At 43.5% G+C, this 48,350-nt stretch carries 39 protein-coding genes, 1 pseudogene and 1 riboswitch (1 of these 41 cut by a window edge); of the genes and pseudogenes, 17 read left to right on the top strand and 23 right to left on the bottom strand.

Annotated features, from left to right (window positions below; genetic code table 11):
- Together BLV55_RS14625 and BLV55_RS11140 are read left to right on the top strand one after the other, a co-directional pair.
- A partial coding sequence (locus BLV55_RS14625) for a hypothetical protein (protein WP_176968389.1) occupies positions 1–379 on the top strand: 379 nt, incomplete at its 5' end.
- Positions 380–685: 306 nt separating this feature from the next.
- The gene (locus BLV55_RS11140) at positions 686–2,503 is read left to right on the top strand and encodes a complex I subunit 5 family protein (protein WP_093314428.1); all 1,818 of its coding nucleotides are present in this window, start codon (positions 686–688) and stop codon (positions 2,501–2,503) included.
- Positions 2,504–2,511: 8 nt separating this feature from the next.
- Here the strand turns inward: BLV55_RS11140 and BLV55_RS11135 are convergent, their stop codons facing one another.
- The 10 genes and pseudogenes from BLV55_RS11135 to BLV55_RS11090 form a co-directional block, all read right to left on the bottom strand.
- A complete protein-coding gene (locus BLV55_RS11135) occupies positions 2,512–3,918 on the bottom strand; it encodes a LuxR family transcriptional regulator (RefSeq protein ID WP_176968387.1) in 1,407 nt (468 codons plus the stop codon).
- 102 nt (positions 3,919–4,020) lie between these two features.
- Positions 4,021–4,506, bottom strand: coding sequence for a hypothetical protein (locus BLV55_RS11130; RefSeq protein WP_143033203.1), 486 nt, complete (start codon positions 4,504–4,506; stop codon positions 4,021–4,023).
- A 119-nt stretch (positions 4,507–4,625) separates the two neighbouring features.
- On the bottom strand, positions 4,626–5,375 hold the full coding sequence (locus BLV55_RS11125; protein ID WP_093314422.1) for a ZIP family metal transporter: 750 nt from the start codon (positions 5,373–5,375) through the stop codon (positions 4,626–4,628).
- A 130-nt stretch (positions 5,376–5,505) separates the two neighbouring features.
- Entirely contained in the window at positions 5,506–6,915 is a 1,410-nt protein-coding gene (locus BLV55_RS11120; RefSeq protein WP_093314420.1) for an SLC13 family permease, read from the bottom strand.
- 62 nt (positions 6,916–6,977) lie between these two features.
- On the bottom strand, positions 6,978–7,973 hold the full coding sequence (locus BLV55_RS11115) for an asparaginase (RefSeq protein ID WP_093314418.1): 996 nt from the start codon (positions 7,971–7,973) through the stop codon (positions 6,978–6,980).
- Positions 7,970–9,183, bottom strand: a pseudogene (gene larC, locus BLV55_RS11110) (nickel pincer cofactor biosynthesis protein LarC). The gene BLV55_RS11115 and the pseudogene larC overlap by 4 nt, the downstream one beginning before the upstream one ends.
- 107 nt (positions 9,184–9,290) lie before the next feature.
- Positions 9,291–10,049, bottom strand: a complete 759-nt coding sequence (larB, locus tag BLV55_RS11105; protein ID WP_093314416.1) for a nickel pincer cofactor biosynthesis protein LarB — start codon at positions 10,047–10,049, stop codon at positions 9,291–9,293.
- A 241-nt stretch (positions 10,050–10,290) separates the two neighbouring features.
- On the bottom strand, positions 10,291–11,139 hold the full coding sequence (larE, locus tag BLV55_RS11100) for an ATP-dependent sacrificial sulfur transferase LarE (protein ID WP_093314414.1): 849 nt from the start codon (positions 11,137–11,139) through the stop codon (positions 10,291–10,293).
- Between the two features lie 167 nt (positions 11,140–11,306).
- On the bottom strand, positions 11,307–12,584 hold the full coding sequence (locus BLV55_RS11095; protein WP_093314412.1) for an alkaline phosphatase family protein: 1,278 nt from the start codon (positions 12,582–12,584) through the stop codon (positions 11,307–11,309).
- The gene (locus tag BLV55_RS11090; RefSeq protein ID WP_143033201.1) at positions 12,581–13,444 is read right to left on the bottom strand and encodes a hypothetical protein; all 864 of its coding nucleotides are present in this window, start codon (positions 13,442–13,444) and stop codon (positions 12,581–12,583) included. Before BLV55_RS11090 ends, BLV55_RS11095 begins: the two co-directional genes overlap by 4 nt.
- Before the next feature lie 301 nt (positions 13,445–13,745).
- On the opposite strand from BLV55_RS11090, the gene fdhF reads away from it, so the two are divergent.
- Positions 13,746–16,421: a formate dehydrogenase subunit alpha gene (fdhF, locus tag BLV55_RS11085; protein WP_093314408.1), complete on the top strand. Its 2,676-nt coding sequence runs from the start codon at positions 13,746–13,748 to the stop codon at positions 16,419–16,421.
- 159 nt (positions 16,422–16,580) lie between these two features.
- Here the strand turns inward: fdhF and BLV55_RS11080 are convergent, their stop codons facing one another.
- Both BLV55_RS11080 and BLV55_RS11075 read right to left on the bottom strand, forming a co-directional pair.
- Positions 16,581–17,525, bottom strand: a complete 945-nt coding sequence (locus BLV55_RS11080) for a TDT family transporter (RefSeq protein WP_093314406.1) — start codon at positions 17,523–17,525, stop codon at positions 16,581–16,583.
- A gap of 3 nt (positions 17,526–17,528) precedes the next feature.
- Positions 17,529–18,020: a C-GCAxxG-C-C family (seleno)protein gene (locus tag BLV55_RS11075; RefSeq protein WP_093314404.1), complete on the bottom strand. Its 492-nt coding sequence runs from the start codon at positions 18,018–18,020 to the stop codon at positions 17,529–17,531.
- Positions 18,021–18,485: 465 nt separating this feature from the next.
- Between BLV55_RS11075 and BLV55_RS11070 the strand changes: the two genes are divergently transcribed.
- From BLV55_RS11070 to BLV55_RS11055, 4 genes are all read left to right on the top strand, one after another.
- Complete coding sequence (locus tag BLV55_RS11070; RefSeq protein WP_176968386.1) at positions 18,486–19,562, top strand: ABC transporter substrate-binding protein; 1,077 nt, start codon at positions 18,486–18,488, stop codon at positions 19,560–19,562.
- Positions 19,534–21,231 carry an ABC transporter permease gene (locus BLV55_RS11065; protein WP_242870111.1) on the top strand — a complete coding sequence of 566 codons (1,698 nt, stop codon included), beginning with the start codon at positions 19,534–19,536 and terminating at the stop codon, positions 21,229–21,231. The genes BLV55_RS11070 and BLV55_RS11065 overlap by 29 nt, the downstream gene beginning before the upstream one ends.
- A complete protein-coding gene (locus BLV55_RS11060; RefSeq protein WP_093314398.1) occupies positions 21,228–22,292 on the top strand; it encodes an ABC transporter ATP-binding protein in 1,065 nt (354 codons plus the stop codon). Before BLV55_RS11065 ends, BLV55_RS11060 begins: the two co-directional genes overlap by 4 nt.
- 198 nt (positions 22,293–22,490) lie before the next feature.
- Positions 22,491–23,387 (top strand): selenium metabolism-associated LysR family transcriptional regulator, encoded by an 897-nt coding sequence (locus BLV55_RS11055; protein WP_093314396.1) that lies wholly within the window; start codon positions 22,491–22,493, stop codon positions 23,385–23,387.
- Between the two features lie 76 nt (positions 23,388–23,463).
- On the opposite strand, the gene BLV55_RS11050 is transcribed toward BLV55_RS11055, so the two are convergent.
- The 4 genes from BLV55_RS11050 to BLV55_RS11035 all read right to left on the bottom strand — a co-directional run bounded on the left by BLV55_RS11050 (position 23,464) and on the right by BLV55_RS11035 (position 27,009).
- Entirely contained in the window at positions 23,464–24,171 is a 708-nt protein-coding gene (locus BLV55_RS11050) for an ABC transporter ATP-binding protein (protein WP_093314394.1), read from the bottom strand.
- 1 nt (position 24,172) lies between these two features.
- A complete protein-coding gene (locus tag BLV55_RS11045; RefSeq protein ID WP_330386615.1) occupies positions 24,173–24,730 on the bottom strand; it encodes an ABC transporter permease in 558 nt (185 codons plus the stop codon).
- 151 nt (positions 24,731–24,881) lie between these two features.
- Positions 24,882–25,769, bottom strand: a complete 888-nt coding sequence (locus BLV55_RS11040) for an ABC transporter substrate-binding protein (RefSeq protein WP_093314390.1) — start codon at positions 25,767–25,769, stop codon at positions 24,882–24,884.
- Positions 25,770–25,927: 158 nt separating this feature from the next.
- A riboswitch (molybdenum cofactor riboswitch) is annotated at positions 25,928–26,061 on the bottom strand.
- A 102-nt stretch (positions 26,062–26,163) separates the two neighbouring features.
- Complete coding sequence (locus BLV55_RS11035; RefSeq protein WP_176968384.1) at positions 26,164–27,009, bottom strand: helix-turn-helix domain-containing protein; 846 nt, start codon at positions 27,007–27,009, stop codon at positions 26,164–26,166.
- 302 nt (positions 27,010–27,311) lie between these two features.
- Between BLV55_RS11035 and BLV55_RS11030 the strand changes: the two genes are divergently transcribed.
- The 6 genes from BLV55_RS11030 to BLV55_RS11005 all read left to right on the top strand — a co-directional run bounded on the left by BLV55_RS11030 (position 27,312) and on the right by BLV55_RS11005 (position 35,377).
- Entirely contained in the window at positions 27,312–28,445 is a 1,134-nt protein-coding gene (locus BLV55_RS11030; protein ID WP_093314386.1) for an iron-containing alcohol dehydrogenase, read from the top strand.
- Positions 28,446–28,581: 136 nt separating this feature from the next.
- A complete protein-coding gene (locus BLV55_RS11025; RefSeq protein ID WP_093314384.1) occupies positions 28,582–29,781 on the top strand; it encodes a substrate-binding domain-containing protein in 1,200 nt (399 codons plus the stop codon).
- A 77-nt stretch (positions 29,782–29,858) separates the two neighbouring features.
- Complete coding sequence (locus tag BLV55_RS11020) at positions 29,859–32,273, top strand: HD domain-containing phosphohydrolase (protein WP_093314382.1); 2,415 nt, start codon at positions 29,859–29,861, stop codon at positions 32,271–32,273.
- A gap of 65 nt (positions 32,274–32,338) precedes the next feature.
- Positions 32,339–33,943 carry a Na/Pi cotransporter family protein gene (locus BLV55_RS11015; protein WP_093314380.1) on the top strand — a complete coding sequence of 535 codons (1,605 nt, stop codon included), beginning with the start codon at positions 32,339–32,341 and terminating at the stop codon, positions 33,941–33,943.
- Between the two features lie 100 nt (positions 33,944–34,043).
- A complete protein-coding gene (locus BLV55_RS11010; RefSeq protein WP_093314378.1) occupies positions 34,044–34,916 on the top strand; it encodes a response regulator in 873 nt (290 codons plus the stop codon).
- On the top strand, positions 34,907–35,377 hold the full coding sequence (locus BLV55_RS11005) for a chemotaxis protein CheX (RefSeq protein WP_093314376.1): 471 nt from the start codon (positions 34,907–34,909) through the stop codon (positions 35,375–35,377). Before BLV55_RS11010 ends, BLV55_RS11005 begins: the two co-directional genes overlap by 10 nt.
- Positions 35,378–35,440: 63 nt before the next feature.
- On the opposite strand, the gene BLV55_RS11000 is transcribed toward BLV55_RS11005, so the two are convergent.
- On the bottom strand, positions 35,441–36,349 hold the full coding sequence (locus BLV55_RS11000; RefSeq protein ID WP_093314374.1) for a chemotaxis protein: 909 nt from the start codon (positions 36,347–36,349) through the stop codon (positions 35,441–35,443).
- 270 nt (positions 36,350–36,619) lie between these two features.
- On the opposite strand from BLV55_RS11000, the gene BLV55_RS10995 reads away from it, so the two are divergent.
- The 4 genes from BLV55_RS10995 to BLV55_RS10980 are packed head-to-tail and all read left to right on the top strand — an operon-like array spanning position 36,620 to position 43,935.
- On the top strand, positions 36,620–38,746 hold the full coding sequence (locus BLV55_RS10995) for a sensor histidine kinase (protein WP_176968383.1): 2,127 nt from the start codon (positions 36,620–36,622) through the stop codon (positions 38,744–38,746).
- Between the two features lie 26 nt (positions 38,747–38,772).
- Positions 38,773–40,284, top strand: coding sequence for an HD domain-containing phosphohydrolase (locus tag BLV55_RS10990; RefSeq protein ID WP_093314370.1), 1,512 nt, complete (start codon positions 38,773–38,775; stop codon positions 40,282–40,284).
- A 56-nt stretch (positions 40,285–40,340) separates the two neighbouring features.
- Entirely contained in the window at positions 40,341–41,858 is a 1,518-nt protein-coding gene (locus tag BLV55_RS10985) for a methyl-accepting chemotaxis protein (protein ID WP_093314368.1), read from the top strand.
- A gap of 58 nt (positions 41,859–41,916) precedes the next feature.
- The gene (locus tag BLV55_RS10980; protein ID WP_093314366.1) at positions 41,917–43,935 is read left to right on the top strand and encodes a sensor histidine kinase; all 2,019 of its coding nucleotides are present in this window, start codon (positions 41,917–41,919) and stop codon (positions 43,933–43,935) included.
- A 47-nt stretch (positions 43,936–43,982) separates the two neighbouring features.
- Here BLV55_RS10980 and udk read toward each other — a convergent pair whose 3' ends face one another.
- The 6 genes from udk to BLV55_RS10950 all read right to left on the bottom strand — a co-directional run.
- A complete protein-coding gene (udk, locus tag BLV55_RS10975; RefSeq protein WP_093314364.1) occupies positions 43,983–44,600 on the bottom strand; it encodes a uridine kinase in 618 nt (205 codons plus the stop codon).
- 88 nt (positions 44,601–44,688) lie between these two features.
- Positions 44,689–45,783 (bottom strand): AbrB family transcriptional regulator, encoded by a 1,095-nt coding sequence (locus tag BLV55_RS10970; protein ID WP_093314362.1) that lies wholly within the window; start codon positions 45,781–45,783, stop codon positions 44,689–44,691.
- Positions 45,784–45,892: 109 nt separating this feature from the next.
- Entirely contained in the window at positions 45,893–46,831 is a 939-nt protein-coding gene (locus BLV55_RS10965) for a glycine betaine ABC transporter substrate-binding protein (RefSeq protein WP_093314360.1), read from the bottom strand.
- Positions 46,824–47,378 carry a TetR/AcrR family transcriptional regulator gene (locus tag BLV55_RS10960; protein ID WP_278280028.1) on the bottom strand — a complete coding sequence of 185 codons (555 nt, stop codon included), beginning with the start codon at positions 47,376–47,378 and terminating at the stop codon, positions 46,824–46,826. Before BLV55_RS10960 ends, BLV55_RS10965 begins: the two co-directional genes overlap by 8 nt.
- Before the next feature lie 247 nt (positions 47,379–47,625).
- A complete protein-coding gene (locus BLV55_RS10955; RefSeq protein ID WP_093314356.1) occupies positions 47,626–48,120 on the bottom strand; it encodes a thioesterase family protein in 495 nt (164 codons plus the stop codon).
- A gap of 145 nt (positions 48,121–48,265) precedes the next feature.
- Positions 48,266–48,350, bottom strand: partial view of a 3-hydroxyacyl-CoA dehydrogenase NAD-binding domain-containing protein gene (locus BLV55_RS10950; protein ID WP_093314354.1) — the 3' end only. Its footprint extends 881 nt past the window's final position; 85 of the gene's 966 nt are visible here — the last part of the coding sequence; its start codon lies beyond the right edge, outside the window; it ends in the stop codon at positions 48,266–48,268.

Below are 48,350 nucleotides of genomic sequence, written 5' to 3'. Positions count from 1 at the left end.
TAACCATGAATTTGGATACGCAGATCGTCACGGTTGTTATGCTAGAGCCTTCTCCTCTCAGATTAATAATCATAACCTCTATACCCCAACGATTATTGACGGAAAAGAACAAAAGGGATTGGTGAAACATACGGGACTACGCGCTAATCGTGGATATTTAGCAAAGGAAAGGGATAACGTCGAAGTGACCATATGGACGTACCAGTTACCTGAAGATATAACGGTGCTGACGAAAGGGCATGACAATGAAAACTTTTTAAGCGATAAGGATTTTGGCCTCCGAAGGATGCCTTTCCAGATCGCCAGGGAATATGTGTTGACCTTAGGTGATGTTCCTTATTATTTTGATGGTACGATTGAATCGGGTGGGTCGTGGTAAGTATCCGTTCCTTAATATCTTGAATCATACTAATTGGTTATCTGTTCTGATGCTTTATTACAAAATTGGTTGCATCACTTCGACGATTAATTTTTCTTGAATCGTTACTAAAGAATAGCTTATTAGCAACGATGTTCTTTCCATAACTTCTTGCAACCCTTGCCGAAAACCCTTGATGTTTTTCCTTGTTTTTGTGGTATAAAAAAAGTAAGGCTTCTCTATTTAGTCCGTTCATCCCTTTGGAAAATCTCTTTTTATAGAATACCGAAAGCTTCAGGACACTCTAAAGATGAAAGGAGCTCTGCTTTGAACTTACCACGTTTAATGATTCAGTTTGGTATTCCCGGCATTACCTTGCTTTTTCTTTTTTTTGAATTGATCCTTCCTTTCCTTTTAAAGCATCGTCCCCGAGGTCAGGTGCGACGTCGTGCTGCCAAGGCCTATGTTTTCACCTTAACCTTTATGTTTCTTTCCACTTATTCAGAAGTGGTATCCGAGCCTATTCATTATCAAATCCCGGGTGTTTTTGGGGAAGGAATGTTTTTTCAGGTTGATCCGGTCAACTTTCCGCTTTTAATCTTAACCGGAGTCTTATGGTTGTTGATCGGTTCCTTTAGTCGTGAAGACATTCATTATTTATTCTATACCATGGTTTACCTCTCTACCATCGGCACTTTGCTGGCAGGTGATTTACTCACCTTTTTCCTGTTTTTTGAAATCATGACCTTTGCTTCTTATGCTCTCATGGTTTATCACCGGGGAGAAGAATCGTTAGAAGCTGGTGCGGTCTATATTTACATGGGTATTATCGGCGGTTTGCTGGTCCTTGCCGGACTGTTGCTTTTGGTTGCATATACCGGTCAGCTTCAATGGGATGCTGTAGGTGAAGCTGTCCGGGAAATGAGGTGGATCAATTATCTCATTGCCTTCTTTCTATTGACTGGTTTTAGTGTAAAAGCGGCTTTAATGCCTTTTCATTTTTGGATGCCCCGGGTTTATCCGGGGGCACCTTTTGCCGTTATTGCCCTGTCTTCCGGTCTATTGATCAAGGTAGGTATTTATGGAATGATCCATCTTTTTTCTGTCTCAACCCTGCTTCCTTCTTTGTTTTTTCAAAGGGTTGGTTTTGTTCTGCTTTGGTTAGGGCTCCTCTCCATGTCCTTTGGTGCCTTAGCCGCTCTGATGCAGAGCCATGTAAAACGTCTATTGGCTTATAGCAGTATCAGCCAGATTGGTTATATCGTCACTGGTTTGGGGCTGGGTTTTTATCTGGGCAATGAAGGTATATGGGGCTTTGCCGGCAGTTTCTTTCATTTGTTAAACCATTCTTTATACAAGGTTTTATGGATCTTAGTAGCGGCTACGGTCTATTTTTCTACCAAAGAAACGAATATGTACAAAATGGGAAATCTTTACCGAAAAATGCCACTGACTTTCTTTTTTGGACTGATAGCTTTTATGGGTATGACGGGAATGCCCGGTTTTAATGGGTATGCCAGCAAAACCGTCTTGTATCAGGGGCTGACAGAAGCATCTGAAACGGGTCATGCTTCCCTGACTTATGCCGGCTTACTTTTCAAGGCCGCCAGTGCGGGCACCGTAGCTTATGCGGCCAAGTTTCTCTATCATGTATTTCTGAAATCTTTTTCTGTTTCTTTAAAAGAGAAACCTGCTTATCCTCAATGGATGAATTTTTCCATGGGGATACTCAGCTTATTCATTCTCTTGATTGGCCTTTTTCCTCACCAGCTAATGACCTGGGTGCTAATACCGGCTTCTCAGCATTTAGCCTTTGACCCATCCATGACAGACATAAAAATAACCGGTATGAATTTCTGGCAGTGGAAGAACTTAAGCAGCTCTTTACTGGCCTATTCAACCGGTCTATTACTCTTGTTTGCAGGAGTACGATTTCATTTATTTCAAAAGAATCTGCCCCCATGGGCCAGCGCGGAGAAATTTCTTTACCGTCCTATGATCACAGCCTGTGACCGTTTCGCCACCTATTGTGTCCAAAAATATGAAGCGCCCATCATTTTTGGGGATGCATTGATTTATGCCATTCTCTTGTTTTGTGTCATGTTTGTTTTGATTGTCCGTTCTCTTCTGGGGTTCTCTGGTTAAGGCCAGATCTATCCTTTTAGCTCTTGATTAATCAGTTTGATCAGTTCCATCTTATTATTGATTTGCAGCTTTTGATAAATATTCCGGGAATGAAATTTAATGGTGTTTTCACTTACCACCAACTTTTCAGAAATGCCTTTGTAGGTATAACCCTGAACCAGTAAATCGATGATTTCGCCTTCCCGATCCGTTAGCTGATAGGCTTTCTTGAAGGGTTGCAGTGGGTCTACAGATTCCTCTGACTGGATTTCTCCAGCCAGGTTCATCACAAAATCATGGTTTGCAAAAAAACAATTTAATTGATTGTTCAGAACAGGCATTAACACCATGACAATAAAGATGACTCCTAAGGCTACCAGAATAGACTCGTCCAACTGATTCGTATTGGCGGTGATTACGCTTCCTGCGATGCCACCCAGCAAAATACCCAGCACATTCATCGACAGGCCAATGCCCATGATTTTCGCAGCATCCCGGCTGCTATCCAGAAAATCTCCGATTAAACTCCACCAGAAAAGGTCAAAAACACCAAAAGCACCTAGCATAAAGGTATTCACCAGAAGATAGGTTTTTACCGTTGGTTCCAATGCCATTAACAATAAATAACTGATTCCCATCATGGCCAGGGCCACATAAAGGGCCAGGGCTCGGTTAAAGCCTTTTGGCAGGCTACGAAGAATAAATAGGGCCAGCAGGTAAGGAACTACCCAATAATAGGCTGTCAGCAATCTTAAATGAGCAAAGGTAGGGCGAACTACCTGATACATAATGCCAGAATTGATGGTAATAATTACAATAAACACGCATAAGTATATAAAGGGCTTGGCCATGGTTTCTTTGATGCCCGGATTGTCCAGCATCTCTGGTTCTGACCGATCCATTTCCATTTCCGTATCCAGTCGATAGATAAAAGGAATTGCCAGCAATAGCAATAGGGAGGACAAGGCATAGCCCCCATACATGGAAAGGTGGTTGGTAATCACATTGACCACCATCATCAACAGATTGGAAAGAATCAAAACATCTGCCGCTGTCTGTAACCGCTGGTCTCGAGGAGTGGACCATTTGAAAAAATATCCCCAGGAAGCAATCACCAGCCCGGCATAATAAGACATGGCAATCATTGATAGATACCAAAGAGAGGAATACGGTAGTAAAAAAATCAGACTTCCGGCAAAACAGACGGCAATACCAGCCATCATCACCATTTTGGCAGCACTAGATCTTTTAATAAAATAACCACAACTAAAAAGCCCGACAAAATGAAAGCCAATGGCCAGTAATCCTATCCATTCTGCTTCCGTAGCCGTGGCATTCATTAGCTGATAAAGAACTTCGCCCTCAAAAAGAAAACTTAACAACCACCCAGCGAAAAGAGAGATGCTGACAATGGAGTACTTTTGTTGTTGCGACATGGGACGTCCCTCCCAAGGAACCATTGAATGCTTTCCAATGCTTTCTCTCTATCATATGACAAATGGCCTATTTTTTCCATTGTTTTTTATCATTTGTCTCCATTATTTTTTTTCAGAAGCAATCACTTCCGTTTCCTGAAGGCTTTTTTCCGGATTTTTTACGCCCATAATCAGCAGTGCCGGTTTTACCCAGGAGGACCGACAAAAATGCTGAAATTCTGCGACGGTTTTTTCCCGTCTTCTCTGAAGGTTGGCAATACGACTATCCAGCTCTTTCAGCTTTTTTTCCATTTGCTTCATCTCCAAATGCCCATCACCCTTCGCAATCGTTTTCCCCTTAGGATCTTCTAGTTCCACTTCCACTTCTCCTTTTACGTCTCCCTCCACTTTATTTTCACTTTCCTCTCTATATTCCCGACGGATTCGGCAGTGTTTTTCAATGGATCGGCGCTGTTCCATCATCACACTCATTAAATTCATCATCCGATTGTATACCACTAGCAGCCAAGCCGCCACCAAGACAATTAAGATCAATAAAGACCCTACCATTACTTGTTCCACCGCCACCACCCACTTCCTGTTTCCCATATTATTTTTCCAGTGTGTTCAGCGTCATTATATCTGTTTCGACGAAAGGATCACACACACAAAAGGGGTGGTTTTTCAAAAATGTCCCCTACCCATTTTGGGTAGGGGCACTTTTCGCCTTAAAAAATAACAAATCCAAGCAACATCCCTACAATCAGGCCGGCATTGGCTAGGTGGCTGTGCATGCCATTTGCCTGAGGAATCAGTTCATCGTTAACAATATACACCATGGCACCAGCGGCAAAGGCTAAGGAGCCAGCAATAAGCAGGGGAGAGATATTAAACAAGAGTAATCCAATGGACGTTCCTACAACCGTCATCAAACCAGCACTTAGGGTAAACAGCACTACTTTTCCTCCGGCCATCCCGCCTGCCCGTAAAGGTCCGGCTACGGCTAAGCCTTCCGGGATATTGTGCAAACCAATGGCAATGGCAATAAAAAGCCCTAATTCCGGACTAGCTTCCAGGCCGGCACCAATGGCAAGGCCTTCTGGAACATTATGTAACGCAATGCCAAAAAAAATCAAATAGCCGGTCCGAAGAACGGAAGCGTTCTTGTTTTCAGGAAAATTTTCCGGATTTTCAATCTCCAAATTTTCACTTTCTGACATATGAGCATGAGGCAGTACCCGATCTACCCCAAACATCATTCCGCAGCCAAGAAGAAATCCTCCAAGGACAGCCGCCATGCTTCCCAGCTCCAGGGCTTCCGGCATTAATTCAAAAACGGACAGGGCCAGCATAATACCACCGGCAAAACCTAGTAAAGAGGCCATGGTTTTTTTCCCCGGTGGTCCAAAGAACAGTAAAACAATGGCTCCGATGGCGGTAGAAGATCCGGCTAAAAAACTATACAATAAGCTTTCCAAAATGAGCACCTCCTATGGTTGTCTTGATGCGTCAGCACACCTACTAAGGATTTTACCACTTGAGGAAATTTTTAATCATCTAAATTTTTTATCCACTGAACATCAACCATTGATCTGTCCTAGCTAAGTTCTACGAAAACAGATGTGGCAATAAGAAAGCACCGACCAGGCCCATCACCGCCACACTGACCAGCATCATCAAAACGCCGGCCTTGACCATATCCAAAGTGCGAAAATAACCAGCTCCGTAAGATACGGCATTAGGTGCGGCGTTAGCAGGCAGTAAATAGGCAAAGGAGCTGGAAATACCGGCTGTCAATGCAAATAGAACAGGATCCCAGCCAAAGGTAAGGGCGAGTCCAATGGCAATGGGCACAAAGGTGGTGGCTGTACCAGAAAGACTGCAGAAAATGGTGATGCCTAAAGCGGTGATGGCTGACATGGCAAGAACCGCCAGTGCCTGGGGCATGGTTCCAAAACTATTTTCCAACAAAGCAGCAATCCATGGAATAGCTCCGGTGGTTTGCAGTCCGGCACCCATAGAGAGTCCTCCTCCTACCAGAAATAAAACGTCCCATCCGATCCGTTGTTGAGCTTCCTGCCAGTGAAGGTGCCCGATCTTTGGCATGACTATCCAGATAGTCAGAAACACAGCGACAATATAAAGCCAACCTTCCGGAAGAAAGGAAAGAAACGAATCGGAGAGCCATAGGGTAATGGCCGTTCCAAACAAAAACAGCACCCGTTTTTCTTCCCTGCTGACGGCTCCCATTTCGGCGAGTTGGGACTCTACGGCTTCCAGCCCTCCTTCTACCCTGTCTATTTCCGGTGGGTACACTTTTCTCAGCAATATCCAGGAGATAGGTAGCAGAAGGATCACCATGGGCAATGCCCGGGCTGTCCAGTCCAGAAAGGACAGTTCAATGCCGGCTAAATGACTAAGCAATGCGATGGCTATCGGATTTGCCGGTGTCCCCGTAGGGGTACCCATCCCTCCGATATTGGCCGAAAAAGCCACTCCAATAAAAAGAGCTTTTCCATAATTGCTTTTTAAGGGCTGGCCGCCAGCCATTTTTAGAATTCCGGTGCCAATGGGCACCATAATGGCTACGGTGGCGGTGTTAGACATCCACATGGACAAAAAAGCTGTCGCTGCCATCATTCCCAGCATTAGGTGGCTGGTCTTTTCACCCATTTTTGAAATAATCGTTAAACTCAGCCGTTGATCCATCCCAGAATTTACCAAGGAGCCTGCCAGTAAATAACCTACCAGCACCACCGCGTTAACAGGGCTGGCAATATAGGCTAGCGCTTCCCCTATCGGCAGAATCCCAAAAAGGGACTGAAAGAGGATAATCACCAGACCGGTTACCCCGATGGCTACGGCTTCTGTCATCCATAAAAAGGCGGCGGCCAGTGCAATCAGTAGCATGATCAGTCCTTCCTGCGGTAAGCCTTCCGGAGGTGTTATCCATTTTCCGCTCAACACTATCAGAAGTGAAAGGATGCAATAGATAAGTTTTTTTGATTCCGATCCCATGTAGGTTGCCTCCTTTTCACCAGGATGATTCTGGTTCCTGTCCTCTTATCCCATCTTATCCCTTAAAACACAGGTTTCAGAACACCAATGACCTCTTTTCGATGATTATAGATAGCAAAATCCAACCGATGTTCCATTTCAAGGGCTTCTGCGTCACTAATAAAGCTTAGTCGGCGTAAAAGTTCCACGATGACCGGCTCAATTGCTCGGATCACGCCGCTTTCAATCTTCAGAGAAATCCCTATGCCTTCCCCCATCACACTGACGCCGTAAACCCCGTCGGCTCCCAGCTTTGCCAGGAGTCTGCCTTTACTCACTTCCATCAGCACGGTATCCAATCTTCCGGTGCCGGCTACATACCAGGCATGGTCTGTCATCGCCTTCCCTATGGTTGTGATGGCTTTTGCTCTTGACTCTGGATGGATGGCTTCGGGTTGAGAAAGCCGGGCATAGGCTTTTGCCATTTTATCCAAGGATAAATAGTAAATCGGAGCACCGCAGCCATCCACGCCTATCCCAATTTCGGTTGCCTCCATTTCTGTAAAATCCGCCGCTACCTGTAAAGCTTCCTGTTGCACCGGATGGCTGATAACTTCGTATTTTTCCGTGGGATAGTTTTTTAAGGCGGCCATCGCTAGCATCCCTGCATGCTTTCCGGAACAACAATTATGCAGAGCTGTCCAGAATTGCTGTTGTTGAAGTATTTTTTTGGCGGCTGGCTGGTACATGGGTGAAGCGGCTCCGCAACGCAGGTCTTCTTCGCCAAAGCCAATTTTTTCCAACAGTCCTCTGACTTTTTCCACATGCTCCGGTTCTCCACCATGAGAAGCACACATCAGCGCCAGTTCTTCGCCGGTTATCCGGAAGGTTTCCATGCCGCCGGCTTCTACAAAGGGCAATACCTGAAAGGGTTTTGCTGAGGATCGCCAATAAGTGGTCTTCTTTCCGTTCCCCAGTTCAAAAAGGATATCCCCTTTTTCATTCACCACCACCACATCACCACGATAAATATTTTCAACAAATCGATTCCGTGACGCATGAACTAATTCAACGGTCATTTCTTTCCCTCCTCTTTCTGATGACAAGCTTCTTCTGCTTTTCGATATACTTCTGCCAGGGAAACCCCATGTTCCTGGGCGGCTTTTCGACAATCTTCGTATTCTGGTGCATATTTTACAATCTGCTTCCATCTGGCTTCTTTTACTGAAATGGTGCCAAATTCCGTTTCTACAGGAATGCTTTTTCGCTTCATGACTAGCCGCCGGGCTTTTCGGATACGAAGACCAATCGTGGAGGTTTCGGTTAATATCAGTTCCTGTAGCCGGTCATGGTTTTCTTCCTCCCCCATCACTTCCAGCTTGATAGCCGGTCGGTTTTTTTTCATGTAAATCGGTGTGAAGCTTACGTCTAAAGCACCGGCCTGTAACAGCTTTTCCATGGTATAGCCCATCATTTCGCCGGTGGTATCATCGATATTAGCTTCTAGGATCAGCACTGCTTCCGGATCTTTTTTTTTTTCCCCATTACCATCCGAAGAAGGTTAGGAATTTCCAGTTCTCTCGTTCCGGCTCCATAGCCGATGGCCCGGGCTTCCATTTCCGGCATGGGACCAAAGGCATCTGCCAGACCAGCTACAATAGCGGCGCCGGTGGGAGTTACCAATTCTTTCTGAATCCCGGTGCTATAGAAGGGAATCTGGTTTTCTTTTAAGATTTCCATGGTGGCCGGTACTGGTACGGGTATTTTCCCATGTTGACAGTGAACAAAACCCGTTCCGGTGTGTAGAGGTGATGCGATGATGTGATCTACTTTCAGAGCTGAAAGACAAATAGCCGTTCCAACAATATCCAAAATGGAATCCACGGCTCCTACTTCATGAAAATGGACGGCTTCCAAGGGTTTTCCATGAACCTTTGCCTCGGCTTCTGCCACATAGCGAAATATTTTTTTACTTAACGCTTTCACCTCATCAGCCAGTCCACTGTCTTCAATGATTTTCTCCACGGTTTCCAGATTGACATCATGGCTGTGGCTGTGACTGTGGCTGTTGTCATGGCGATGTTCGTGAGGATGGTCTTCCCCTTTGTCATGATCATGAGTGTGGTCACTTTCCTCGTTTAAGATAATATCGACTTTTGTTCCGGTAATACCATTTTTAATGGTTTTTTCAATTTTCAACCGATAACCACTCACCCCTTTTAACTGGGCAAATCCATCCCGGAGAACTTTTTCGCTAACGCCCAAGTCTAAAAAAGCGCCTAGCGTCATATCGCCGCTGATGCCAGCAAAACAGTCTATATATAAAAGATTCATCTTGATCCTCCTTTGTTTCTTCTGTGCTTCTGTGCTTCTGTGCTGTTACGTTGTTTCTTTCTTTATTTCTCGCTCATATGATTAATCATGCTGGCTAGATAAGCGGCGCCAAAGCCATTATCTATGTTAACCACGCTTACGCCGGAAGCACAGGAATTCAACATGGTTAGCAGGGCAGAAACCCCGCCAAAGCTGGCACCGTAGCCAACACTGGTAGGAACAGCGATCACCGGTTTATCCACCAGCCCTCCTACCACACTGGCAAGAGCACCTTCCATACCGGCAACGGCGATCACCACATTGGCTTCCAGCAGGATATCCAGTTGAGAAGTAAGCCGATGGAGTCCGGCGACTCCTACATCATAGAGCCGTTCAACTTGATTTCCCAGGGTTTCGGCCGTGATCGCTGCTTCTTCAGCTACCGGAATATCTGCCGTTCCTCCCGTAACCACCAGGATCTTGTTGCTGGTTTTTGGTCCATTCTTAGGGTTGGCCACAAACAGTCGGGCATCCTGGTAATAGGCCACTTCTGAGGTCACTTGACGAACCGCCTCCGCCATTTCTGCCGTTGCCAGGGTTCCCAGAATGTTTGCTCCTCCTTTTTCAAGCATATGGGCGACAATTCCCTGAACTTGTTCCAGGGTTTTTCCCTGGCAGTAAATCACTTCACTGGCACCATTCCGAAGGCCACGATGATGGTCAATCCGGGCATAGTCCAGGTTGGCAAAAGGGGCTTTTTTCAGCTCTTTTACCACCTGCTCCACAGGTAATTCCTCATACTTATACTGTTCCAGCAATTGGGTCAGTTCTTTTTCTTTCATTGTCCATTTTCCTTTCCCGGCACAGTGGGCCGTCCCCAAAGTGCCTGTCTTTCATTAAATCTTTCCCTGTACTTCAGTGGTGGAGAAGAGACTTTATAACCTGCTTTTTCAGGTATTAAACTTAACTCATACCTATTACCTATTAACTTTTATTTTTTAACTTTTAACTGCTCTTCTAACTGCCCTTCTAACTGCCCTTTCACTTTTCACCTTCCACCTTTTATCTTTTAACTTTTAACTTTTAACTTTTAACTTTTAACTGCTTTTCCACCTTTCCTTCATTCAAGCTTCCCATCCGATAGCCTTCCAGATCCAGGGTGACATACTTAAAACCGGCGGCTTTGAAAGAGCGGATGATTTCTTCCTGATGCCCGGACTGTAAGAATTTGGTCATTTCCGCTGGATTTAGCTCAATGCGTGCCACCTGATCATGATCTCTTACCCGTAATTCCCGGTATCCCAGCCTTAATAGGAGGGCTTCACAGGTTTCAATACGCTTTAGTTTTTCTTTTGTAATTCGGGTTCCATAAGGAATGCGGGAAGCCAGACAGGCCATGGCCGGTAAATTCCAACTGGATAATCCTGCGGCTTTGGAAAGTTGCCGTATTTCTTCTTTGGTAAGACCAACTTCTTCCAATGGGCTTCTAATCCCCAGCTCCTTCAGAGCTTTTCTTCCCGGCCGGTAATCCTGGGCGTCATCTATATTGGTTCCGTCCACCAATACAACGTAGCCTTCTTCTATGGCTCTTTGTTCCATCATGGTAAAAAGGTGTTTTTTACAGTAATAGCATCTTTCCACAGAATTTTCCGCAATTTTCGGCTCTGCTTCTTCCTTCCCCGGCATCAAGATATGATGCACTCCGGTTTCTTTTGCCATTTGAATGGCCCGCTGCTGCTCATGCTCCGGTACCAGGGAAGCGACAACGGTAATGGCTATTACCTGATCTTTCAACGCTTTTTGGGCCGCATGGAGCAAAAAGGAGCTGTCTACCCCACCAGAAAAAGCTACTGCAACAGATTTCATGTTTTTTAATTGATGGATCAATGCCTGGTATTTTTTTTCGGTTTCCTGAGAAAGGTTGTTTGTCATCTTTATTACCACCTTATTAGCACCTTCTGATAGTCTTACGATAGCTTTTGAGTATGCCATGCTTTCCTTTGTTTCAGTTATGTTAGCCGTTTTCCCTATGTGAACGGTTTCATTAATCTTAATGGTTTCCGTTGTATTCGTTGTTTGCGTAAGGTGAGTCAGCTTCCTTATTTTAACCGAGGGACATGAGTGGGAACGTAGCGCAGGGCTTTCCCTCCCATCCGATAGCTATAAAAAAGGCTTCTTTCTGTATAGTTCATCATCAGTGGTATTAGGTCTGACCCACTCATTCGAAGGCTTCCCTGGCTGACGCTTTTTTCATCAAATTTTTTCACCCCATCCGGTCGAAGGGTTTTGCCGCAAAAGAGAATCGGTACGGCATCGCCGGTATGAATCATTTTTCCATCACTGGCCGTAGTGTGATCGCTGGTAAGAATCAGAAGGATTTCTCCTTTTTCTATTTTTTCCTTTGTCCCTTGGATCAGGATTCCTAACTCTTGATCAATGGTTTCTATGATTTTCTTTTTCGCTGTAGCTCCCATGGTATGAGATGCGTCATCCGGTTTTTTATTGTGCAAATGAATATAATCATAGGTCTTATCTTCTAAGGCCCACCGAATCCCTTGCTGAAAGCTTTCGTACCGGACATAATCCATGCCGGTCAGCCTTGCTACTCCTTTTAAGAGCTTGGTGCCTGCCAGCATAACACCTTTCATGCCATAGCGCTGCTGAAAAGGCTCCAGCACTGGTTTTTTCCCAGCCCATTTGGTGAGAATGCCGTTGGCCGGTTCTTTTCCCTCGGCGATTCTTTTTTGGTTCACCGGATGATTTTTCAGCCTTTCCATTGTTTTTATGATGTAACGGTTCAGAAAGTCAGCGGTTTTGATTGCTTTTTCATCCTCTGTTTCAAAGGCCATCACCTGATGCAACCATCCTTGTGGATAAAAGGGGTCACTGTCGGATACTCGGTGGTCCAGGTCTTTCCCCTTGAGTTTCAACAGGCTGTGAGGCCCTTCCTGTTGCTGCCATTCGATGGAAATGCCATCCATCTCCCGAGGCAGGCATTGACTGAGGGCTGACACTTCTTCTCCTGTTAAATCCGTCAGATCTCGTTGAAGTACCCGGTAGCCTTCCTCTGTTTTTTTCAAATAAGCCCAGGTTTTCATTAAATAGAGGGCATCGGCTTCCAGTTCCTCTTCCACCGTCAAGGCACTAATAATGCCTCTTCCTGGGAAATCTTCCATCGGATAGCCCATTAGATGAAAATGAGCGGCTTCTGTTCCCAAAGGAATCCCCGGTTTCCAGGGAATCATGGTGCCGGTTTCCGAAAGAGCGGCTAAAGCGTCCATATTCGGCGTATGAGCAGCCTGTAAAGGAGTTTTTCCCTTTAATTCTTTTTGAGGACGATCTGATAAACCGTCCAGCAGTACCAATATGGTTTTCATCGTTGTGCCTCCCAGTTTGTGTAGATACGTTCTAGTTCTTTTTCCTTTATATCCGGCTGTTGCTCATAATGTTTTCCTAAGGTAATGGCCAGAGGTTCCAGATAGGTTTTAAGAAAATGACGAATTTTCTCCAGATCATAGATGGCCTTTCCTTCATGATTTCGGTAATTGCCGCTAAAAAGGCATACTGGCTGTTCTTCTTCTGCTGCCCAGGGCCATCCAATCAACTCTTCAATCAGTTCATCCTTTTCCATTTTCCGGATCGGCAGTAACAGTTCTACGCCTAAAGCTTCCAGTATGCTTTGATAGCTGTCCAGACAGACTTTCAACTGGTTTACTTTTATTTTTCCTCCATGACTTTCCCGTTCTCCCGCTATGATCTTTTTCCCTAAGGCTTTTGCCAGCGGAATTCTTGCTAAATGAAAATAAGTATGGCATCCAATACAGGGTGTGTAAAACCCGTATTCCTGTTGCAAACTCATAAGGTTACGTCCATTCAAAATACGCCACAGCGGTAAAGAACTATCGTAGATCAGTGGATATATTTTCTTTTTTTCACCATAAAGCTTCTGAACCCGCTCCACCATTCGTTGATGGTTGATCTCCAGTTCTTTCTCGCTGCCATATTCCGTAGGAGCAAAGGTCACCACTGGTAATACATGGTTGATCTCCGGTGATTTTAAGGCTTCCATAATCGCCGCCACACTATCCCGACCGGCAAACTCTCCGATAACCGTTTCTTTTGGTAGTTCTTCCAACTGTTTCTGAAGGCTTTTCAAATCTGTATTTTCTCGAATCATCATAATTTCCTTTCTTTTCTGTATTCCTGCGGAAAGAGTTATACCCATTTTTCTATCCATCAAATAACTTATCCTGGTTCTCTCTTCATTCTTTAACGGCTTTTTCTTCATTCTTTAACGGCTTTCTCTTCATTTTACCTTATATTTTGAATCACTAAAAGCCAAATGATTCTTTTTCTGCCCTTATCAACAAAACCCATCCTTCTATCAAATATTTTTATTGGTTTGTTCTGTAAGGCTATGCTACACTAAAATGTGAATTAATTAACAATTCAGACAGTATTTCAGGAGCTCTCTAACCATTCAAAACCAAAGAAAGGATGTCACACATGCGAATAATCAATGAAAGGGTGATTGAAAGATGATTACATGTACAATTAATGGGCAGGTTGTCCAGATTAAAGAAGGAAGTACCATGCTTCAGGCTGCAAAAAAGGCAGGAGCCTTGGTTCCTACCTTTTGTCATGACGAGCGGATAAGACCGGAAGGAGCATGTCGCATTTGCAGTGTTCAGGTAAACGATAGTCCTAAGCTGGCGGCGGCCTGTTCCACACCAGTTTCTGAAGGAATGAAGATCGAAACTGAAAGCCCCGCCGTGGTAGAAGCTCGCCGGGAAATTTTGGATTTAATCCTGGCAAATCATCCTCTAGACTGCATGACCTGTGGAAAGTCCGGAAAATGCAAATTACAGGATCTTTGCTATCAGTACGATGTGGAGAAAACATCTTATGATGGAGAAGTAAAAAATTATCCCCTTGATAGCCGTAATCCTTTTTACATCAGTGACCAAAATAAATGCATTAACTGTGGTCTTTGTGTGCATGTCTGTAATCAGCTTCAATGCAATCATACCCTCAGTTTTGTTGATCGCGGATTTAACACCCATATTGCACCACCTTTCCAGGTGTCACTAGAAGAATCCAACTGTGTTTCCTGCGGTAACTGTGTGTCTTATTGCCCGGTTGGCGCCTTAGAACCCAAAAGACCTGTAAAGTATCGGTATTGGGAAACCAAAGAAGTTAAAACTACCTGTGCTTACTGCGGTGTAGGATGTCAGATGAATTTGGTGGTAAAAGACAATCGGGTAGTGGAAGTGCAACCAGCCAAAGGAGCTGCCAATGAAGGATTGCTTTGTGTAAAGGGTCGCTTTGCCCATGATTTTATTCACCATCCGGATCGGCTGACTCAGCCTCTTATTCGTAAAAACGGCACTTTAGTACCTGTTCAGTGGGAAGAAGCCTTTTCAGTGATTATTAATAAAGTAGAGGAAGTCAAACAGGGTTATGGTGCTGAAGCCATCGCTGGCTTTTCCTCCGCCCGTATTACTAATGAAGAAAATTATCTAATGAACAAACTGATGCGTGGCGCTATCGGTACCAATCATATTGATCACTGCGCCCGTTTATGCCATGCCTCTACCGTCGCTGGTCTGGCAACCACTTTAGGAAGTGGTGCTATGACCAATCCGATGGCTGATGTTCGTCAGGCAAACCTAATCTTTATTACCGGCTCCAATACAACGGAAGCCCATCCGGTGATGGGTGCTTATATTCGTCAGGCGCAAAAGCAAGGAAGCAAAATCATCGTTGCGGATCCACGTGCCATCGAACTGGCAGAAGATGCTGACCTGTTTCTGCAGATTTATCCCGGATCCAGCGTTGCCCTTTCCAATGCCATGATTCATGTTATCCTTGAAGAAGGGCTAGAGAATACAGCTTTCATTCACCAACAAACAGAAGGTTTCGACTCCTTGAAAGCGTCTGTGAAAAAGTGCACCCCGGAATGGGCCGCTGACATCTGTCAGGTTCCGGCAGAGGATATCAGACAAGCTGCCCGGATGTATGCTTCTTCCGGCGCTTCTAGTATTATCTATTCCATGGGAATCACTCAGCATGTCAACGGTACAGAAAATGTCATGAGCCTTTCTAACCTGGCACTGGTAACAGGCAATATCGGTAAACCCGGAACGGGTGTGAATCCTTTGAGAGGTCAGAACAATGTGCAGGGTGCCTGTGATATGGGCGCACTTCCAATTGTTATGACTGGATATCAGAAAATAGATGCGGCAGAAACCCGCAAAAAATTCCAAGAGGCTTGGGGCGTTCAGCTTCCAGAGAATAAAGGCTTGACTGTAACAGAAGCCATTCCTGCGGCTGCCGAAGATACAGTAAAAATGCTTTATATCACTGGTGAAAATCCGATGGTTTCTGACCCGGACACTCAGCATGTTAAAAAAGGGTTAGAAAAAGCCTTCCTGGTAGTACAGGATATCTTCTTGACAGAAACAGCCGCCTTAGCCGATGTCGTGCTTCCAGCCGCTGCTTTTGCGGAAAAAGAAGGAACCTTTACCAATACAGAGCGACGAGTACAACGAGTTCGTAAGGCTGTCCCCCCGCCAGGAGAAGCAAAACCAGACTGGTGGATTTTATCTCAGTTGCTGAAAGGTTTCGGTTTAGAAGCCAATTACAGCGGTGCGGAAGCTATTTTTGAAGAAATTCGTCAGGTGACACCTTCTTACGCAGGCATTTCTTATGAACGTATAGAAAAGGAAGGGCTTTCCTGGCCATGTCCAACGGCTGAGCATCCGGGAACACCAATTCTGCATCAGGGAAGCATTGCCCGGGGAGCCGGTTTGTTCAAGCCTGTAGAATGGAAAGCATCCCCTGAACTAGGCCTTAAAGATTACGGACAGGTGCTGACCACCGGTCGAATCCTTTACCATTTCCATACCAGAACCATGACCGATAAATCCGAGGGGATTAATCAGATCGCACCCCATAATTATGTGGAAATTCATCCTGCCTTAGCTGCTTCTAAAGGTATTAAGAACGGTGACGAGGTGATGGTCACTTCTCCAAGAGGTCGTATTACGGTAAAAGCCATGGTAACGGAACGAGTGGAAGAAGGCGTTCTGTTTGTGCCTTTTCATTGGGGCAATGGTGCCAATGTCCTGACCAATGGCGAAATCTTAGATCCGTATTGTAAGATTCCCGGTCTAAAAGTATCGGCGGTTAATATTGAAAAAGCAGCTAATTAAAGTAGCTACAACCGTTCCAACATTCCAACATTCCAACATTCCATCATTCCATCATTCCAAAGTCATTTTTCGTCTAAAAAAAGCCTCCGTCCCCTGATCATTGTCAGGAGGCTGAGGCTTCTATTGATATGCTTTTACGGTTTTCCAGACTGACTGGCTCTATGCTTTTTCCGGACTGGCTGTTTGCGGTGCTTTATGACTTAAAAAGCCAACATACCGGAAAAGAACATACAGTACCATGACTGTTGCCCAGGCAATCTGAAATATTCTTATTGGTTCCATCCACCCTGTTTGAAACCCTTGTCCACTAAGAAAGCCCGTCATACCGTTAAAAGCAATGGCGCTGATCACAAAGGGAAACGTAAAAGCGGAATAACTGGGGTAGAAGGGAAATTTCAAGAGTCTTGGCATCTGACTTAAACCATAAAGCGTCATCATAAAAGCCAAAGTGCCAAGGCCGATCACTATTCCCAGATTTTTTTCAGGAAAACTACTAAGATAGCCGGCCAATAAAAGGCTTGCCGGTGCCGCATAAATAATGATTACTGGCTGCGCCGGTTCTGGAATGCCACCTACCTTAAAGACCCGGTAACTTACCAAAGGGATCAGTGGAAGGTATACCGCCAGTCCAAACCAGAATAGTATCTGCCCAACGGATTGCATGCCATATAAAGGCGCTGTCACACTTCCAACCACAATGCCTACATAAAGCACAAAATAGCTGGAAAAAACCTTTTTAATGGAAAAGGGAATCAGGTGGGTTTTTGTAAACAAAAAGACCAATAAGGCATTCATAAAAATCCCCAGCATCCAGGCACCAAAGGCCAACCCAGGTAAAAATGGTCGGACATAGGTGCTAAGAAGCATGATCCCCATGGGAAATGTAGCCATAATACAGGCCACCACCGGATTCGAAAATCCTTCCTTCAAACAGCCTGGAAAAACAAGGATTTTAAGCAACAATCCTATAAAAATAATGCCTGCCATGATGCCCAACAAAGAACGAATCCCCATATGGTAAGTTCCCAGCAGGTTTCCAAGAGCTGCCAGTCCCAGCATTAATCCGGAAATAGGTAGCGGCAATTTTTGAAGCAATGCTTTCATTACCTACACCTCTTTCTTGTCCATCTCATCTGTATTAACAAAACCTTTTTCCCTTACAATAATACGTGCCGCATTTTCAGCTACTTCACCGGTAAAGGAAATACACTGTTCCTTATGCTCTCCTGAGGCCATGTCCATCCCTTTGGTTAATACGCTACAACATAGAATTTTATGGTTCTTCTTAAAATCATCCTGTAATTCATAAGCCAATTCCAAGGTTTTTACACTTTTGGGATCTTTAGGATTGGTGCCTTCTGTTCTGCCAAAAAAATATCCTAAGGTAATAATTCCTCCTGTTACAGCACCACAGGTGCATTTTGATTTTCCGATTCCCACCGGAAATCCTGAGGCCATGGCAATCATCTCATCCGGCATATCCAGTTCAAAGTTCTTTTTGATGGATGCTACAATGGCCTCCGAACAGTAATATTTCCCTGCCCGAAACATATCTTCTGCATCTTTTCTGATTTGTTGAACACTCACTTCTGTTTTCATCTTCTTCCTCCTTCAATATTTTAACGATTAAAAAATGATTGCAACCATTTTACCTAATAAACATCCTATAAAGATTTATTTTATAACATAGGTATTTATCAATGCAATTATATTTTGTCAGAAGCGGCCGAAAAGGTAAAATCGATTTTCTCTATATTATCATTAGTGATTTCTATGGATCCTCTTTTTCTTTTCTGGCTTATTTCTTCTCCTTCTTGATTACTCAACACTTACAAGAAAAAAAACATACTTTCTTTGCATCAGCCTCGCCCACCCCTCCTCTCTCCACCTATTAAAATTCTTTATTGGAATCCTTTTTTTCATTATGAATTTCAATTTATCTTTTTGTGCTAATTCTGATATGATTTTAATGATTCATTTATGCTTCTGATGGGGTGAATCCTCTACCAGAAGTTTAAGATTCCTGTTCATATGTAAATGCGGTTATTAAAAGGGGGATTTATTTTGTATTCACAGAGAAAAATCGTTGCGTTCCTCATAGCGCTGATGTTGATGTTAACCTTAGCTGGATGCCAGCCTTCCGGTGATCCGGAACCGGCTCCTTCCGATGAAGGAGTCGAAACCGCCGAAACAGAAGTAACGGAAGAAGAAAAGGAAGACTACACTGGTGAAGCCCTTCAGATTTATGCGGCTTACGGTGGCTTAGATGAAATTGCTCAGAAGTTTGAAGAAGAAACCGGTATTCCGGTGGAAATGCTCAGCATGTCTTCTGGAGAAGTGCTTTCCCGCATGAGAGCTGAAGAAGGACGGGCTTTAGGAGATGTATGGTTTGGTGGTGGCATCGATAGCTTTATGGTCGCCGCCGAAGAGGGACTGTTGCATCCGTACCACTCGCCAGAAGCAGAGGCGATTGAAGATCGGTTTAAGGATCCTGACGGTTACTGGACTGGTGTTTCTATCGTATTGGTTACTTATGTAGTGAACCAGCCTTTGGCTGAAGACTTGGATGTTCCTATCCCGATGACTTGGGAAGCTTTGACGGATCCTATGTATGCAGGAGAAGTCTCCATGCCGAATCCGGGTATTTCCGGTACGGCTTATACGGCCATCGCATCCATGCTGCAAATGCTGGGTGAAGAAGATGGATGGGCTTATCTGGATGCGTTGGACGCTAATATTCCTTATTATGCAGAGCGTGGCAGCGAGCCTCCGCAACAGGCTTCTCTAGGCGAAGTCTTGGTGGGAATCAGTCCAGACGGCATTAATTCTCAGCGAGAAGGCTATCCGGTAGAAGTAGTTTACCCGGAAGATGGTACTCCCTGGTGGCATTCACCGGTGGCTATCATTGAAGGTACCAATAATATAGAAGCCGCTCAGAAATTTGTGGACTGGACACTGACAGAAGAGGGTCAGGCATTTCTTGCAGAAGTAAGCCCCCGACCCAGCACCCGCCCCAATGTTCCTCTTCCGGAGGATATCCCTTCTTTGGAAGAACTGAATTTGGTGGATTATGACTTTACCTGGGCTGCTGAGGAGAGGGATCGAATTGTTAATGAATGGACAGAACGTTACGGAAATTAAAGGGAGAATTCATCGTGTCCTTTTTGCAGGAGTCGCTGTAGCGATTCCTGCATTTTTGGTGATTTTTGTTCTTTATCCCCTGGCAAGTGTATTGGTTACCAGTTTTTACAGGCAAGGAGCTTTTGATTTTTCCTATTTTTCCCAGCTGATGGGAGGGCGACACCTTCACCTTTTTCGCAATACATTGCTGATTACCCTTTCCTCAACCTTTCTGGCCGTACTGCTGGGAACCATGCTTTCATTAGCGGTTCATCGCTGTCGGTTTCCCTTTCGACGATTCTTCCACTATACGGCTATTCTGAATTTGATTTCTCCACCTTTTGTCAGTGCCATTGTCTTTATCATGCTTTTTGGCAGGCGGGGATTGATCACGAATCAACTCTTAGGGTTACACGTAAGCCTGGTGGGACCGCAGATGATAGTTCTGTTACAAATGATTGGAAATGCCAGCATTGCCTATCTGGTCATTTCCAATGTGCTGACAGGTTTGGACCGAAGCCTGGAACAGTCTGCCATGGATTTAGGTGCATCGCCCAGACGGGTGTTTTTTACCATCACATTACCTTTATTAGTACCGGGCTTGGCAGCCGCCGCTTCTTTAGCCTTTGCCAATATATTAGCCGACTTTGGAACCCCTATCCTTGTCGGAGGTGGCTACCGGGTACTTGCCAGTGAAGCCTATATTCAGATCCTGTCCAATTACAATTTAGGGTATGCCGCTACCATTAGCGTGGTTTTACTCTTTCTCAGCGTCTGGGCCTTTGGGATGGAAAAATGGTTCTTACGTCAAAAGCTCTACTATTCTACTCATGTGGCCAATGTCACCGAAAAAGTCAAAGGTCCTGCCACTGCCAATCATCGCCAAATGCCTTTTTCTCCATTGGTCCTTGGCGTAGCCACTCTATTTTCTCTCATGGTGGTAATTCAGTTTATCGCCGTGATTGCCGGAGCTTTTACCTCTGTCTGGGGCTACGATTATACCCTGAGCCTGCGCCATTTCCAAAGAGCTGGCAGTCAGTTGTTCAGCAGCCTGAACAATAGCCTTTATTTTGCTTTTCGGGTGGCTCTCTGGGGGCCGTTGCTGGGAATCACTACGGCTTATTTTCATCATCATAGTCAAAAGACCTGGAAAAGCCTGCTTAATTTTTTAGCAATGGTACCTTTCGCTGTTCCCGGAACAGTGATGGGAATCAGCTATGTCATGGCTTTTCATCGGCCTCCCCTGGCTTTAACCGGTACGGCAATCATCATTGTCCTGATTTGTATTGTCCGGGAATTGCCTATCAGCTACAACAGTGCCAAAGCGGTTTTGCAGCAGGTAGCTTCCAATCTGGAAGAGGCTTCCCGGGATTTAGGTGCTTCTTCCTGGACTACGTTTACCCGCATCATCCTTCCTATTTTAGCGCCTGCCTATCGAGCCGGAATGTTTCACGGTTTTATTCATGTAATGATCACAATCGGAGCCATTATTTTTCTTATTACGCCTCGCTATGTTACCATCACCTTTGAAATTTTTCGGGCCGTCAATTCCGGCCGTCTTGGTGAAGGAGCCGCTTATGCTTTTTTACTAACTGTTTTTACAGCTCTTGGTCTTTTGATCTTAACGACGCTTTGTGCTTTGCCCGGATTCTTGAAAAAGCTGGTTTCTAGAAAGGATGAAAAAAGATGACACTCTCTTTACAAGGAATCTCTAAAACCTATGAATCCGTTGAAGCTGTCAAGAAAATGGATTTACGCATTGAGGAAGGCGAGTTGTTGGTACTAGTAGGTCCCAGCGGTTGTGGCAAGACCACCATTCTTCGGATGCTGGCTGGAATGATTCCTTCTGATGAAGGAAAAATCCTTTTCAGGCAACAAAATTTATCCCTTCTTCCACCAGAAAAACGGCCAACCGTAACGGTTTTTCAGGACTATGCACTTTTTCCTCATATGAATGTTTATCAAAATATTGCTTACGGATTAAAAGTACGAGGTGTTTCCAAAAAAGTCATTCACCAAAAAACCATTGATTATATGAAACTGATGCAGATCGAAGGCCTGGAAGAAAGAAATATCAATGAACTCAGTGGCGGACAAAAACAACGGGTGGCCTTGGCCCGAGCCATGGTAGTCGATCCGGATATTTTGTTGTTTGATGAACCTTTAAGCAGCTTGGATGCAAAACTTAGAGTGGAAATGCGAGAGGAAATTCGTCACATTCAGCAAAAGACCGGTATCACGGCTGTCTACGTCACCCATGACCAGGAAGAAGCCCTGGCCATTGCAGATCGGGTAGCCGTTATGAACCAAGGAGTGATAGAACAGATCGGAACACCGGAAGAAATCTATTATCAGCCAGCTACGGTTTTTGTAGCCGATTTTATTGGTTTTGGAAATTTTATTCCGGCTCAGATTCAACGAGTCTCCAAGGATGCCATCGATTTTATCTGTCTTGAAAAAACTTTTCGACAACCTGTTTCTCAGATAAAATCTCCCCAGGGTTGGCATTTTTCTCCTGAAGAACCTGTCACACTCTTTGTTCGTCCAGAGTCGCTTCTCCCTAACACCAATGGCCTTTTTTCCGGAAGGACCCTTCAAAAGTCTTTCCTGGGCGCTTCGACACGGTTTATGATCGACAGTGGACTGGAATACCCTCTCAAAATGGATGTGCTGACCAGTATTCATTCCATCAGTCCGGGAATCCTTCTTTCTTTCGATATTGCGGAGGTGATCCTATTTCCAGCCACCTAACTTTGATCATCTCACCTAGAGAAGAAGGATCTTAGCCCTACCGGTTAGCAAAAAACTACCCAAGCAACTATCCGGGCAACTATCCGATAGGAACAAATATGTTATACTAGTATTGTCTCGCCATCCTTTATCATACTTTTTATGATGCTTTTTATCATGCTTTTTACCATGCTTTTTACCATTTTTCGGAGGTGTCCCATGGAATTCAGACAATTAGAGACCTTTGTTGCTATCGCTAAGTTCAAAAGCTATTCAAAAGCAGCCGAGTCTCTGTTTTTAACCCAACCAACCTTAAGTAACCATATTATCAATTTAGAAAAAGATTTGGGAACAACCCTTATCAATCGCAGTAATAAGCAGATTTCTCTGACACCTGCCGGTAAAATTCTTTACGATTATGCGGTTGAAATTCTTCATGTAAAAGAAAATGTCGGATTTAAGTTAGATGAATACCGGGGGCATTTTGTAGGGCATATTGAAATTGCTGCCAGCACCATCCCGGAACAATATATCCTGCCCTCTTTTCTGACCGGATTTAAGAAACAGTATCCGGATGTTACCTTAACCCTTCGTCATCTGGCTTCGGATAAAATTATTGATGGTATTTTAACAGAAGAATATAATCTTGGCGTCGTTGGCAGTAAGACAACCCACGGTCATCTCACCTTTCATTCATTAACAGAGGATGAACTAGCTTTGGTGGTGCCGAATAATGAAGCCTATCAGGCCTATGAAACCGAAATACCCTGGTCTGAACTGATTAAAAAACCTTTTATTTTTCGTGAGCAAGGCTCCGGTACCCGAAAACTTTTTGAAGCGGCTCTGAAAAAAAACAACCTTGGCTTTCGTGATCTAAAAGTCGCCGCTTATATTGAAAATACAGAAGTCATTAAAAAATGTATTATGGACGGTATGGGTGTTTCAATCCTATCAAAAAGAGCCATTCAGCAAGAACTCCTGAATGACTCTTTGAAAGCTCTGGAAATTCCAGATATGATGCTGACCAGACATTTTTATCTGGTGCATCATAAATACCGTACCTTGTCGCCACTAGAAATAAGGTTTAAGGAATATCTGATGGAGCACAGCGAATAGATGCTGTGCTCCATTTTTATTGTCTTTTGCTTTGATTACATTTTTTCAGCTGTCACTTGTTTTTCCAGGGAATCTCTTAAATAAGTCCTTTTTGTATAAAATCCCTTACCAGCGGATGAGCTTCTGCACCGTATAGATGCCTTAAATCACCGCTGTCCAGCACTTTTCCTTCATTCATGAAGGCCACCCGGTTGCAGAGGCGTCGGGTTTGCTGAATATTGTGGGTTACCATCAGAATGGTTGGTTTTTCCTGTTTATAGTATTCCAGAATACGCTCCTCCAGCAACATAATGGAGGAAGGGTCGATATTGGCCGTGGGCTCGTCCAGCATTAAAAGCCTGGGCTTAAAAATAAGCGCTCTTGCCAGAGCCACCTTTTGTCCTTCGCCACCGGAAAGGGTCCAGGCTTTCTGGTCCCGCAGGGATTCTATCTCGAAGGATTCCAGCAATTCATTCACCCTTTCTCTTATTTCTTTTTCAGCATCACCCCTAATCTGCAAGGGGTAGGCAATGTTTTGAAAAACCGTGGTTCTTAAGAGGTACGGCTTTTGGAATACCAGCGTCATGGATTTTTTTACGGCACCCTTCAGCTTTTTATCCTCATAATGAACGCTTCCGGAAGATGCCTCCAACAGGCCGGCGATGATTTTCATCAAGGTGCTTTTACCGGATCCGTTGGGGCCAATAATCCCCCACAGGTAGCCTTCCTCCAGTTCCAGCTCCGGAATGTTGAGGACCGTCCTGTTTTGATATTTTTTTGTAAGAGAAGTCATGGTTAGTTTCATTTTAACGCTCCTGTTGCCAGTGATATAGCAGTGAATTAATTGCGAAAGAAATAACCAAGAGAACAATCCCCGTCGCAATGGCCAGGGAATATTCTCCCATATTCCGAAGCATGGCAATCGTAGTGGTCATGATCCGGGTATGTCCCCGTATGTTTCCGCCGACTACCATCACCGCTCCTACTTCTGACATGGCTCGGCCGTAGCCTGTCACCACCGCGGAAAGAATGTTTATGCGCAGTTCGCGGATCAGCAGCCATACAGTTTGTGCCGGGCTTGCGCCCATGGTTTTCGCCAGATCCTGAATGTCCGGTCCCCGCTCTTTTGTTCCATTGAACACCACACCGGTGATAATAGGCGCAACCAGGGCAAACTGGGCGATAATCATAGCCGTTGGCGTAAAGTTTAACCGAAAGTGGCCTAAAGGTCCTGCCCGCAAAAAAAGCAAAAAGAAGACCAGGCCAATAACCACCGGCGGCATGCTCATCAATGTATAAATGATTCGTACCAAAAGCCATTTTCCCGGAAATTCTCGGATTCCCAACAGGACTCCAAAGGGAATGGCAAATACCGAAGCAAGCAGTGTGGCCGTCAGCGATACAACCAGAGACAGCCGGACAATGGCGAAAAATTCCGAGTCCATGGTGATGATCAGTTGAAAGGCATCCTGAAATCCGCTGATAAAGTTCTCCATCGAAAAACCCCTTTATTGGCTAGTTTGCGTTAGGAAAGAACAATGGTTCCCCAAATTCCTCAATACCAAACGCTGCAATCAGATCCTGGGTCTCAGGTGCCAGCACCCAGTCAACAAATCCTTCAGCTGCAGGAAAGTTAATATGATCTCCCTTGTCAGGATTTACCGCCATAACGCCGTACTGGTTAAAGAGAATTTCGTCACCTTCAAGAAGGATTTCCAGATCAATCGTATCCAGCATGGACAGGTAAGTAGCACGGTCTGTCAGGGTATGTCCTTCCAGTTCATTCGATATCTGTATGACATCGCCCATCCCCTGGCCGGCTTCAATGTACCAGCCACCGGAAGGCTCACCAACTCCAGCCTCTTCCCACAGGCTTAGCTCCATCATATGGGTTCCGGAATTATCGGCTCTGGATACAAAGGATGTTTCATTTTCAGCCATCAGTTGGAATCCAGTTAAAATATCTGATGCTGCGTTTTCCCTCAGGCCGGCCGGATCAGATGCCGGACCAACAAGGATAAAATCATTGTACATAACATCAAAACGTTCCACGGTATCACCAGCCGTTACCAGCTCTTCTTCCTGCGCTGTAGCATGTGCCAGCAGCACGTCTGCTTCACCATCAACGCCCATTTGCAGTGCGGCCCCAGTTCCAACAGATACGACCATCACGTCAATTCCATATTTTTCTTCAAAGGATGGCAGGATGAAATCCAATAAACCACTGTTTTCTGTACTGGTGGTGGTAGCCAGGATCATTGCTGTTTCTGTCACCTCTGAAAACTCATCCGTATCTTCCACCGGTGCCGGTTCATCAGCACCTCTGCAGGCTGTCATAGATGCCATAAAGGGTAGTAACAGTACAAGCATTAACACCAACCTATTGCTTTTGTTTAACTTCATTCCTAATATCTCCTCCTGCCTCGCTGTGTCTAAATTCTTGTTTTCTCAGTTTTTATATGTTGCTTTACAATGGCTTTTGCCACATTTTTTTGTCACAAAAACAAAACAAACTCTTTCCATATGGAAGGAGTCGTGATTTATGTGCCGCACAGATGGAACATCCTGCCTGACACGCTCCTTTCCACAATGGGAGGCATTATGGTTTCCCATCATACCCTGCCGGTCTTATTTTCATGGCATTGATGCAACAAAGCATGCTTTAGAAAGCTAAGACTCGGAGACTGCGGGGCTTTGCCCTTTTTCAGTTAATTATCATTATATCGAAGCGTTTTCGGTATGTCAACAAAAGCATATCGGTCGGTCGAAAGGGGAATGCTTTCTTTTACGATGCTTTTTATGAACGGTGCAACTGATATTGTTTGGGCGTCAAGCCATAAGTTTCCCGAAACACCCGAATAAAATGGGAAAGACTTTCAAAGCCAAGCATAAAGGCTACTTCTGTAACAGAATGTTCCTTTAGGTAAGAAGAAGCTAACTGCATTTTACGGCATTTTATAAACGCAAGAGGTAGCATGCCCGTATGCTTTTTGAAAAGTTGTGTTAAGGAGGCTGCCGACATATGATTGTCCTTTGCCAATTGTTCCAGATTAATTTTTTCATGAATCATTTCTTCAATATAATCAATCATTCTTTCGATTTTTGCCGGATACCGTGTTTGTAACATTTCCTGTACCTGTTGATCTTGAACAAGTTCATAGACCAGCTTTTGTGCCGCTAAATCAATAAGAAAGGTCTGACCTCCAGACTTCATTGTTGAAAGTTGATAAATTTTTAATAGCTCTTCCGCAATTCCTTGATGATTATAACCCACCTGTACGTCGTGATGTACTGATTTTTTCAATTTATCCTGTCCCGCCTTATCCAGAGGCGTTTTCCGGAGAACCTGCTCAATAAGATCATGGTTCAACTCCAAGACCAGCGCTTTCGTAGGCTTTTCCATTTTCATCAGCACATTGGAGTGAGGAGGCAATAGTAAATGTTGGTTTTGAGAGTAAACAAGAGGACTTGACTGGTCAATGATCACTTCTTTTTCTCCGGATAAGATGGTGCAAAATCTTGGATAGGATCGGGATTGATAAACATCCGTAAAATTCGGTGGCAAATCATAGGTTAATAGTTTAATATAATCCGTTTCCAGTCCGTTAATTTGTTCTTGCATTTTATCAAAAGTTCGTAGCATATCCACCCCTCCTTTTGTTATTTGTTTAACATGATTCCACCGAAGCATTCTTTGTAAATATTTCCTCAATAATATAAAAAAATCGTTAGTTTTTCAAGTCCATTCCCTTTATACTTTAGCTAAGGAAGAACACGGAATTAATTTTTCGGCATTATTGGTTAAATATTTAACAACTTCCCCTTGTTCTTTTGCCTTATGCCTTTCCTATTCGATCTGTTTCATCTTCCTTATTATTGGTTCCTTGTTTTTTTACCTTTTTTCGGTTTTCATTCATTAAAATTTCTGTATTGGAGGCGATATCAATGAGCTTAAAATGGTTCCGAGTTCCTGCTGACGTTGTTTTTGGACAGGGCTCTCTGTCTTATCTAGCTGGTCTTAAAGGAAAAAAAGCGGTATTGGTAACCGGTGGTCAGTCCATGAAAAAGCATGGGTTTTTAGATCAGGCACAAGCCTATTTAGAAGAAGCTGGAATGAAAGTGGATATTATCGACGGAGTTGAACCAGACCCTTCTATTGAAACCGTTATCAAAGGCGGTCAGCGAATGGAGGCATTTGAGCCGGATTGGATCATCGCTATTGGTGGCGGTTCCGCCTTAGATGCGGCTAAAATTATGTGGGTATACTACGAGCAACCGGAAACAAAGTTTCAAGATTTGATAGAGGGAAAATTTCCGACACTTCGTCAGAAAGCTCGCCTGGTAACCATTCCTTCTACCAGTGGTACCGCTTCTGAAATCACGGCTTTTTCGGTGATTACGGATCGGGAAAATCATATTAAGTATCCATTAGTATCTTATCAAATGACACCAGACATTGCTATTTTAGATGCAGACCTGCCTGCAAAAATGCCTCCCCATATCACCGCTAACACAGGGATGGATGTCATGGCTCATGCCGTAGAGGCCATCGCTTCTACGAACACATCCAGTTACACGGATGCCCTGGCGACGGAAGCTATCCGTCTGGTCTTCCAACATTTGCCTACGGCCTACAAAGATGGTCACAATATGGAAGCCAGGGATGCAATGCATAATGCTTCAGCCATTGCCGGCATGGCCTTTACCAATTCTTCTCTTGGTATTGTCCACAGCATGGCACATAAAATTGGCGGTGAGTTTGGCGTTACCCATGGTTTGGCCAATGCTATTTTGATGCCTTACATTGTTGAATTTAATAAATCAGCCACGGATAAATACAAGGCCGTGGAACAATTATTAGGTATTGACGATTTGGCTCAGGCCTTAAAAGATTTAAATCAACGCATTGGCATTCCTCTTACTTTCCGCGAGGTGGAAGAAGTATCCATTACAGAAGAAGCCTTTCAACAGGTATTGGATCGTATGAGCCAGAATGCTTTGGAGGACCCTTGTACACTCACTAACCCCCAAAAGCCAGATGTCGCTGATATAAAAGCCATCTATCAAAAAGCTTTCTAGGGAGTTTACCCTTTGTTCACATCTCTCACCTGCAGGTTCCAGCTAAATGCTGGAACCTGCCCCCTTCTAATTAGATTCCTTCTTGTTGCCTTTTACCCCTTATGTCATACTATAAGGGAGACAAGGAGGGCAAAACATGTCAACCAATCCAAAAGATCCTTTCACGAAAAATTCCATAGAGTCTTTCAATCAGTTTCATCTGTATCTGCAGGGTAAAAATAAAAAACAGCTTTCAACGGATAAACTATTTCTTTTGCTGGAAAAAATCGAAAAAGAAGGCTCTATTTCCAAAGCCGCTGCCGATCTGAAGCTTTCTTATCGTTATGCCTGGGGCTTGATTCAGGATGCCGAAAAAGCCTTTTCTATGACGTTGTTACATAAAAAAGTAGGTGGGTCATTAGGTGGTGGGGCTTCCTTAACAAAACATGCCTCTGAAATGCTTCGCTATTATCACATATTTCGGGATACGGTACAGGATCAACTCCATCTTTTGCTGGACATTCCCGCAAAAGCTTTAAAAAATGAACCGGTTTCCCCTTCTCCCTCTCATCCTTTCCAGTTTCTGTTGTTAGCTAGCACCATGGAACCTATTGCTACCGGCCTTCTGGATCGCTTAGAGAAACAATATTACCAGCAAACCGGCGTACTGGTACGCCACGTAGGGGTGGGAAGTGGTAAAGCCATGGAAATTGGCAAAAAAGGTGGAGCTGACCTGTTATTGGTCCATTCACCTTCTTTGGAAAAAAGGTTTATGCAGGAAGGATGGGGGGCTTATCGAAAAACAATCATGACGAATCAGTACCTTCTGGTTGGACCTACTTCTGATCCGGCAGGACTGGGAAACTTAAAGGAAACGGCGGGCATTCATGTTTTTTTTCGCCAGTTAGCCTTGACGCAGGCACCTTTTTTAAGTCGTAATGATGGCTCCGGAACCCATGCGAAAGAAAAAGAAATCTGGGAAAGCCGTGGTTCCTTTCCAAAAGAACCAGTGATTATTCCACTCACAGGTGTTTCTGATAATATAGAAGTATTGTCTCTGGCCATCAAAAAATCAGCTTATGCCTTAACGGATTCTACCAGTTACCGATTGTGGAAGCATGGTAACCAGTCACTTACCGTCTTTTTCGGCGCCAATTCGCCTGATGACACCACCTTAGCTAATCCCTTTTCCATCATTGTACCCCGACGAAAAGAAATCAGCACAGATCCTTATGATTCCTATAAAGCAGCAATGGATTTTGTCCGTTGGCTTGCCGACGCTGAAGGAAAAAAAATCATTGAAAATTTTCCTGAAGAAAATGGTGAAGCCCCTTATTTTGATGTATACTGTACTTAAAGAATCCTTAACCACTAATATGAACTAACAAGTGCTATTTTGTATAGGCTGACGCCTATGCATCTACAGGAGGTTCTATGAACACTTTTACTTGTATTCCTACTCGAAAGAAACAACCCTCTTTCTTCTTTCTAAGATGGCTATTTTTCATAGTTCTGTTTTTTTTCCTGCTATCTTTCAGGGTTTTTGCTGCTCCTTCGGAGACGGATCTTACCACCATTATGATTGGTGATGATCTTCATTATCCACCTTACAGCTATCTGGATGAAAATGGAGAAGCTACTGGTTTTAACGTTGAACTTGCCCGCGCCATCGGCAACGCCATGAACCTGGAGGTGGAAATCCGTCTTGATGAATGGACGACAATCCGTCAAGCCTTAGAGGACGGAGAAATCCATGCTATTTCCGGTATGTTCCGATCTCCGGAGCGGGAAGCCCTATACCTTTTTTCTTCTCCCCATAGCGTTACTGCTGGCGATCTTTTCGGGCCTTCCGGCACCCGGCTCAACCATCTTCAGGAGATAGAAGGTGCTACGGTGGCTGTCCAGGAGGCGGATATTGTTGCTGAATATCTGGAAGCTCAGGACTTAGAGATCACCTTTATGGAAGTCTATAATGTGAAGGATGCACTCCAGCTAGTGGAAGAAGGCCATGCAGACTATGCTGGTGTGTTAAAAATGCCGGGTATGTATATCATTGATGCTTATGAGATGGACTTGATTCCACAAAACCTTTCTCTGAACACCAATCAATATGCCATGGCCGTAATGCCGGACAATAGGGATGTTTTATTGATGCTAAACGGGGGCATGGAAATCCTAAAGGCTACCGGTGAATATCAAGAACTCTATGACCAGTGGCTGGGTATTTATGAAGACCCAGATCCTCGGGAACTGTTCTACCAGTACCGATGGATTCTCATAGCTGTTCTGACACTGATTGCCGGTCTTGCTATCCTTGTCATCCTTATGCGCTATCTGATCCGGCGAAAAACGGAAGAACTGCTCTCTGTTAACACCGAAATGGAAGCCGCCATGGAAGAACTGATTGCCATGGAGCAGGAGCTTCGTGATCAGCTAGATCAATTGCGCAAAAGTCAAGAAGAACTTCATGCCAGCGAAGAAAAAAACAGAGCTATCCTAGCCGCCTTACCGGATATTATGTTTCTTTTTGATGATGCCGGTTATTTCTTAGACTGTCATGCCAGTAATGAAGACAACCTGCTGCATTCCCCTGAGATGTTTCTTGGTAAACATATAAAAGACTTTTTTCCCGGTACTTTATCAGAAAAAACCTTACGCTCGATTCGTCTGGCTATCCAAAAGAAACAATTGCAACAATTTGACTATGAATTAATAATTGACGACGAAACCTTTATTTATGAAATGCGTTTAACCCCTCTAAATAAAAAAGAAGTGGTCGGTCTTGCCCGAGATATCACCTCCGGCCGCCGTCATCAGGCACAGGTAGAATACCTGAGTTATCACGACCAGCTCACCGGTCTTTATAATCGTCGCTTTATTGAAGAAGCCCTTCACCGGTTGGATTCGCCTCAAAATCTGCCCCTCTGTATTATTATGGCCGATGTGAATGGGCTAAAGCTAATCAACGATTCTTTCGGTCATTCGGTAGGAGATGATATGCTGAAAACAGCGGCGGATATTCTTAAAGATTCCTGCCAGGAAAACGAAATTGTTGCACGAGTCGGTGGGGATGAATTTGTCATACTAGCGCCAGGCTTAACGAATGCGACCGCAGAAAAGCTGGTGAAAACCATGCAAAACCGTTGCCTGAATACTGAAATCGAAACCATTCAACTCTCTATTTCCTTTGGATGGGATGCAAAAGTAACCGAAGAAGCGGATATCCATGAAATATTTAAGAATGCGGAAAACTACATGCATAAAAAGAAGCTCTTTGAACGCCCCAGCCTACGCAGTAAAACCATTCATGCCATTATGAAAACATTGCATGAAAAAAATCCACGAGAAGAAAAACATTCTCAGCGAGTTTCTGATTTATGCGTCCGAACAGCTACTATCATGAATTTTAGCGATCATCGACTTAATGAAATCCGAACCGTTGGATTGCTTCATGATATTGGTAAAATATCTATTGATGAAGCCATTCTTAATAAACCAGGCAAATTGACGGATGAAGAATACCTGGAGATCAAACGACATCCGGAGATCGGGTTTAATATTCTTAGCACCGTCAGTGATATGAAAGAAATGGCTGACTATGTCTTATCGCATCATGAACGGTGGGATGGCACTGGTTATCCCCGTGGTCTTAAAGGGGAGGACATTCCTTTACAGGCACGAATTATTGCCATTGCCGATGCCTATGATGCCATGATTGGTGAAAGAAGTTACCGGCAGTCCCTATCCCCGGACGAAGCCGCCATGGAGCTGCTAGCTCATGCTGGTACTCAGTTTGATCCTGAGTTGACTGAACTTTTTATCCAGAAAGTATTAAAGATTGAGTTGTAATCCATTTTTTCTGATATAATGGTGGGGGTTTTTAATAAAAGTTCTATTCAAGGAGGCTTCATCCTATGGTTTTATCACTTGCCCTTGGTCTGTTGGGAGGTCTTGGGCTATTTTTGTATGGAATGAAACAAATGTCTACGGGTATGCAAAAAGCAGCGGGAGAAAAATTGCACCGCATTTTAGAAATTCTCACCGCTAATCCCTATATGGCTACGCTGACCGGTATCATTGTCACCGTACTGGTACAAAGCAGCAGTACCACCAACGTCATGGCTATCGGCTTTGCCAGTGCCGGATTAATGAATCTGTCACAAACTGTAGGCACCATGCTGGGAGCCAATATTGGCACTACCGTAACGGCTCAGTTGATTTCTTTCGATATTTCCGTGATTATCTATCCTGCCATTGCATTGGGCGCTTATCTCAATCTTTTTACCTCCAGAGGCCTTCACAAAGCCATTGGTCAGGCTATTCTGGGAATCGGCCTTCTTTTTCTTGGCCTGAACGCCATGTCTGAGGCAATGATTCCTCTACGGGATTATGATCCCTTTGTCCGTATGCTGGCCCGATGTGGTCAGACACCGGTTTTAGGAATGTTGGCCGGTGCTCTTTTTACAGCGGTTATTCAAAGCAGTAGTGCCACCGCCGGTGTAGTGATTGCCCTGACATTACAGGGAATGATTGACACGCCTTCTTCCATCGCCATTGTATTAGGCGCTAATATTGGCACCAGTATTACAGCCGCTCTTGCCAGCATCGGCACTAACCTAACAGCACGTCGGTCTGTTCTGGCTATTGTAACCGTAAAAGTTACCGGTGTCCTCCTGGCACTCCTCTTTTTTCAGCCTTTTCTGGCCCTGGTATCCCTTACAGGAAGTAGCGTGACCCGGCAAGTAGCTAATGCCCACACTATTTTTAATGTACTGAATGTGCTGCTTTTCTTTCCTTTTTTAACGCCTTTCCTGCGGCAGGTACAAAAGCTGATGCCGGGAGAGGAAATGGTGGTGGAAACCGGCTCCAAATATCTTAATCCGAAAGCTCAGAAAACAACCTCACTGGCTATCAGTGCCGCCCGTCAGGAGCTACTCCGGATGGCCGCCATTGCCCGGGGAATGTTACAGGATTCGGTACGCATTTTTGTCCAGGAAGAAAGAGGCATTATTGGTGCTACCCGTCAAAAGGAAGAACTTATTGACAGCTTAGAAAAAGATATTACGATTTTTCTTACGGGAATCTCTCAAAAATCCCTGAGTTCACATCAATCACAAACCATTACTGCCTTGATGCATTGCAGCAGTGATCTGGAAAGAATTGGAGACCATGCGCATAATATTATTCATTTGGCAGAACTTAAAATGGATGAACGACTTCCTTTTTCTAAGGAAGCCTGTCATGAGTTGGAGCAGATGCATCAGTTAGTAGACGAAATGATTGAAGGGGCTATGGAAGCCTTTGAAAAAGAAGATACTACCCTTGCCCGAAAAATCATCGCAAAAGATCATGATGTGGACAGCATGGAAAGAAATCTTCGAAAAGGACATATTGAACGTTTAAATCAAAAGGTCTGTCGACCTCAGTCCGGTGTGGTGTTCCTGGATATTATCAGCAATCTGGAAAGAGTGGCGGATCATGCCACCAATATGGCCGAAGTGGTAACAGGAGATTTTTAGTGCATTGGCACTATGTTTTTGATATAATAAAATATAATTATTTCCCGTTTCATTATTTCCCGTTATTGTATTTTATTGAAGAAAGAGAGTTGGTGAAGGAATGAGTGAAGAAAAAAAGGCCGTCAAACGTGTTGTCGTTGTGGATGATTCACCTTTTTCGATTCGAATATTAAGCGATATGCTGACAGAATTGGAGCTGGAAGTCGTAGGAAAAGCCAGTTCCCTGGAAGAAGTGCAAACCGTCATTGCCCAGGAAAAACCGGATATAGTCACCATGGATATGACCATCCCCGGAACAGATGGTATTGAATGTACGGAAACTGTAAAAAAAATCCATCCGGATGCCAGGGTTATTATGATTAGCTCCATGAAGGATGATGCTATTGTTAAACGGTCAAAAAAAGCTGGTGCTTCCGGTTATGTGCAAAAACCTGTTGATCCGGAAGAATTAAAAAATGTTGTCCATCGCATTACCAGTGAGGAAGAAATGCTTCAGGAACTGTTGGAATTAAGTAATTCTGCTTTTCAAGAAGCACTCATGGATAATATTAACCGATTCTTTGGTGAAAAAGCAGAAGGCGTTGTGATGGAAGGTTCTTTCAAGGAGTCCCAGGGCGTTTCGGTAGTCATTGGCGTCATCGGTGCCTTTAACGGCCGTTTTGTTATGGACTTTTCTTATGAAACTGGCGTGAAAATTGTTGAGAAAACCCTCCAACAAGATACCGCTGAATTAGATGATGTCTTAAATATGGCGGCGGAAGTTACTAATATGATTGCTGGAAATGCTTGCTCCACCATTAACCGGATGAAACCGTTTTATGATTTAAGGTTGGCTCCACCTACCGTCTATCATGGTGATTCCCTGGTGCTTTCCAGTGCCAATGTCACCGGAAACAGTTTTATGGCGAAAACATCCTTTGGCGATATCGCCATGACGGTAGGCTTCGCAAAGGGGGAGATCTCATGGACGTAAAATGGATTAACCCGTTTATTGATGCCTTTAAGCATGTGATGCCACAGTTAGGCTTTGAAAGCATTGAGCGAAAAAACCTTCGCTTAGGAGAAGGAAAGCTTAAAAGCAGTGGGGTGATTATGAATCTGGGGATTGTTGGCGAGTTGCAGGGCAATGTAGTCTACCACTTGGAAATGGAAACGGCTAAGGCCATTGCTTCGAAAATGATGATGGGAATGCCGGTGGAAACCTTGGATTCCATGGCTGAAAGTGCGCTTTCAGAACTGTCCAATATGTTAACGGCCAATGCCAGCATTAATTTTTCTCAGATGGATATTGAAACCAATATCTCTACTCCAACATTGATGTATGGGGACAATTTTGAAGTGGTGATGAACATGCCCCAGTATATTTGTATCGAAATGCTGGCGGATGGGCTTTCCCTACAAATCAATGTTGCCGTTGATTCCAAAGAAAAATAAAAATGAATACCATAAAAAAAAAGCTTTTCCCTTCTTTCTCGGAAAAGCTTTTTTTTATGTTTTTTATAAAATCAAATGATCAATGGTTTCCACCAGTCGATTAATCTCCGGCTTACTAATTTGGTCATTCGCTCCCAAAGCTTCTCCTTTTCGCCGCATCTGATCATCAATCAGCGAGGAGAAAATAATGACTGGTAATTCTTGAAGGTCTTCATCATCCTTCACTTTTTTGGTCAGAGAATGGCCATCCATTCTTGGCATTTCAATGTCCGTTATCAACAAGGATACCCGTTCTTTCCAAGATCTGCTCTTATCTTTTTTAATGGCTTCCAGCATATCCCAGGCTTCTTTTCCATTGGGCATCACCGTTACAAAGGTATATCCGGCGGCATGCAAGGAATCCAGGAGCATATTCGCCAGCATTTTCGAGTCTTCTGCAATTAAAATTGGTTTTTCACTTCGGTTTCTGGGACCCAGCTTTGAAACATCGGCCACTTGAATCCCTGTATTTGGGCTGATATCCGCCAGGATTTTTTCAAAGTCCAGGACAACAATCAGTTTTTCTTCCAGTTTTACAATGCCGGTGGCAATTCCTTCATGACCGGAAAAAATGGTTTCATCCGGCTTTTCAACTTTTTCCCAGGAAATTCGATGGATTCCCACCACCGCATCCACCAAAAAGCCAACGGTGATCTGATTAAAATGAGAGATAATATAGCGAGCCTGATCACTTTTTTCTTCCGGGAAATTAAGGTATCGGGGAAGGTCTACGGCTGTAATCACTTCATCTCTTGGTTTGAAAATTCCTTTTATACACGGATGCGAATTAGGAATACTGGTAGGTTTTGTGAAAGGAATAATTTCTTTTACTTTCGCTACATTAATACCAAAAAAATTTTCGCCTATTCGAAACTCAACAATTTCTAATTCATTGGTGCCACTTTCCAATAAAATTCCCTTTTGTTTGTCCAATATAATTCCCCCTTTTGATTACCACTTTCCCCGTAATATTGCACTTCCAAGGATCTGACACATCGTCAGTTTCGTGGTGTTTCCATTTTTCACCCTGATTCTTTTCTTATTGTTACTTTTATATACCCAACTCTTCATTCCCATAACCGAAAAGTATCGCTTATCTTTCCTTCTTACACCTTTATTCTGCCTATGAATGCCCTTATTTTATCACAGCCTTTTTTTTCTGACAATAAAAGGCTTTATTCTCCTTCCAAAATGGGTATGACTATGACAATTACTTTTGGATCGGCGTTGATACCAATGACAATAAAAATAAAAAGGAAACAATGGCCTTTACATATGATTCTAATAGGTTCTTTTCTATTGGTGATGATCTCGATTGTTTCTGCTTTTATCCTTCTTATAAACCATCATTATCAATTTTTATACGAAGAAAAAGGCAGGCAGTTAACTCATGCCTTTAACCGGCATGTCCACGCCGAAATCGAAAATCTGTTAACAGAACCCATGCTTTTCAACCAGTTTTTCCGTTCTCATCTTCAAGAAGAATTTCTTTTCCAGCATGCCGACTTATCCAGTATTGAAACATTGCAACAATCCCTCTTCCAAGAATATGTTCCTTATATTCCTCAGGTAAGTGTTCTTTCCTATGGAGATGAACAGGGTCGTTATGCCGGTATTCGTCGCAATCAGGACGGTACTACCAATATCATGATCAAAGATCAGCGAACGAAGGATGCCCTGGTTATCTTTGAAGGCAACCAGATTACTTCCCGCCAGCGGTTAGTAATGGAAGACTATGATTTGCATTTGCGTCCTTTTTATCAGCCACTGCAGGATCATCCAGTCCCCAGCTGGTCTTCTTTGTATGTCAATCAGGATGAACGAATGGAAGTCACCGTGACCCATATGCTTCCTTTTTTTGATACAGAAGCTCAATTTGCCGGCGTCAGCGCTGTTGATGTATCTCTCTATGGATTGCAGGAACATTTGAGAAAAGACGAAATCCTTCGTTCTGGTGGCGGGGTTATTTATGTTGTGGATCACCAGTGGAATCTGGTAGCTCATTCCGGACAAGAACCCTGGATTCATGTGAAAGATGAAACCGGAGAACTTATTTTTGAAAAAGCAACTACCATTAACCATCCTCTTATCAATCATTCAGCAAAACATATGATCCATCAAGAGGTAAGGGCTGGCGAAGCTTTCTCAGTAGCTCATCCCACCACTCCCTATTATGCTATCTACGCACCCCTTACGGATAAACACCTTCCCCCTTGGCAAGTCATCGTGGCCTTGCCGGAAGAAAGTTTGATGGGGGCTGTAAAGGAGCAGCAGCACCATACCCTTTACCTTGTACTGGGACTGATTTTACTGGTTACCGGTTTGAGCCTCTGGTTCCTTAAGAGGATCGTCACTCCCATCCAACAGACCTCCAAAGCCGCAAAAAAAATAGCCGCCGGCCATTGGAATGTGGATTTGCCAGCCACCCGTTCTATCGTAACCGAAACCCACCAGTTACTGACTTCCTTCCAGCAAATGATGGTTTCCTTACAGCAAAGTTTTGAAAAACTGGAAAATAGCAAGCAACAATACCAGGATCTATTTAACGATAAATCCGAAGAATTAAAACGGGCTATGAGCGAACTGATCGATCGGGAGAAACTGGCTTCTTTAGGTGGTTTGGTAGCCGGCGTCTCCCATGAAATTAACACCCCTTTAGGCACTTCGATTTCTTCTGTTTCGTATATCAGTCACCAGACAGAAAAAGTTTTACGACAGCTGGAAGACAGCCGCTTGACAGAAGAAGGGCTTTATGGTTATTTCCATGATCTTCAGGAGAGTCTGAAGCTATTGGAAAACAATTTGGAACGGTCTGCCCATTTAGTAAACAGTTTCAAAGAAATTGCGGTTAATCAAAACATTGAATCGCCACAAAGCTTTCAGCTAAAAACCCTTATCAATAATGTGATTCTCAGTTTAAGGCATGAATATAAGCATCAGCAACACCAATTTCAAGTTGATTGTCCGGAGGATTTATGGATTCATAGCTATCCCGGTGTTTATTCTCAAATCCTGACTAACTTGGTGATGAACTCGATCATCCATGGACTGTCCGATCATTCCTCTGGGCTGATTACTATCAAAGCCGCTATAAAACATGGTACCCTACAAATTGTTTACGGAGACAATGGCTCCGGATTAACAGAAGAAGTGAAAAAAAATATTTTTGAGCCTTTCTTTACCACTAAACGTGGAAAAGGTAGCAGCGGTCTGGGAATGAGTATTGTTCACAATCTGGTAACCCAAAAGTTAAAAGGCTCTATCCGTTGTAACGGGCAGGTCAGTCAAGGTGTTTTGTTTCATATCGAAGCACCGGTTCAACACACATAAATCTTAGTCATGAAAGGAGTTTTTGAATGTCTCTATCTTTTTTATCCAAAGAACCTAAAGAAACCCGTATTGCCAGTGCTTCCTATAAAATCATGGTGGCGGATGATGATCCGGAGGTTCATCAGATCACCCGTATGATGTTAGCCGATTTTACTTTTGAAGGTAAAGGCTTGGAGTTTATCAACACCTACTCCGGACAGGAGACCAAAGAAGCCCTGCGACAAAACCCAGATACAGCCATTCTTTTTTTAGATGTGGTAATGGAGAGCAATGCTTCCGGGTTGGAAGTAGTCGATTATTTGCGCAAAGAACTGAGCAATCCAATGACCCGTATTATTCTTCGCACGGGACAGCCCGGTGAAGCTCCGGAAGAAGAGGTGATCCGACAGTATGACATTAATGACTACCGGTTAAAAACAGAAATGACCATGAAGCGATTATATACCTCTACCTATGCCGCGCTCCGAAGCTACAGAGACTTATCCCAGATTGACCGGCATCGAAAAGGGCTGGAAAAAATTATCAAAGCCAGTTCTCAGCTCTTTGAACATCAGTCCTTAAATGAGTTTTTAACCAGTATTCTGGATAATCTGGCTTCATTTAACCAAGATGAAAGCAATATGCTTTTTCTTTCTCAAACCGACGGTTTCTTAACCTTAAAAGAACATGATGCTTCCCATATCATGGCAGCTACCGGCAAATACAAAGCCTATCTGGGAAAAAAAATCAGTGAAGTTGAGGAGCTAACCCATGTTCTGAAGCTAATAGACCGTTCTTCTGATACTAATGATAAAATTATCCATACTGAAAAAGGCTTTCTAGTAAAAAACGATCAAAAATCCTTGCATGACAGTTACATTTTTATAGAAGGTGCCAAAGAAATTTATAATTTTGACCTGATTAATCTGTTCTTATCCAACTATGATGTAGCTCTCGATCGCTTTATTATGGAGAAAATGGTTTCAAAAACCCAAAAGGAGCTAATTATTACCTTAGGAGAAATTGTGGAAAGTCATTTTGATGAAACCGCCGGTCATGTGCGACGCATCTCTGAGATGATGTATCAATTTGCCACCCTGCTGGAATTTCCCACTTCCGAATGTGAAATGATCAAAATTGCCAGCACCATGCATGATATTGGAAAAATTGCCATTCCAGATCATATCATTAAAAAGAAAGGAAAACTGACGCCGGAAGAATTTGATGTGATTAAGCACCATCCAGTGATCGGCCATAAAATCCTGTCCAAATCGGAACTATCCTTATTAAAGGCCTCCGCCGAAATTGCCCTTTACCATCATGAGCGGTTTGATGGCTCCGGATATCCGGAAGGCCTATCCGGTGAAGCAATTCCTTTAAGAGCCAGAATGTTGGCCATTGTGGATGTGTTTGATGCCATGTCCCATAAGCGGGTATATAAAGAAGCCGCACCTTTGGAAGAAGTGTTAGAATACTTAGAAGGTCAGGCCGGGAAACATTTCGATCCTAAACTGCTGACTTTCTTTATTAAACATCTGGACAGGATTACGAATGTATAAGTTGTTGAGGCTTAGGAGCTAGTAAGAAAAAAATAATACTAAGGGGATGATCTTTCATGTTTTTTCGCAAAGCCAATCAGCAAAATGAAACCACCTTATCCAAAGCCATTAAGGATTCCATCCTAATTGACTACCAGGTGATTCATCAAGCTTATCAGACGATTGAAGGCCTTGAATTTTCTCAAAAGGACCGGCAACAGATCGAAGCTCATTTGGAAAAATTATTAACCGGCAATGCTTCCTACTACGGCATTTGGGTCGTTGGCATCAAAAATGAGTTTAATGACCAGCAATATCAGCATAAAGATCATTATGAAGCCAACGGACGACTCAATACCTATTTATACCGTACCACCTCCGGTGTCAAAAAAATGTTTCTTGAAGGCATTGATCAGGAAGAATTCTATACCAAACCTTTAGAAACAGAAAAACTTCAGATTCTGCAACCCTTTTTCTATGATTTGGAAGGAATTCCAGTTTTTATGACCGCCGTTGCCAAGCCTTTGTTTATTGGCGGCAAAAAAGTGGGCGTAGTGGGCATCGATATTGTATTGCTGGGTATTAATGAGCTGGATGATGATTTTGTGCATCAAAGGGTTTCTTCCATGGAAGCAATGATCCCCAAAGCCATCGATGTTTATCAAAAAAACATCACAGCGGTTATCGAAAAATTTGCATTGATTGATGAAAAAATCCAATTTATTAAAAATCATTCGGAACAAATTGACGCCAGTGTTCTGGAAGTTTCTAAAGCCATTGAAGAAGTGGCCGTCGGGGCAATGGATCAGGCAAAAGAAATTGAACAGGGAGTTGAATTAACCGCTGCCTTAGGTCAAATGATTGACCAGAGTATTTCGGAATCTAATCATATTAATCATATCAGTCAACAACTTTCTAAAGAAAAAGATCAAGGTATGAAGTCCTTAACCGATGTCATTGAAATGGTACAAAGCGTGGATGGAGAAATGGTGCTGGTAAAGGATACCATTGAAAGCACCGTGAATAGTAGTAACGAAGTGTTGCAGGCCAATGAAATGATTAAAGCCATTGCGGAGCAGACGAATCTGTTAGCCCTTAACGCTTCTATCGAAGCCGCCAGAGCTGGCGAAGCCGGTCGGGGTTTTGGGGTGGTGGCCGAAGAAATTAAAAAACTGGCCGAAGAAACCAACCGCTTTAACGGAGAAATTGATCATGTTATCAACAAAATGAATGACAATGTGTTGAATTCACAAAACACCATCACTAATATGCTCCAGTCTACCAAGCAACAATTAGATAATGTAACCAAAAATCAAGAAAGCTTTCATCAGATGAGTCAGTTAATTGAAGAAATCGGAAGCAGCAACCAGGCTTTCTTCCATCTGATGGGTCAAATTGAAGAACAAAAAAATAAAACCGTTGCCATTTTAGAAAATCTATCTTCTATTGCGGAAGAAAATGCGGCGGGGACAGAAGAAGTCACCGCTTCTACAGAAGAGCAGGCTGGAAATTTATCGGAAGTGGTGCAGGAAATTCTAAAGCTTCTTGAAGAAACCCATATTATTAATCAAATCCTGAAACGATATACCAAATGATCATCATCCGTTTTGATGTTGCAAAGCCCTTTTTTTCTACTGCATAGAGGTGATCCCATTGATTCATTTTTTTACTTTCAAGCGATTACGGCATCGTATTATTTTTGCCTTTACGATGCTGTTGGTAGTTTCTCTTTTGGCCAACAGTTTATTAGCCATTTGGCAAGTAATCCAACAATCCCAAGAAGATTATCAGGTATCCGTCCATCAGAAAATGGAATTGCTGGATCATCATATTCATTATTATGCTGAAAATATTGCATCCAATACCAGGATGTTGGCGGAATTTCCCTTGATCCGGGAGGCGGATCAGCGCATTACTTCTTACAAAAATACCCAGTCTTCCGAAGGGCTTCTTCCCATGCGACCAATGCAGGGAGATCCTTATGAGCAGGAAGTTTACCAAATCTTAAAAACCTTTCAAGAATCCCATGATTCCGTCAAAAATGCCAGCCTTGGTGTTGAAGCGAACGGTGGTTTTGTCATGCATCCACCCCGCCCCCGTTTTAATAAATACGATGCCAGAGAAAGGCAGTGGTATCAGAAAGCCTTGGAATCTCCCGGCGAAGTGGTCATTTCTGAAATTTATACCACCTCCAGTGGGGAGAAGGTGGTTCTTTGTGTGATGACGGTTTTTGATGAAAAAGACCAGTTACGGGGAGTGATTACCGTTGATTTTGATCTGGAGGCCTTGTCCAATATGCTGACGGACACCACCATCGGTAGTAGTGGTTATGCGATGCTCACCGACTCCACCGGCTCTATTCTCGCTTATCCGAATCAGCCGGCAGTGGTGGGCAAATCTCTGGAAGATATTGGTTTGGGATCTTTGCTTCAGGGAGAGTCATTGAAGGAGCAGACCATCGACACCTTTTTTTATCAAGATCAATCCTACCGGATTCAGGTTATTCCTTCGGCTTTAGCCGAATTTCCCCTCTTTTATATCTCTTTTATCCATACCAGTGAATTTTATCAAAGTGGCTGGATCTTATCTCGAAAATTATTGCTGAGTGCTTTTTTCCTGCTGCTTTTTTCCATGCTTCTGGCTTATTGGTTATCTGGACAACTCACTGGTTCTTTAGGAAAGTTAAGGGAATTTGCTGATCAATTGGCGGAAGGAAATCTGAGCCAACGGCTACAGTTAACGGATCAGGATGAAATAGGCCAGTTAGCGCAACGATTTAACGAAATGGCCGCTGCTATTGAAAAATCTCAAAGAGAATTGGAATCTAAGGTAGCGGAAAGAACCTTCGCTTTGTCTTCTACAAATGAACAGTTGCAGGAAACCAACGAAGAACTTCAGCAAACCGTCGTCCTATTAAAAAACACCCAGGAACAGTTGATTCAATCAGAAAAACTAGCTGGTCTCAGCACCTTGGTCGCCGGTTTGGCTCATGAGATTAATACACCTTTAGGTGGTTCGATTTCTATGGCTTCTTACCTGGAGCATCAGCTACAGCAATTACTAAAAGATATTGAAGAAGAAACCTTGGGCCAGCATGAATTTGATCAGTACATGCTCCGGATGCAAGATTCTGTGCAGGTTTTGCTTCGAAACTTACATCGCTCCAGTGACTTAATTCAGCATTTCAAACAGGTAGCTGTGGATCATCGCCGTGAGGAAAAAAGAGAATTTTATGTCAAACCGTATGTGGAAGAAACCCTGCTGGGTTTTCAACAGCTATTAAAGGCAGGTAATCATCGGTTCATCCTTGACTGTGAGGAAAAGTTATCTGTTTATAGTTTTCCCGGTGCCTTCTCTCAGATCATTGCCATTTTAATGCAAAATTCATTGGAACATGGTTTTGCGGATCGAGAAGGTGGTTCCATTTATCTTTCTTTTCAAAAACAAGACCACCGTCTGGTTGTAACCTATTCTGACGATGGTAAGGGTATGACCGAATCTGTAAAGTCTCGGATTTTCGAACCTTTTTTTACAACCGCCCGTCACCAGGGTAATATCGGGTTGGGGCTTCATATTCTGTATAATCTTTTGATGCTTCAGCTAAAAGGAGATGTGGTCGTGGAATCTCACCCTGAGCAGGGGACCATTTTTCATCTTATCTGGGAACCTTAAAATTCTGTTAAAAGTTTTAGACTCTTGGTTGAAAGCTTCGAACCTATTTATGTAAGAATGGATTTTATTTTAGTGACAATAATGTCAATGGCCACCATGTTTTTACCGCCTTCTGGAATAATAATATCCGCATATTTTTTATTTGGTTCCACAAATTGTAAGTGAGCCGGACGAACCGTGTTCATATATTGATCAATAACAGACTCCAAGGTTCGGCCCCGGTCTCGGATATCTCTTTTAATACGCCGTATCACTCGAATATCTGCATCCGTATCCACAAAAATTTTAATGTTCATTAATTCTCGAAGTTTTGGTTCATTAAAAAGCAGGATTCCTTCCAGAATAATAATGTCTCTGGTTTCCACCAGCAAAGTTTCTGATTTACGGGTATGCCTTTCAAAATCATATTGAGGCATCTGAATGCTTTCTCCTGATAACAGGCTTTTCAAATGTTTTACCAGCAAATCTGTTTCAAAGGACATGGGATGATCATAATTGGTTTGAATGCGTTCTTCCATTGGCAGATGATCCTGATTTTTATAATAGGCGTCCTGTGGAATGGTGGCAATATTTTGATTTGGCAGTTGCTTGAAAATCTGCCGTGCCACCGTACTCTTTCCGGAACCGGTGCCACCGGTGACGCCAATCAGAATAGGCTTTTTCATTGATTTTCCTCCTTTTGGGGGTGTATTAAGGCAAAACCTGAGAGATCCTATGGTAAAATAGAAATTCTTTCTGCTGATTAGAAGCTCTTTATACCAATAAGAATATAATCACTGGTATGACAATCAACTTACCTACCAGCACACGGGTCATGTGTAGCAACACTACTTCCATGGGTTTTTCAGCATATTCATAGGCTAGAATACTCATAGGTGTCAGACCTACCGGTGCGGCGGCTAACAAGCAGGTGACCGGATCCCATTGGGTCACTTTTCGCAGCAGATGGTACAAAAAATAAACGCCGATAAAAATAATCGCTGAAAACCCAAAAGTTGGCAGAAGCATGACTTTCATCGACTCCATAGGGCTGTTCATAATATTAAGGGCTAACATAATGGCAATACCCATTTGCATCACTATTCGCATAAAAGGGGTAGGCGCTTTTAGGGGGATGCCGGCAATCACACTGCTTCCCGTCAGAAAAAAAGCTCCCATTAAGGCACCGGCGGGAATGTTCATCCAGGTTCCCAGTAAAGCACCGGCTATTCCAATCCCTACCGTAGTGAAATAGGAAAAGATTTCTATCCCCGGCCATTGAAAGGATAGGGATTTTTTCAACCCATGGCTTATTTCGCTGCCTCTTCCTTTTATTTTTTCCCACCAAGCTTGCTTTTTACGCTGATTTTTATCTTTTTCTGTTAGTTTTTCTACAATAATAGGAAAGGTCACAATGGCGATCATTAGGCGGGATAACTGAAAAATAATGACGATGCCTGCGTTTCCCCCTAAGGCAAGGGCTAATATTCCCATTTCAGAGACACCGGAAGGGGTTGCGCTTAAGAGTGCTGTGGCCACGTCCAGATCAAAGGCCATCATCAGTAACAAACCTAAGCCAAAACTTAAAAACAGGGTCCAACCAATCATAATCAAACTGGGTATTTTTAATGCTTTCATTTGCTGAAAAATTTCACGGGTGACTTTTACGCCTATATTGGCTCCCAGTAAGGATTGTAATAGGAGAACGGTTGTACCACTTAGCGGATCTCCTTGAAATCCCAGAAAACTGGCTCCGTAGATCAGGATTAATGGGCCTAAAAAGGCTGGTGTCGGTATGCTTAACAAATAAAACAGTCCATAGCCTAAGGTTGACAAGCCTATTAGTAATAGTATTTCTGTTCCAGACACGCCTGTTTCACTTCCTTCATTAGTCTTCTTATTTCCTGTTCATTATAACAGATAGAGAAAGACCCTGCACATTTCACCAGGGTCTTTCAAAAGGGGGATTTTTGTTCTTTTACATTTCTTCGATGGAATCGATGGTTACATAGTCTGGCACGACTAAGCCCAGCTTAGCGCCTTCATAAATATTTCCCAAATCTTCCAGTTTATCTCCATAGTTAGCCCAGTAGTTTGACTGGGTTAGAGGTAACCAAGCACTTACCATGGCATCGTAATCGCCAGAAGCCAAAGATTCATACAGTACGGCTACGTCTACCATGTCTTTTTCCACAACATAATTCATTTTTTCTTCTAATACATAAGCCATCAGGTTGCTTTTAGCAATGGCGCAGGTCCAATTATTGTAAAGAAGTTGTACCGTTGCTCCTTCTCCGTCAGCACCTTCCGGTATCCAGCTTTCGATCAGTTCCTGATGATCTGCTGCCCAGGCTTCCATTGCCTCCCGGTCACCTTGTTCTCCTTCTTGAATCATCATCATCATTTCTCCCAGCTGATCGTCGTTAAGGGAAAAGTTTGACAATACTTCGGCTACTTCCGGCATGTCTTCCGTTAATCCAGCACGACCAAGTGCCTTAATATTTTCTTCTTCTCCAAAGATCCCCAGTGGGTCTTCTAAAAATCGCAGATTATACTCTGGGAATTTCCAGTGAGGGGTCCATCCAATGGCTACTACCCATTCTTCTACCATGCCACGGGACTCTATTTCAGCAATCATTGCCGCTTCACTGGCATCTACCAATTCGTATTCATCCAGCCCATATTCTGTCATAACCCTTTCTTCCACGGTACTCATAATTTCGGCACCAGCATCAATGCCAATAATTTCATAATTGAATTTTTCGGCCATTTTGGTTGTTTCTTCTACGACTTCTCCCGTTTCCTCTACTTCCTTTTCTCCTTCTTCCACTTCAGCAGCTCCATTCCCACCGCATCCGGTAAAAATAAGGGCTGTCAACAATAATCCTAATAAAATCATCATGCTTCTTTTACTCATCTTTTGTTTCCTCCTCTTTTTTTTCTTCTATAGCTGGCTTCATCATCATGGTTTTTTGTATCATTCTTTCATATACATGATGCAATAGAGACTCGTCAAACTGGTATAAACCCATCAGTTTATTCATCCATAGCCCGTCAATGGCCAGGCGCAAAATACTGGCTTCGATGGGATCCAGACCGTCCTTTTCTATCTTTTGCTGCCAATGTTTATAGGCATTTTTGATGGGTTCCAACAGCTCTGGCTTCATGGCAACAGCCATTAAAAAGCTGGCGTTCAGTTCTTCCTCATCATATGCCTGTTCAAAGGTTTCAGCAATGAGAGAGCGGGTCCACATTCCTTTTTCCAGTTCTTCATGGGCTACCCGTTGCTCCACTCCTTCCCGATAGCTTTCACTGGTATACTCTACCATGGCTTTTACCAGAGCTTCCTTTGACTTAAAATAATGAAGCAAACCACCTTTACTGATTTCGGCTTCCTGGGCAACCGCATCCAAGGTTAAGGCAAAAACACCTTTCTGGTAAACAATTCGGGCAGCTGCCTTGATAATCCGGTTATATTTCTCTCGATTTTTAATGGTCTTACCCTCCCTTTGCCGTTTTCAGATTTTTTGTTCCGTCCAGACGGTTTATTCTTAGGTAAGACTATATCAAAAATAACCGGATCTTTCAAGGGTCTCTTCCCTCATACAGAAATACCTCATACAGAAATGCCTCATACAGAAATATCTCATACATCAATACCTCTTTCCCATCCTGCTATATCTTGATAATGCCGCCGCTCCTCCGTAGTTCTTAAGAAGCTGGTTTGTTTTTGGTGGGAATTCCTATCCGTCGGCCGGCTTTTTCTGGTCTTGGAAGCTTTTGATGTTGTTGACCAAGGGATGCTAAGGCTTCAGCCACTTTGGGCGGGAAGGGCGCTGGTCTTTTTTCCTTTTGATCCATACCCATCACCATGTATTCATTGGTAGCAATGATTTCTTTTTCCCGATTGATCATTTCCATAAAAAGATGGATTCGTTTGGCATCCCAGTCCAATACCTGGGTCTTTACCTGTACTATATCTGCTTCTAAGGCTTCCTTCAGAAAACAGGTGTGGGTTTCCAGGGTATAAGTCGTATAGTGATGATGCTTTCGGGCCTTTTCGTCTAATCCTAAGGTCTCTAAAAAATGTTCTAAGGCTTTGGTGAAAATAAGGGCATAGGCTGAATCGTTCATATGACCATTGTAATCAACCCACTGGGATAATACGGATTGATAAAAGCATCTTTCTTCCTCCTGAATCTGCATTCTAAGCACCTCTTTTCTTTCTGGTTTTTCCTGTTTCCTTGTTCTTCGATTCTGTTTTTTTGTTCTTTGATTCTGTTGGATTCTGGTTCATCCTTTTTCATTCTGGCTCATTCTAGTTCATCCGAATGGTCGTACCGAATGAACCCTATTTTTTCATAATGCTTTGGGGTTCTGGCCAGTATTTTTCCGCCAGTTGAAGCACTTCTACCAGAAATTCATCTCTTTTAGCA

The organism is Tindallia californiensis, assembly GCF_900107405.1.
In the GTDB taxonomy this organism is placed as follows: Bacteria; Bacillota; Clostridia; order Peptostreptococcales; family Tindalliaceae; genus Tindallia; species Tindallia californiensis.
Note: the sequence above shows the minus strand (reverse complement) of the source record. Positions and strands in the feature narration are given on the sequence as shown.

Excerpts from the sequence above, each read along its gene's own strand:
- BLV55_RS11135 (WP_176968387.1), bottom strand. The coding sequence starts at position 3,918 with ATGTCGCAACAACAAAAGTACTCCATTGTCAGCATCTCTCTTTTCGCT.
- BLV55_RS11130 (WP_143033203.1), bottom strand. The coding sequence starts at position 4,506 with ATGGGAAACAGGAAGTGGGTGGTGGCGGTGGAACAAGTAATGGTAGGG.
- BLV55_RS11120 (WP_093314420.1), bottom strand. The coding sequence starts at position 6,915 with ATGGGATCGGAATCAAAAAAACTTATCTATTGCATCCTTTCACTTCTG.
- BLV55_RS11115 (WP_093314418.1), bottom strand. The coding sequence starts at position 7,973 with ATGACCGTTGAATTAGTTCATGCGTCACGGAATCGATTTGTTGAAAAT.
- larB (WP_093314416.1), bottom strand. The coding sequence starts at position 10,049 with ATGAAAGAAAAAGAACTGACCCAATTGCTGGAACAGTATAAGTATGAG.
- larE (WP_093314414.1), bottom strand. The coding sequence starts at position 11,139 with ATGACAAACAACCTTTCTCAGGAAACCGAAAAAAAATACCAGGCATTG.
- BLV55_RS11095 (WP_093314412.1), bottom strand. The coding sequence starts at position 12,584 with ATGAAAACCATATTGGTACTGCTGGACGGTTTATCAGATCGTCCTCAA.
- BLV55_RS11090 (WP_143033201.1), bottom strand. The coding sequence starts at position 13,444 with ATGGATAGAAAAATGGGTATAACTCTTTCCGCAGGAATACAGAAAAGA.
- fdhF (WP_093314408.1), top strand. The coding sequence starts at position 13,746 with ATGATTACATGTACAATTAATGGGCAGGTTGTCCAGATTAAAGAAGGA.
- BLV55_RS11080 (WP_093314406.1), bottom strand. The coding sequence starts at position 17,525 with ATGAAAGCATTGCTTCAAAAATTGCCGCTACCTATTTCCGGATTAATG.
- BLV55_RS11075 (WP_093314404.1), bottom strand. The coding sequence starts at position 18,020 with ATGAAAACAGAAGTGAGTGTTCAACAAATCAGAAAAGATGCAGAAGAT.
- BLV55_RS11065 (WP_242870111.1), top strand. The coding sequence starts at position 19,534 with ATGAATGGACAGAACGTTACGGAAATTAAAGGGAGAATTCATCGTGTC.
- BLV55_RS11060 (WP_093314398.1), top strand. The coding sequence starts at position 21,228 with ATGACACTCTCTTTACAAGGAATCTCTAAAACCTATGAATCCGTTGAA.
- BLV55_RS11055 (WP_093314396.1), top strand. The coding sequence starts at position 22,491 with ATGGAATTCAGACAATTAGAGACCTTTGTTGCTATCGCTAAGTTCAAA.
- BLV55_RS11050 (WP_093314394.1), bottom strand. The coding sequence starts at position 24,171 with ATGAAACTAACCATGACTTCTCTTACAAAAAAATATCAAAACAGGACG.
- BLV55_RS11040 (WP_093314390.1), bottom strand. The coding sequence starts at position 25,769 with ATGAAGTTAAACAAAAGCAATAGGTTGGTGTTAATGCTTGTACTGTTA.
- BLV55_RS11035 (WP_176968384.1), bottom strand. The coding sequence starts at position 27,009 with ATGCTACGAACTTTTGATAAAATGCAAGAACAAATTAACGGACTGGAA.
- BLV55_RS11030 (WP_093314386.1), top strand. The coding sequence starts at position 27,312 with ATGAGCTTAAAATGGTTCCGAGTTCCTGCTGACGTTGTTTTTGGACAG.
- BLV55_RS11025 (WP_093314384.1), top strand. The coding sequence starts at position 28,582 with ATGTCAACCAATCCAAAAGATCCTTTCACGAAAAATTCCATAGAGTCT.
- BLV55_RS11020 (WP_093314382.1), top strand. The coding sequence starts at position 29,859 with ATGAACACTTTTACTTGTATTCCTACTCGAAAGAAACAACCCTCTTTC.
- BLV55_RS11015 (WP_093314380.1), top strand. The coding sequence starts at position 32,339 with ATGGTTTTATCACTTGCCCTTGGTCTGTTGGGAGGTCTTGGGCTATTT.
- BLV55_RS11010 (WP_093314378.1), top strand. The coding sequence starts at position 34,044 with ATGAGTGAAGAAAAAAAGGCCGTCAAACGTGTTGTCGTTGTGGATGAT.
- BLV55_RS11005 (WP_093314376.1), top strand. The coding sequence starts at position 34,907 with ATGGACGTAAAATGGATTAACCCGTTTATTGATGCCTTTAAGCATGTG.
- BLV55_RS10995 (WP_176968383.1), top strand. The coding sequence starts at position 36,620 with ATGACAATTACTTTTGGATCGGCGTTGATACCAATGACAATAAAAATA.
- BLV55_RS10990 (WP_093314370.1), top strand. The coding sequence starts at position 38,773 with ATGTCTCTATCTTTTTTATCCAAAGAACCTAAAGAAACCCGTATTGCC.
- BLV55_RS10985 (WP_093314368.1), top strand. The coding sequence starts at position 40,341 with ATGTTTTTTCGCAAAGCCAATCAGCAAAATGAAACCACCTTATCCAAA.
- udk (WP_093314364.1), bottom strand. The coding sequence starts at position 44,600 with ATGAAAAAGCCTATTCTGATTGGCGTCACCGGTGGCACCGGTTCCGGA.
- BLV55_RS10965 (WP_093314360.1), bottom strand. The coding sequence starts at position 46,831 with ATGAGTAAAAGAAGCATGATGATTTTATTAGGATTATTGTTGACAGCC.
- BLV55_RS10955 (WP_093314356.1), bottom strand. The coding sequence starts at position 48,120 with ATGCAGATTCAGGAGGAAGAAAGATGCTTTTATCAATCCGTATTATCC.